The 57,671-nt window shown below is 59.8% G+C and carries 49 protein-coding genes and 1 tRNA gene (1 of these 50 running past the window's edge); 45 read left to right on the plus strand and 5 right to left on the minus strand.

Annotation, left to right across the window (positions count from 1 at the left end; all coding sequences use genetic code 11):
* Window positions 1-481 precede the first annotated feature (481 nt).
* Both KSY82_RS04230 and KSY82_RS04235 read right to left on the minus strand, forming a co-directional pair.
* Window positions 482-1,843, minus strand: a complete 1,362-nt coding sequence (locus tag KSY82_RS04230; RefSeq protein WP_217750322.1) for an ATP-binding protein — start codon at window positions 1,841-1,843, stop codon at window positions 482-484.
* 41 nt (window positions 1,844-1,884) lie between these two features.
* Window positions 1,885-2,100, minus strand: coding sequence for a hypothetical protein (locus KSY82_RS04235; protein WP_161160075.1), 216 nt, complete (start codon window positions 2,098-2,100; stop codon window positions 1,885-1,887).
* Between the two features lie 435 nt (window positions 2,101-2,535).
* Between KSY82_RS04235 and arcC the strand changes: the two genes are divergently transcribed.
* The 6 genes from arcC (at window position 2,536) to KSY82_RS04265 (ending at window position 9,350) form a co-directional block, all read left to right on the plus strand.
* Window positions 2,536-3,498, plus strand: coding sequence for a carbamate kinase (arcC, locus tag KSY82_RS04240; RefSeq protein WP_006235166.1), 963 nt, complete (start codon window positions 2,536-2,538; stop codon window positions 3,496-3,498).
* A 355-nt stretch (window positions 3,499-3,853) separates the two neighbouring features.
* On the plus strand, window positions 3,854-5,749 hold the full coding sequence (locus tag KSY82_RS04245) for a BglG family transcription antiterminator (RefSeq protein WP_217750323.1): 1,896 nt from the start codon (window positions 3,854-3,856) through the stop codon (window positions 5,747-5,749).
* Between the two features lie 119 nt (window positions 5,750-5,868).
* On the plus strand, window positions 5,869-6,195 hold the full coding sequence (locus KSY82_RS04250) for a PTS lactose/cellobiose transporter subunit IIA (protein WP_117757821.1): 327 nt from the start codon (window positions 5,869-5,871) through the stop codon (window positions 6,193-6,195).
* A 46-nt stretch (window positions 6,196-6,241) separates the two neighbouring features.
* Window positions 6,242-6,535, plus strand: a complete 294-nt coding sequence (locus tag KSY82_RS04255; protein WP_117648560.1) for a PTS sugar transporter subunit IIB — start codon at window positions 6,242-6,244, stop codon at window positions 6,533-6,535.
* 9 nt (window positions 6,536-6,544) lie between these two features.
* On the plus strand, window positions 6,545-7,894 hold the full coding sequence (locus tag KSY82_RS04260; RefSeq protein ID WP_195361524.1) for a PTS sugar transporter subunit IIC: 1,350 nt from the start codon (window positions 6,545-6,547) through the stop codon (window positions 7,892-7,894).
* Window position 7,895: 1 nt separating this feature from the next.
* Entirely contained in the window at window positions 7,896-9,350 is a 1,455-nt protein-coding gene (locus KSY82_RS04265; RefSeq protein WP_117776360.1) for a family 1 glycosylhydrolase, read from the plus strand.
* Window positions 9,351-9,803: 453 nt separating this feature from the next.
* Here the strand turns inward: KSY82_RS04265 and KSY82_RS04270 are convergent, their stop codons facing one another.
* Complete coding sequence (locus tag KSY82_RS04270; protein WP_217750324.1) at window positions 9,804-10,805, minus strand: C39 family peptidase; 1,002 nt, start codon at window positions 10,803-10,805, stop codon at window positions 9,804-9,806.
* 354 nt (window positions 10,806-11,159) lie between these two features.
* Between KSY82_RS04270 and KSY82_RS04275 the strand changes: the two genes are divergently transcribed.
* From KSY82_RS04275 to KSY82_RS04395, 25 genes are all read left to right on the plus strand, one after another.
* Window positions 11,160-12,611 (plus strand): APC family permease, encoded by a 1,452-nt coding sequence (locus KSY82_RS04275; RefSeq protein ID WP_217750325.1) that lies wholly within the window; start codon window positions 11,160-11,162, stop codon window positions 12,609-12,611.
* A gap of 131 nt (window positions 12,612-12,742) precedes the next feature.
* Window positions 12,743-14,020, plus strand: a complete 1,278-nt coding sequence (locus KSY82_RS04280; RefSeq protein WP_217750326.1) for a metal-dependent hydrolase family protein — start codon at window positions 12,743-12,745, stop codon at window positions 14,018-14,020.
* 112 nt (window positions 14,021-14,132) lie between these two features.
* Window positions 14,133-15,524 (plus strand): sensor histidine kinase, encoded by a 1,392-nt coding sequence (locus tag KSY82_RS04285; protein ID WP_117786915.1) that lies wholly within the window; start codon window positions 14,133-14,135, stop codon window positions 15,522-15,524.
* A gap of 38 nt (window positions 15,525-15,562) precedes the next feature.
* Entirely contained in the window at window positions 15,563-16,297 is a 735-nt protein-coding gene (locus KSY82_RS04290) for a LytR/AlgR family response regulator transcription factor (protein WP_117746459.1), read from the plus strand.
* A gap of 92 nt (window positions 16,298-16,389) precedes the next feature.
* On the plus strand, window positions 16,390-17,334 hold the full coding sequence (locus tag KSY82_RS04295; protein ID WP_217750327.1) for a zinc dependent phospholipase C family protein: 945 nt from the start codon (window positions 16,390-16,392) through the stop codon (window positions 17,332-17,334).
* A 101-nt stretch (window positions 17,335-17,435) separates the two neighbouring features.
* Window positions 17,436-18,695 carry an MFS transporter gene (locus tag KSY82_RS04300; protein ID WP_217750328.1) on the plus strand — a complete coding sequence of 420 codons (1,260 nt, stop codon included), beginning with the start codon at window positions 17,436-17,438 and terminating at the stop codon, window positions 18,693-18,695.
* 171 nt (window positions 18,696-18,866) lie between these two features.
* The gene (locus KSY82_RS04305) at window positions 18,867-20,054 is read left to right on the plus strand and encodes a glycosyltransferase (protein ID WP_055285281.1); all 1,188 of its coding nucleotides are present in this window, start codon (window positions 18,867-18,869) and stop codon (window positions 20,052-20,054) included.
* Window positions 20,051-21,394 (plus strand): histidine kinase, encoded by a 1,344-nt coding sequence (locus tag KSY82_RS04310; RefSeq protein ID WP_006235157.1) that lies wholly within the window; start codon window positions 20,051-20,053, stop codon window positions 21,392-21,394. Before KSY82_RS04305 ends, KSY82_RS04310 begins: the two co-directional genes overlap by 4 nt.
* Window positions 21,395-21,466: 72 nt before the next feature.
* A complete protein-coding gene (locus KSY82_RS04315; protein ID WP_022094115.1) occupies window positions 21,467-22,183 on the plus strand; it encodes a LytR/AlgR family response regulator transcription factor in 717 nt (238 codons plus the stop codon).
* A 95-nt stretch (window positions 22,184-22,278) separates the two neighbouring features.
* Window positions 22,279-22,746 carry a YfcE family phosphodiesterase gene (locus KSY82_RS04320; RefSeq protein WP_006235155.1) on the plus strand — a complete coding sequence of 156 codons (468 nt, stop codon included), beginning with the start codon at window positions 22,279-22,281 and terminating at the stop codon, window positions 22,744-22,746.
* Window positions 22,747-23,155: 409 nt separating this feature from the next.
* Window positions 23,156-23,233, plus strand: a tRNA-Asp gene (locus tag KSY82_RS04325).
* 353 nt (window positions 23,234-23,586) lie between these two features.
* Window positions 23,587-24,072 (plus strand): RrF2 family transcriptional regulator, encoded by a 486-nt coding sequence (locus tag KSY82_RS04330; protein ID WP_217750329.1) that lies wholly within the window; start codon window positions 23,587-23,589, stop codon window positions 24,070-24,072.
* 21 nt (window positions 24,073-24,093) lie between these two features.
* Window positions 24,094-24,999 carry an HhH-GPD family protein gene (locus KSY82_RS04335; protein ID WP_217750330.1) on the plus strand — a complete coding sequence of 302 codons (906 nt, stop codon included), beginning with the start codon at window positions 24,094-24,096 and terminating at the stop codon, window positions 24,997-24,999.
* 114 nt (window positions 25,000-25,113) lie between these two features.
* Window positions 25,114-25,653: a rubrerythrin gene (gene rbr, locus KSY82_RS04340; RefSeq protein ID WP_117634424.1), complete on the plus strand. Its 540-nt coding sequence runs from the start codon at window positions 25,114-25,116 to the stop codon at window positions 25,651-25,653.
* Window positions 25,654-25,925: 272 nt separating this feature from the next.
* Window positions 25,926-26,558 (plus strand): hypothetical protein, encoded by a 633-nt coding sequence (locus tag KSY82_RS04345; protein WP_217750331.1) that lies wholly within the window; start codon window positions 25,926-25,928, stop codon window positions 26,556-26,558.
* A 433-nt stretch (window positions 26,559-26,991) separates the two neighbouring features.
* Window positions 26,992-27,426, plus strand: a complete 435-nt coding sequence (locus KSY82_RS04350; RefSeq protein WP_217750332.1) for a hypothetical protein — start codon at window positions 26,992-26,994, stop codon at window positions 27,424-27,426.
* A 123-nt stretch (window positions 27,427-27,549) separates the two neighbouring features.
* The gene (locus KSY82_RS04355; RefSeq protein WP_195235013.1) at window positions 27,550-28,080 is read left to right on the plus strand and encodes a DUF6036 family nucleotidyltransferase; all 531 of its coding nucleotides are present in this window, start codon (window positions 27,550-27,552) and stop codon (window positions 28,078-28,080) included.
* Window positions 28,077-28,640: a hypothetical protein gene (locus KSY82_RS04360; RefSeq protein WP_217750333.1), complete on the plus strand. Its 564-nt coding sequence runs from the start codon at window positions 28,077-28,079 to the stop codon at window positions 28,638-28,640. The genes KSY82_RS04355 and KSY82_RS04360 overlap by 4 nt, the downstream gene beginning before the upstream one ends.
* Before the next feature lie 51 nt (window positions 28,641-28,691).
* Window positions 28,692-30,047, plus strand: coding sequence for a DNA recombination protein RmuC (locus KSY82_RS04365; protein ID WP_217750334.1), 1,356 nt, complete (start codon window positions 28,692-28,694; stop codon window positions 30,045-30,047).
* 126 nt (window positions 30,048-30,173) lie between these two features.
* Complete coding sequence (locus KSY82_RS04370) at window positions 30,174-31,976, plus strand: ABC transporter ATP-binding protein (protein WP_217750335.1); 1,803 nt, start codon at window positions 30,174-30,176, stop codon at window positions 31,974-31,976.
* Window positions 31,977-32,039: 63 nt separating this feature from the next.
* Window positions 32,040-32,705 carry an endonuclease III gene (gene nth, locus KSY82_RS04375; RefSeq protein WP_217750336.1) on the plus strand — a complete coding sequence of 222 codons (666 nt, stop codon included), beginning with the start codon at window positions 32,040-32,042 and terminating at the stop codon, window positions 32,703-32,705.
* A 157-nt stretch (window positions 32,706-32,862) separates the two neighbouring features.
* The gene (gene mfd / locus KSY82_RS04380; RefSeq protein WP_217750337.1) at window positions 32,863-36,495 is read left to right on the plus strand and encodes a transcription-repair coupling factor; all 3,633 of its coding nucleotides are present in this window, start codon (window positions 32,863-32,865) and stop codon (window positions 36,493-36,495) included.
* Window positions 36,496-36,651: 156 nt separating this feature from the next.
* A complete protein-coding gene (locus KSY82_RS04385) occupies window positions 36,652-37,515 on the plus strand; it encodes a phosphatase PAP2 family protein (protein ID WP_217750338.1) in 864 nt (287 codons plus the stop codon).
* Window positions 37,516-37,560: 45 nt separating this feature from the next.
* Window positions 37,561-38,586 carry a threonine aldolase family protein gene (locus KSY82_RS04390; protein WP_118226087.1) on the plus strand — a complete coding sequence of 342 codons (1,026 nt, stop codon included), beginning with the start codon at window positions 37,561-37,563 and terminating at the stop codon, window positions 38,584-38,586.
* A 77-nt stretch (window positions 38,587-38,663) separates the two neighbouring features.
* Window positions 38,664-39,245, plus strand: coding sequence for a GNAT family N-acetyltransferase (locus KSY82_RS04395; protein ID WP_118226089.1), 582 nt, complete (start codon window positions 38,664-38,666; stop codon window positions 39,243-39,245).
* 45 nt (window positions 39,246-39,290) lie between these two features.
* Here KSY82_RS04395 and KSY82_RS04400 read toward each other — a convergent pair whose 3' ends face one another.
* On the minus strand, window positions 39,291-40,013 hold the full coding sequence (locus KSY82_RS04400) for a GntR family transcriptional regulator (protein ID WP_217750339.1): 723 nt from the start codon (window positions 40,011-40,013) through the stop codon (window positions 39,291-39,293).
* A gap of 205 nt (window positions 40,014-40,218) precedes the next feature.
* On the opposite strand from KSY82_RS04400, the gene KSY82_RS04405 reads away from it, so the two are divergent.
* From KSY82_RS04405 to KSY82_RS04460, 12 genes are all read left to right on the plus strand, one after another.
* Window positions 40,219-41,211 carry an SIS domain-containing protein gene (locus KSY82_RS04405; protein ID WP_006235139.1) on the plus strand — a complete coding sequence of 331 codons (993 nt, stop codon included), beginning with the start codon at window positions 40,219-40,221 and terminating at the stop codon, window positions 41,209-41,211.
* A 269-nt stretch (window positions 41,212-41,480) separates the two neighbouring features.
* Window positions 41,481-42,563, plus strand: coding sequence for a DMT family transporter (locus KSY82_RS04410; RefSeq protein WP_217750340.1), 1,083 nt, complete (start codon window positions 41,481-41,483; stop codon window positions 42,561-42,563).
* Window positions 42,564-42,746: 183 nt separating this feature from the next.
* Complete coding sequence (locus tag KSY82_RS04415; protein ID WP_217750341.1) at window positions 42,747-43,670, plus strand: PTS sugar transporter subunit IIAB; 924 nt, start codon at window positions 42,747-42,749, stop codon at window positions 43,668-43,670.
* 36 nt (window positions 43,671-43,706) lie between these two features.
* Window positions 43,707-44,546 (plus strand): PTS mannose/fructose/sorbose/N-acetylgalactosamine transporter subunit IIC, encoded by an 840-nt coding sequence (locus KSY82_RS04420; RefSeq protein ID WP_217750342.1) that lies wholly within the window; start codon window positions 43,707-43,709, stop codon window positions 44,544-44,546.
* 13 nt (window positions 44,547-44,559) lie between these two features.
* Window positions 44,560-45,393, plus strand: a complete 834-nt coding sequence (locus KSY82_RS04425; RefSeq protein ID WP_161115155.1) for a PTS system mannose/fructose/sorbose family transporter subunit IID — start codon at window positions 44,560-44,562, stop codon at window positions 45,391-45,393.
* A 199-nt stretch (window positions 45,394-45,592) separates the two neighbouring features.
* Window positions 45,593-46,576 carry an SIS domain-containing protein gene (locus KSY82_RS04430; RefSeq protein ID WP_035136781.1) on the plus strand — a complete coding sequence of 328 codons (984 nt, stop codon included), beginning with the start codon at window positions 45,593-45,595 and terminating at the stop codon, window positions 46,574-46,576.
* A 160-nt stretch (window positions 46,577-46,736) separates the two neighbouring features.
* Complete coding sequence (locus tag KSY82_RS04435) at window positions 46,737-47,366, plus strand: HAD family hydrolase (RefSeq protein WP_035136782.1); 630 nt, start codon at window positions 46,737-46,739, stop codon at window positions 47,364-47,366.
* A 354-nt stretch (window positions 47,367-47,720) separates the two neighbouring features.
* Window positions 47,721-48,728 carry a YitT family protein gene (locus KSY82_RS04440; RefSeq protein ID WP_217750343.1) on the plus strand — a complete coding sequence of 336 codons (1,008 nt, stop codon included), beginning with the start codon at window positions 47,721-47,723 and terminating at the stop codon, window positions 48,726-48,728.
* Between the two features lie 218 nt (window positions 48,729-48,946).
* Window positions 48,947-49,666, plus strand: a complete 720-nt coding sequence (locus KSY82_RS04445) for a GntR family transcriptional regulator (protein ID WP_006235129.1) — start codon at window positions 48,947-48,949, stop codon at window positions 49,664-49,666.
* 449 nt (window positions 49,667-50,115) lie between these two features.
* The gene (locus KSY82_RS04450) at window positions 50,116-52,098 is read left to right on the plus strand and encodes a RecQ family ATP-dependent DNA helicase (RefSeq protein ID WP_217750344.1); all 1,983 of its coding nucleotides are present in this window, start codon (window positions 50,116-50,118) and stop codon (window positions 52,096-52,098) included.
* A gap of 2 nt (window positions 52,099-52,100) precedes the next feature.
* Complete coding sequence (locus tag KSY82_RS04455; protein ID WP_217750345.1) at window positions 52,101-52,856, plus strand: GntR family transcriptional regulator; 756 nt, start codon at window positions 52,101-52,103, stop codon at window positions 52,854-52,856.
* A gap of 144 nt (window positions 52,857-53,000) precedes the next feature.
* The gene (locus KSY82_RS04460) at window positions 53,001-53,969 is read left to right on the plus strand and encodes an SIS domain-containing protein (protein WP_217750346.1); all 969 of its coding nucleotides are present in this window, start codon (window positions 53,001-53,003) and stop codon (window positions 53,967-53,969) included.
* A 379-nt stretch (window positions 53,970-54,348) separates the two neighbouring features.
* On the opposite strand, the gene KSY82_RS04465 is transcribed toward KSY82_RS04460, so the two are convergent.
* Window positions 54,349-55,326, minus strand: a complete 978-nt coding sequence (locus tag KSY82_RS04465) for an L-lactate dehydrogenase (RefSeq protein WP_217750347.1) — start codon at window positions 55,324-55,326, stop codon at window positions 54,349-54,351.
* Window positions 55,327-55,537: 211 nt separating this feature from the next.
* Between KSY82_RS04465 and metA the strand changes: the two genes are divergently transcribed.
* Both metA and KSY82_RS04475 read left to right on the plus strand, forming a co-directional pair.
* On the plus strand, window positions 55,538-56,464 hold the full coding sequence (gene metA, locus KSY82_RS04470) for a homoserine O-acetyltransferase MetA (protein WP_117583845.1): 927 nt from the start codon (window positions 55,538-55,540) through the stop codon (window positions 56,462-56,464).
* Between the two features lie 443 nt (window positions 56,465-56,907).
* Window positions 56,908-57,671: the 5' portion of a hypothetical protein gene (locus KSY82_RS04475; protein ID WP_217750348.1), read on the plus strand. The gene runs 199 nt beyond the window's last position; the window shows 764 of its 963 coding nt (coding positions 1-764); it begins with the start codon at window positions 56,908-56,910; its stop codon lies beyond the right edge, outside the window.

Consider the following 57,671-nt stretch of genomic DNA (forward strand, 5'->3'; position numbering starts at 1 on the left):
CGGGTATCGATTCGTTTTGCATGTCTCGCTCCGTTCTTTCCGTGCTCGCCTGGACCGGGCAGACGGCACACTGACGGGGCGCGATAGAATGCGGTTGTTCGGGTCCGCGGTATCGCTCCATGCTCCTATTAGGTCATGCGGCGGTCTCGGCTCGCCGCGGCCCGCGCGGGACATGTCAGGAAACGAGGGCAGCCCTGTGGGCGCCAGCGGAATGTGGGGTCACCGCGCGGTCCGCATCTGATGGTGTCGACGTCAATGGTATACGGGTGCATCATCGACGTCTTCAATACAGAAAATATCAGTGCGGAATGTCCGCGAAGGTCAGCCCTCAGATCCTGCTACGACTACGTCCTCGGATTGTGGGGCTGCATGAGGGACGTGGTTGTGGGGGCCTTTTGTCCCCGTCGCTGTTTCGCGGCGCGGCCGCGAAACCACGCGTTACTTTGGTTATGGAGGGGGCTTGGTTGTTGGTTTAGATGATCTAGAGAGATATGGGTGCAAATGAGAAATCGTTGTTGGGGTCGTCCTTTTCCATAAACTCATCGAGGCAGAATGTCATATAGATTGGAACGTACAGGATCTTGCCCTCTTCGCTAAGGTTTTCGTGGCTCAGCACAACGGCCTCGGGAATCTTGTACTCGCCCACACTCATCAGGCGATCGAGGGCCGCATGTGCTCGAACTTTCTTGCCCGATTTGACTTCGATTGGGACAACATGTCCTCGGGCGCCTTCGATTACAAAGTCGACTTCACCGACCTCACGTGTTTGGTAGTACCACGTATCTGCTCCGAGGGCAACAAGCTCCTGCGCGACCACGTTTTCATAGAGACCGCCGAGGTTGGGGGTTTTCATATCTAGATATACAGCGCGTGCCGTGCTACCGGGATATCGCGATGCGAGCATTCCTGTATCGGACTCGTATAGTTTGAAGGCGGCTGCCTTCTCTGTCCTCTTAAGAGGACTCCGGGCCTCCGTCACCTGGGGGACCATCAATCCAACGCCTGCGTTCACCAGCCATAGGAAATCCTGCTCGTATTTTTGAAGACGAGCTCCCTCGCCTAGAGACGAGACGATAAAGCGATGGGACTCCGCCTCAAGCTGAACGGGAATTTGCTCGAAAATGGAGCGAACGTTAAACGCTCGAGTCGATGCATATTTAGAGATATCGCTTTTGTACTGATCGACTAGCTGAATTTGAAGCACACGCGTTCTCACGAGCGAATAGCCCGAATCGATATAGTTCTGAACGACCTCTGGCATGCCGCCGCAAACGATATAGGCTCTAAAGTTTTTGAGCATCGCCTCATGAATATAGTTTTCGACGGGACGTCTCTCGACAAGGCAGCTGCGAATGTCTGCAAGCACATTCTCGCTGATGCTGTTTGCCCAACAGAACTCTTCAAAATCCATCGGTCGCATAACAATGTGCTCGACATACCCCACCGGAAAAGAAGAGATCCCCTTAAACTCAGTCCCAAGCATAGACCCCGAGAAGACATAGCTAAAGCGTCCGTCCTCGACCAGCGCCTTCATAAGTGTAACGATCTGCGGATACTCCTGAATCTCATCGACGAAGATAAGCGTGTCTCCTTCAACAAGCGGTGCATCCGCAAGAAGGGCCACACGGTTGATGAAGTCAATGGAGTTCTTAGCGCCAACAAGTACGTCTCTTGCCTCGGCATCGAGTAGCAGATTGACCTCATAATACGAAGCGTAGTTGCTCTTTCCAAACGCGCGAATTGCATAGCTCTTGCCAATCTGACGCGCGCCAGTAACAAGCAACGCTTTATTGGATTTGTTCTTCCAGCTCAAAAGCCTGTCAGTGACCTTACGGCGTAGCATTAAAACCCCTCAATGACAAAAATTGGCAAATAGATTTGACCCTAATCATACAAAAATTGGCAGATAGATTTGACCCAAATCATACAAAAATTGGCAAATAGCAAAGCTCGCTTAGGCCTCAAAGCCAGCGAGCCAGCACGGTACTTTGCGAAAAGGCTGGCAGCGCCGTTGTTGAGGGTGGCCAGGTTGGCAGTGGCGCCGTTAGCGTTCTCGGCTGCTTGGGCGCGCAGGAGCGAAAGGGCGTCGGCAGCGTTCATGCAGAAGCCGACGGTAAAGTTCCATACTGCGAACTCGCAGTCGCTTGCCGCGGGGTGAAGCGCGATCGGCTATCCCTTATGTTGGATGAAAAGCCCCATGTTTTTGCAGGGATGCATACTCGTCAAATTAATGTATAGAATCGCGTATAGTGCGAGTAAGATATTGCGCTGTCCGTTTTGTGTTTAGCAAAGATATAGTTTGCATAATCTGGTCTAATCCCTGCTCTATTTAAATAAAGTTGCACGTAAATGGCGTAGATATACCTGAACTGGGCTTCTTTACGCTGAGCGGGTAAAATCGACCGTTCGCCGCTTAGGTATTTCCAAAATGAATAAAATGAGCGATAAAGAGAATATAAACCCTAATAAACTCGCGTATCGCACGGACGCGGGTTATTAATGGGTTGTAGGCCTTTTACAGAAAGGATTCCAGCAATGTCTAAGCCTCTTGGCAAGCCCGATCGTATTGTCGTCGCCCTCGGCGGCAACGCCCTCGGCAACAACCCCGTCGAGCAGATCGAGGCCGTGAGCAACACCGCCCACGCTCTCCTCGGCCTCATCGAGCAGGGCAACGAGATCATCATCACCCACGGCAACGGCCCGCAGGTCGGCATGATCCAGAACGCCTTCGCCGCCGCCCACGACGCCATCGGCACCCCCGAGATGCCGCTGCCCGAGTGCGGCGCCATGTCCCAGGGCTACATCGGCTATCACCTGCAGCAGGGCATCGGCCGCGAGATGCACAAGCGCTACAAGCGTTGGCACGCCGCCACCGTCGTCACCCAGATCGAGTGCGATCCCGACGATCCCGCGTTCAAGAACCCGACCAAGCCGATCGGCCCCTTCTACACCGAGGAGCAGGCCAAGGAGTTCATGGCCGAGGATCCCTCCAAGGTCTTCGTCGAGGATTCCGGCCGCGGCTGGCGTCGCGTCGTCGCCTCCCCCGATCCCAAGAAGATCGTCGAGGCCGACTCCATCCTCAACCTGCTCGACAACGAGTTCATCGTCATCGCCTGCGGTGGCGGCGGCATCCCCGTCGTCCGCGACTACGAGAACAAGGGCTGCTACAAGGGCGTTCCCGCCGTCATCGACAAGGACCTGGGCGGCGAGCTGCTGGCCGAGGACTGCGACGCCGACGTCCTGTTCCTGCTGACCGCCGTCGAGCACGTCGCCATCAACTTTGGCAAGCCCAACCAGGAGGAGCTCGAGGACCTCACCGCCGACGAGGCCGAGCGCCTGGCCGACGAGGGTCAGTTCGGCAAGGGTTCCATGGAGCCCAAGGTCCGCGCCGCCATCAAGTTCGCCCGCTCCCGCAAGGGCCGCACCTGCATCATCGGCGCCCTGGACAAGGCCGCCGAGACCATGGCCGGCCTCTCCGGTACCCGCATCCACGAGTAGCCCCTACTCCGTTGCCTCTCCCGTGGGCGCCAGGCAAAGCGCCCACAAACTAGCCTCTCTTCATGAGCCCCGCGGTCCGCTCCGACTGCGGGGCTTTTGCTATTCACCTAGTCATTGGGGACGTTCTTAAACGACTAGTCAAACAAGAACGTCCACAACGACTACTCATTTAAGTCTGTCCCCAATGACTGCGGAAAGCGCATCTCACACCGGCACATGGCTTTCGGGTCCTTTCTCCGTGCTCCCTATAAGTTCGGCTGGACTCCCCGCAACCTGTTCCGAGTTGGCGGAACGAGCGCGACGTGGAGTGTCATTCTTTACCGCGTTAGACTAGACGCAGGGAAAGGAGGAGGACATGGATGCTCGCGTCAAGCAGCTTGTAAATATGATCGAGGACGCTCAGCCTGTCGCTATCGCGGTACTTGCCAAGCGTCTCGAGGTAAGCGAGCGCGCCGTGAGAAACTATATCCATCGCGCAAACGACAACCTTGCAGGGGTTGCACGCATCGTTGGCAGCAAGGGGCAGTATCGTATCGATGTTGCACGTGCAGATGAGCTTGCTCGCTTGCTAGACGGTGCGGCTCAGGCCCATCCGGGCATTCCTGATACGCGCGACGGCCGTGTGTCCTTCCTTCTTAACGACCTCCTCATGCGGTCCCAGTGGGTGACGATTGAGGAGTATGCGGATTTACTCTACGTTTCGGCGCGAACTCTGTCCAATGACATGCGTCTGGTAGAGCAGAAACTCGCCCAATTTGACTTAACGCTCGAAAAGCGCCCACGCTACGGAATCCGCGTTGCGGGCGGGGAGTCGCAACGGCGCCTGTGCCTGGCCTCGCTGGTGAGGCCCGTGTTGCCCGACACCGACGATGCAAAGCTCGCCGAGCGCCTGCGGGCCATCGCCGCATGTGTGGACGATGCCCTGACGGCCTCGCCCGTCACGGTGAGCTCGCTGGCATCCCGCAATCTCATCATGCATCTTTACATTGCTCTTGGCCGCATCGAGCAGGGCTGCTATGTCCCAGCTGCAGAATCGGACGTTCAAAAACTGGAGGGAACGCGCGAATACGCCGCGGCTTTCCAGATTGCCGCAAACATCAAGGATGCCCTGGGCGTGAGCATACCCCGAGAAGAGGTTGCCTTTATCGCAATCCATTTGCTCGGCAGGGGCACGGGCGTGCCCGAGAAGGGCTCTGCCGTTATCTCGGACGAGATGTGGGAGATTGCTTCCGAGATGGTACGTGCGGTCAACGATGAGTTTAGGTTTGACTTTAGCGGCGATCTTGAACTTCGCATGAACCTTGCTCGGCATATCGGCCCTCTGGGCTATCGCCTTGAATATCACATGCATATGGATAACCCCATGCTGCCCGATATCAAGACGAGGTTTCCGTTGGCCTATTCGATGGCAGCTGGCACCTCGCAGGTACTCGAGCGTCATTTTGGCAGCCAGCCCTCTGATGAAGAGCTCGGCTACATCGCCATGGCATTTGCCCTGGCCCTCGAGCAGCAAGCCGACCAGCCGCGTCGCAAACGCATCCTGATCGTGTGCGCCTCGGGAGCGGGAAGCGCCCGTATGCTCGAGCACCAGTACCGCAAGCAGTTTGGCATGTATATCGATTCGATTGAGACATGCGATGTCGCCCGCGTGGGAACGTTCGATTTTTCGCATATCGACTACGTGTTCACAACGGTGCCGCTCAACGTCAAGTTGCCCGTGCCCGTCCGCGAGGCCGATTTCTTCTTGGAGACGAGCGATGTCAACGCTATCCGCAAGGTGCTGAGCGACGACACTGCGCAATCGGACTCCGTGAGCTCTTTCTTTAGCCGTGCCCTGTTCTTCAACCGCGTTGAGGCGTCGTCGAAGCAGGCCGTTCTCCGATATCTCTCCGAGCGCGCCGTCGAGAGCGGCCGTGTCGATGCCCAGTTTGCCCAAGAGGTCGCCGAGCGCGAGAGCGCGAGCGCCACCTCGTTTGGCAATGGGGTAGCCATGCCCCATGGGATGCATCCCTTGAGCGCCGAGGCCTTTGTTACCGTGGGCCTGCTCGAACATCCCATTCTTTGGGACGAATACGGCCATGAGGTCGATATCGTCTTTATGGTGTCGTTTGCCCGGTCGGGCGGCGATGAGGCGCGGATCTTGAGCTCACTGCTCGCCGAGATCTTTATGGACCGCCAGGGGGTCGAGCGCCTACGCGAGCGCCGGTCCTGGCATGAGCTGATGGCGCTTGTGCAAGCGCATACGGCTTAAGACTTCTTTTGTCGATGACCCTGTCAGTCTACCTGCAATAAACCTCGAGGATTGCGGGCGGGAGATAGGCGTTTCGAATATTCAAGTACAAACCAAACATCACGGGAGAGGAGACCGTTATGGACGATCAGGGAACCGAGATGGTTTCGTTTCAGCTGGTCGCTGCAGCGGGAGAGGCACGCAGCCTTGCCTTCGAAGCCCTTGAAAAGGCAAAGGCGGGGGATTTTGACGCCGCCGCCAAACTCATGAAGCAGTCAAAGGATGCGGGAATCAAGGCTCACCACATCCAAACGCAGCTGCTTTCGACTGAGGCAGCGGGCGAGCATCTGTCGGTGGATGTGTTGCTGGTCCATGCTCAGGACCACCTCATGTGCTCCATGCTTGCTCAGGAGCTCGTGCAGGAGCTGATCTGCCTGTATGAGCGCACTGCAACCAAGAACGCCTAGCGGCGTGCGGTGACTATCCAACCAATCAATGCGAAGGGAATCCCTTATGAAGATCCTTCTTGTTTGCGCAGCTGGTCTGTCTACAAGCATTCTGATGAAGAAACTCGAGAAATATGCGGAGCAAAACGGCATCGAGCTCGATATCGATGCGGTGGGTATCGGCGAGTATCAGGAGACGTGCGCCAATTATGACGTGCTGCTCTTGGGGCCGCAGGTGTCCTACCAGCTCAACACCGTCAAGCAGGGGAGCGGTAAGCCGACCGCGGTCATCCCCGCACAGGACTACGGCATGGGCAACGCCGCCAACGTGCTGGCACTCGCCCAGTCGCTGTTGGGTTAGGAGGCAACCATGGAGAAGTTCATGACCCTGCTTCAGGAAAAACTGACCCCTATCGCCAATTTCTGCGGCACCGAGCGCCACTTTGCCTCCATGCAAAAGGGCTTTATGAGCGCGATCAGCTTCATCTTGGTATCTGCCGTCTTTATGATCCTCGCCAACCCGCCGGTCACGGCCGACCTGGTGGCGCAGGGCGGGTTCTGGTCCGTCTTTGGCCCTTGGCTCGATTTTGCCACGGCCAATAAGCTCACGCTGCTCATTCCCTTCAACATGACGATGGGCATACTGTCGGTGATCGTGACGTTCGCAATCGCCTATAACCTGGCGGGCACCTACAAGATGCCCAAGCTTAACGCCGGTATGACCTCGCTGGTGATGTTCCTGATCGCCGCGGCGCCGTCGTCCTACTACCAGCTTGCTGACGAGTCCGTGCTCCAGGCGGTCCCCTGCACCTATCTGGGTGCGCAGGGCCTGTTTACCGCCATCATCGTTGCCTTGGTCTCCGTCGAGGTCACGCGCTTCTGCCAGACCAAGGGCATCACCATCAAGATGCCCGATGGCGTGCCGCCGTTTTTGTCCGAAACCTTTGGCGCCATCGTACCTATGCTCGCCAACATCCTCATCTTCTTTGGCGGCAACCTGCTGATCCAGATGATCGATCCCGCGCTGTCCATCCCCTCGGTTATCGAGAAGCTGCTCGCTGCCCCGCTTTCCGTCGCAGTTGACTCTGTGCCCGGCGCACTGCTTATCTGCTTCATGACGCTGCTGTTTTGGTGCTTTGGCGTCCACGGCAACATGATCGTAATGCCCATCACCGCCCCGGTCACGCTTGCCGCCTTTGCCGCCAACGCCTCGCTCTATGCTGCCGGGCAGCCGCTTGAGTTCCACCCGGCGCTCATGTCGTTGGCCATCAACCTCATCGGCGGCACGGGTAATACGTTCTCTTTTGTGGCGCTCTGCGCGTTTAGGGCAAAGTCGCAGCAGCTCAAGGCATTTGGCAGGGCATCGATCGTGCCGAGCTTCTTCCGTATCTCCGAGCCCGCGATCTTCGGCGCGCCCATCATCTTCAACCCGATCCTCATGATTCCGTTTGTGCTAGGCGGCATGATCTCGGCCCTGCTGTATTGGGGTGCGGTCTCACTGGGTCTTGTCTCTAACTTCTACATCTTGGTGAGCGGCACGTTCCCCATCTTCGTTCAGGGCTTTGTCCAGTGCCTCGACCCGCGCATCTGGGTGTTTACGATCGTTTTGATCGTGGTCATGGCTGTGGTCTGGTACCCGTTCTTTAAGGTGTACGATAACCAGCTCCTGGCTCAGGAGCAGGAGAACGCCGCGGCAGCTTCTGCCGAGGATGCTGAGTAGCATGAGTTACTTTGACAGAACGTCTGCCGCCGGTATGCCCGAGGGCTTTTTGTGGGGTGGTGCCCTCGCCGCCAACCAGGCCGAAGGGGGCTGGAACGAGGGCGGCCGCGGCATGTCGCACTCCGACCTGATCCCACAGGGTTCCGACCGCTGGGATGTAATGTTTGGCAGGCAAAAGCCCGTGGACGATCCGGACAGGCTGTATCCATGCCGCTGGGGCAACGACTTCTTCCATCATTGGCACGAGGATGTCGAGCTCTTTGCCGAGATGGGCTTTAAGTGCCTGCGTCTTTCAATTTGCTGGAGCCGTATTTTTCCCACAGGGATGGAGACCGAGCCCAACGGCGAGGGCTTGGAGTTTTACCGTCAGGTATTCGAGGCGCTGCGCGAGCATGGAATCGAGCCGCTTGTGACGCTGTCGCACTACGACTATCCGTTGGCTCTGGTCGAGCGCTATGGTGGCTGGCAAAGCCGAGAGATGATCGAGCGGTATGCGCACTACGTCGAGACCGTCGGACGCGCGTACCAGGGCCTCGTGCGTTATTGGCTTACGTTCAACGAGATCAACAGCGTGGCGCTGTCCTATCTCAACGCGGGTGTCACGCTCGAGGATGAGCGTGACCGTGCAGCCGTGACCGCGGCGTTCTCGCACCATATGTTTATGGCGAGCGCTCGCGCTGTCGAGATTCTGCACAAGATCGATCCCGCAAACAAGGTGGGTTGCATGGTCGCTGCCGGTGCGACCTATCCGTACCGTTGTGCGCCCGAGGACGTATGGCTTGCGTATGAGGAGGACCGCGGCCGCTACTTCTACACAGACGTGATGGCTGCGGGCGCCTATCCTGCTTGGAAGCTGCGTGCACTCGAGAAAGAGGGTGTTCACGTGCCCTTTGAGCCGGGCGATACGGAGTATCTGGCAGAGCATACGGTCGACTTCATCTCGTTCTCGTACTATTGCTCGCGCTTGGTGTGCGCCGATGATCAGGTGATCGCCGAGAAGGCGGAGGGCAACGTGTTCCCGACGTTGCGCAATCCGTACCTCAAGGATAAAGAGACTGCCTGGAAGTGGCAGATCGATGCGCTGGGTTTGCGCGTGACGCTTGCCGGCTACCACGATCGTTACCATCTTCCGCTCTTTATCGCCGAGAACGGTGTGGGCGGACTCGATGCGCTGGAAGACGGCAAAGTCCACGATGCGTATCATATTGATTACCTGCGAAGGCATATTCTTGCGCTGCGCGATGCAATTGTCGAGGACGGTGTTGACCTGATGGGATACACGCCGTGGGGCTGTATCGATTTGGTGTCGGCCTCGACGGGGCAGATGAAGAAGCGCTATGGCTTTGTTTATGTTGATGCCGATGATACGGGCAAAGGCACGTTCGATCGCTACCGAAAGGACAGCTTCTGCTGGTACCAAAAGGTCATTGCATCAAATGGCGAGGACTTGAGTTAACTCTTGCAGGTCTGTTGCCCCCGCGGTCCGCTTCGGCCGCAGGGGCTTTTGTTATTGAGGCGGCTGTTCATGAGGAGCATTGCAGGCTGCGGAAACCCGGCACTTGGGGACGTTCCTTTCCTGCCGGCAGCTTGGGACAGTCCTTAAAGGCCGCATCGATCAACTGCGGAAAGCACATCCCAGAATGAGCGTCCAACATGGGGTGCGGTTTCCCTTGAGGCCCTCAATCGGAAAATGCATCCCGGATTTTTGTCGAAAAGCGGTCCCTAGTTTCCCAAACGGGCCGCTAACGGAAAGCGCATCCCGCTATTGGGCCCCAAAGCAGGATGCGCTTTCCGTGCTGGCAGTTCCAAGCAGTTCGGGATGGCCCTTTTCGTTTGCTCTCGGCCGGCGTCCGTAAGACTGTCCCCGACGACCACTCATTTAAGTCTGTCCCCAATGAGTGCCCAATGACTAGTAGTAGGCCCACATGGCTTCGACTTCGTTGAGGACCTCTACGACGCCCCAGCGTCGGGCGCTGCGGCTGGCCGAGTTGGGATCGTAGACGCCAATCTGGTCGGCATCGTCGATGCCGTAGAGCACGATGTAGTGGCCTACGTTGGTAAACGTACCGGGGCGCACTGCGGCGATGACGGGCGCACCCGAGCGAAGTGCTTGAGTAATCGATTCGCGATCGTTATAGAGCTGTGTTCCGTTGAGCCCCAGCTGCCACGCACCGCCTGTCATAAACGACCACTCGGTGGCACCAGTGGGGGCGTAGTTGCCGGCTTCGGCCAGCGCGCATATATCGACCGGCGTCTTATCGGTATGGCCGGTCTTAAAGATATAGACCATGGTGAGGCAGGTAGGACCGCAAGCGTTTTCGCGAATAGTGCCACCGGCATAGGGCAGCTCCGACCATGCGGGGTCAATTTGGTAGATGTGGGGCATGGCGCCGGCCTGCCATTGCGAGCGTGGGGTCGAGAACGCAAAGGAGTAACCGGGCGCGACGGGAGCTTTAAGCAGCTTGTCTTCGGCAGTGGGCTCAAGACCGGCTGATCCGTGGGAGATACAGGATCCCAAAAACACAAAGACGAGGCAGGCGGCGATGGAGCAAAGCGTAAGGCGTAGGCGGCGGGCCGGAAGCGCGTGGCTTGTGGCGTGCGACGCAGGGTGAGGGGCGGAATTGCCGCGATCGCGTTGAGGTCGCGAAAAGGAACGCTTGACGTAGTAGTCGGTCTTACGGCGATCGTAGCGGCGTGGCTGCGATGTGTCGGTCTGACGTTGGCGTGTGCTCGTACTCACGCGGTCTGACTGCTGCACGGTACGGCTTTGTTGCCGCGAAGAAGCCCCGGGCTGCTCTTGGGGGCGCTGCGGGTTGTCGTTGTCGGAGGTGCTTCTGGGCGTTGGTGTGGTGCGGCCGGCAAGGCGCACGCTTTGTGGCCGTTGGTCGCCGTCATTGTATCCGTATGCCATTCGAATCACCTTGCCTCATGTGTAACTTGTCTATCCTACATAAAAAGATGCACGACACATGGGCATGTGCGCCAAAAGCCTGACAAATGGTATGAACGTTGCCGCGCCGCGCGCCAAGCGCCACGGCAACAGGTATTCAAAAGCAGACAAGATGAAAGCGTCCAAGACGAATGACGTCTCCCGCCGTTCGTCCCAAAAACGGTGCCGCTCGTTTTGCAGTTCTGCCTTCGGTCGAGCTGCGAGCGGCGCTGCTGCGCCAAGGCCGTATCTTAAAGCCATGGAATAAAAGCGCGCGGCAAAACGGACCGCGCAAGGGGTGACGCCAAGGGCGTCAAACAGGAAAGGAGGGGAACAATGGCGGACAAGAACGCAGAAGTTGCAGTCGAGGATAACGGCGGCATGAAGAAAACGCTTTCGCTCTGGAACTTCTTCACCATCGGTTTCGGTGCCATCATCGGTACCGGTTGGGTTCTGCAGGTCGGCGACTGGATGGTCGTGGGCGGCGGTCCCGTTCCCGCTATGATCGCATTCCTCTTGGGTGCAATCTTCCTCGTGCCCGTCGGAGCTGTTTTCGGTGAGCTCACGGCTGCTATCCCCATCTCGGGCGGCATCGTCGAGTATGTCGATCGTAGCTTTGGCCGTACGCTGAGCTACATCACCGGATGGCTTTTGGCCCTGGGCAACGGCATCCTGTGCCCGTGGGAGGCCATCGCCATTTCGACCCTCGTGTCCGAGATGTTCGGCAGCCTGCCCGGCCTTGAGTGGCTGCGCGCCGTCAAGCTCTACACCATACTGGGGGCCGACGTCTACCTGTTCCCGACGCTGATCGCGCTCGGCTTTGCAGTCTACGTCATCTTCCTCAACTTCCGCGGCGCCAGCTCGGCTGCCAAACTCCAGGCCTTCCTGACCAAGGCCCTGCTCTGCGGCATGCTGCTCGCCATGGGCGTCTCGCTGTTCACCGGCTCGCCGGACAACGCCATGCCCGTGTTCTCCCAGGTCGCCGGCGCTGGCGGCGGCAAGGCCGCTACCGAGAGCACCAGCCTGTTCGCCGGCATCGTGTCGGTCTTGGTTCTGACTCCGTTCTTCTACGCCGGCTTCGACACCATTCCTCAGCAGGCTGAGGAAGCAGCCGAGGGCCTCAACTGGAACAAGTTCGGCAAGATCATCTCCCTGGCACTGCTGGCCGCCGGCGGCTTCTACATGGTCTGTATCTACTCGTTCGGCACCATCCTCGACTGGCATGAGTTCGTTAAGAGCCCGGTTCCCGCGCTCGCCTGCCTCAAGGGCATCAACATGCTCCTGTACCTGGCCATGCTCGTCATCGCCACGCTTGGACCCATGGGCCCGATGAACTCCTTCTACGGCGCAACGAGCCGCATCATGCTCGCCATGGGCCGCAAGGGCCAGCTGCCCGAGAAGTTCGCCGAGGTCGACCCCAAGTCCGGCGCTCCCAAGCTCGCCTGCGTTGTTCTGGGCGTCATCACCGTCGTCGGTCCGTTCCTGGGCAAGAACATGCTTATCCCTCTGACCAACGTGTCGGCTCTCGCCTTCATCTTCTCCTGCGGCATGGTCGCCCTCGCCTGCCTGCGCATGCGCTTCACCGAGCCCGACCTGCCTCGTCCCTACGAGGTGCCCGGTGGCAAGTTTGGCATCTCCCTCGCTATCGCTGCCTGCGCCATCATCATCGGCCTGCTTGTGATTCCGTTCTCTCCCGCCTCCCTCAACATGGTGGAGTGGAGCATCGTGATCGGCTGGTTGGCTATTGGCCTGGCCCTCATGGCTTTCACCAATTCCCGCAAAAAGTAACGCCGAGCCGGGGCGGATCAGGTGCGCGGGACCCTCTCTTCCGCGCGCCGAACCCGGCGCCACTTGGGTAGCTTTGTGAGGCCTTAACCCAACACGGCCTCGCCCACTATATGGATCCATAAGGAGGAACCATGTCCACTAAGTATGCAATCGTTGGCGGCAAGCTCATCGACGGTACCGGTGCCGAGCCGGTCGAGAACTCCCTCGTTCTCGTCGACGACAACGGCAAGATCGAGTACGCCGGCGCCATGCAGGACCTTCCCGAGGGCGTTAAGGTCATCGACGCCGCCGGCAAGACCGTCCTTCCCGGCCTGATCGACACCCACCTGCACTTCTCGGGCAACTTGACCGACGATGACACCGACTGGGTCATGCAGCCGCTTCTCGAGAAGCAGGCCGTCGCCGTCAAGCAGGCCTACGACTGCCTCACCCACGGCCTCACCACCGTCTGCGAGATCGGCCGCTTTGGTATCCAGATCCGTGACTGCATCGACAAGGGCGTCTTCAAGGGCCCGCGCGTTCTGGCCACCGGCCTTGGCTTCTGCCGCGTTGCCGGCCACGGCGACTCCCACCACTGCAGCCAGGAGCTCAACAAGGAATCGCACCCCTGGGGCGATCAGGTCGACGGTCCTTGGGATCTGCGCAAGGCCGTCCGTCGTCGCCTGCGCGAGAACCCCGATGCCATCAAGATCTGGGCTACCGGTGGCGGCATCTGGCGCTGGGACTCCGGCCGCGACCAGCACTACTGCTCCGAGGAGATTCAGGCTGTGGTCGAAGAGGCCAAGATGGTCGGCATCCCCGTGTGGAGCCACTGCTACAACAACCACGCCGCTGCCTACGATTCCGTCCGCTTTGGCTGCGAGCAGCTGATCCACGGCTTCGATATCGATGAGCGCACCATGGACCTCATGGCCGAGCAGGGCACCTTCTTCACCCCGACGATCGCCTTCCTGCCCACCTGGTACGCCACCTATCCGCCCGTCTACGTCCCCGAGCTGCACGACAAGTACGAGGGCACCCTGGTCGAGAAGGAGCTGCAGCGCAACTACGACTGCCTGCGCGAGGCCAAGAAGCGCGGCGTCGTCATGACGATCGGCTCCGATTCCTTCTCCTTCGTCACCCCGTACGGCACCTGCTCCATCGAGGAGATGTACGAGTTCGTCGACAAGATCGGCTTCACCCCGGTCGAGACCATCACCTGTGCCACCCTCAACGGTGCCAAGATGTGCCACATCGAGGACGAGACCGGGTCCATCGAGGCCGGCAAGTGCGCCGACCTGCTGGTCGTCAACGGTGACGTCGCCGCCGACATCCACGTGCTCAACACCGACAACATGGACGTCATCATGAAGGACGGCTGGATTGTCGAGGGCGGCACCTTCGGCGAGGCAAACAAGTACAGCGCCTAAGCTACCGTTCATCGATGGCTTGATGTAAAACACAGTATTTGATTGCATAATGCAATGGAGAGGGTCGCTTGCGGCCCTCTTTATTGCTATGGGGTGCGTCGGTAAGAAGGAGATGACGGTGGATCTCAATAGGCTGATTCTGGGCAAGAGCTACAACTCTACCAAGGTCTTTCGTACCGCTCAGCATGTGGTTCAAGCCATCTTGCTCGGTATTGTCGTTCCGCTGCTTATCCTGCTGCTCATCTGGGATCTAACCGATAATCCCAATCCCGTTCCGGCCGTTGTCGTCATTGCCGGCTTGGTCATGCTGTGCTTCTTCTTCTCGTACGTCTTTGTCGTTCCCGACGACCTCACATCGAGCGCAACCGACCGCACGCTCGCCATCGCTTCAAAAATATTCGCCTACACGTCGCGCGGCCTTACGCCCGAAGCTGCCCTAGGCGCCTCTAAGATCATCCTGTCCGAAACTATCGCCTCTGCCATCTGCTTTACCGACGGCAAGCAGGTGTTGGCAAGCTGGGGCGAGGACTCGGCAAAATGCCCCGCGGGTACCCCGGTGGTGCTGCGGACTACGCTCAACGTGATCAACAGCGGTGAGCAAAGCGTGTTCTCGCGCGATGCCTCGACCGAGACAGGTGGCTACTTTCCGCGCCTGCGCGCCGGTATTGTCGCACCGCTTACCGTGCGCGGGCATTGCGTGGGCACGCTCGAGCTGTATTATCCCCGTCTGAGCAGCATCGATATGCGCCAGACGGCGCTTGCCTCGGGCTTTGCCGACCTCATTTCCACGCAGCTTGCGAGCTTTGAGCTCGAGCGCCAGGACGAGCTTACGGCCCGCGTGGAGCTGCGCGCCTTGCAATCGCAGGTCGATCCTCATTTTCTGTTTAACACCATCAGCACCATCGTGTCGCTCGTGCGTACCGAGCCGGACAAGGCCAGGTCGCTGCTGATCGACTTCTCCAACTACTACCGTCAGACGCTTTCTGATTCCGATACCCTCACAACGCTCGAGCACGAGGTGGAACAGGGCACTCGCTATATCAATCTTATGCAGGCTCGTTATGGCGACGGCCGTCTGCGCGTCTCGGTCGATATCGACTTTGAGGTGCGCGATTGCATGGTGCCGCCGTTTATCTTGCAGCCGTTGCTCGAAAACTGCATCAAGCACGCGCAGCGCGAGACCGAGCCGCTTTCTATTCATGTTAGGGCTTTCGAGACCGATGACGGTTTGGAGATCATCGTCGAGGACGATGGCATCGGTATGAGCGAAGAGGTCTGCGCGCATCTGTTTGAGCAACATCGCCTGGAGGAGCCCGAGAGCATTACCGCCGACGGCTCCGTCAAGCGAGGTTGCGGCCTGGCGCTCTTCAACGTGCTTCAGCGCATCCATTTCTTTTACGGAGAAGATTCCGGCATGCGCGTGAAGTCCCAGGAGGGCGTGGGAACGCAGGTCATCGTCGAGCTGAACGGCGAGCCGCATGAGCCTGCGCCGTTGACGGCGTAGCACGCGGTTGGATTGAGAGAAAAAGAGGGGAAGCACATATGTCCGAAGGCTGGAACATCTTGGTGGTTGATGACGAGCCTCCCATTAGGGCTGAGCTACGCTATCTGTTGGAAAAGGATACGCGTGTGGGTCAGATTGCCGAGGCGGGCAATGTCACCGAAGCCGTGGAGTCGATTCTGTCGAACAAGCCCGACGTGTTGTTTTTAGACATTACCATGCCCGGTCGCTCGGGAATTGAGCTTGCCGAGACGCTGCAGAACCTAAAGACGCCGCCGGTGGTTGTGTTTGTGACGGCGTTTGCCGAATTTGCCGCCGATGCGTATAACCTCGATGCGGTCGACTATGTCGTCAAGCCGGTCGAGGACGCACGCCTGTCAAAGGCACTCGACAAGATCGAGGCAGCCTTGGGTGCCCGTCGTGTTGCCCACGCTCCGCGCCAGCCTTTGCGTCTGACGGTGGACCGCGGGGGCAAAAAGGTGTTCATTCCCGCCGCAGACGTCTGCTACTTTGAGGCGCGCGCCGATTTTTGCAACGCCATCTGCGCCGAGGGAACGTACCTGATCAATGAGTCGATCTCTTCGCTCGAGCGTCGCTTGGTCTCCGAGGGCTTTATTCGCGTTCATCGCAGCTATCTGGTCAATTTGGAAGACGTGCACAATGTCGAGATTGGCTCCACGGGGTTGATGGAGCTCAGGCTCGACCGCGTGAACTCGACGGTACCGGTGTCCCGTCGTCGCGCCGCCGAGGTCAAGTCGCACCTGGGGCTTGCGTAAGAGGCTTGCGTGCCGTCGTTTACCATCGCAGGTTTGGCATGGGCGCGCGGTGGGCATAATGGGTGGCATCGAATGAAATCGAAAGGATCATTATGCCCGCGCTTATCACCCATCATCTGTTTGGCGAGGAAAGCATCGACCGTCTTCCGCAGGGCGTCATCACGTCCGATGAAGAGCGCATTGCCTTTATCTTGGGCAACCAAGGCCCCGACCCGTTTTTCTTTCACATTCTGACACCGCGTGTTTCCGACTGCACGCTGCTGGCGCAGGTCATGCATCGGTCGCGCATGTCTCGCCAGTTCGCGTGCCTGCGCGACGGCGTGTCGCACCTGCAGCCGCGCGATGCCAGCTTGGGTCGCGCCTTTGCGCTGGGCCTGCTGTCTCATTACGTGCTCGACCGCAACGCCCATCCCTTTGTCTATGAGCAGCAGTTTGGCATCGTGGAATCCGACTCAGAGCTTGAGGATTCGAGCAGTCAGGTCCATGCCGTGATCGAGAGCGACCTGGATGTACTGATGCTGCAGCTTAAACGCGCCGGCGCCACGGTCGACGATTACCCGCCGGCGGGCGAGATCGTCACCACCGATCGCATCAATCGCGTGGCCGGCGTGCTGATGAGCTATGTTGCCGGACGCGTGTACGGCATTGACATTCCGGCGGGGGAGTACGGTGCTGCCGTTGCCAATATGCAGCGACTTTACCGCGCGATTGAGCCGGCCGGCTCCGCAAAGACGCGCGCGATCTCGCTGGTTGAGGGCTTGGTGCACGACTACTCGCTGCTCGACGGCCTTGCCCATCGCGTGACGACGGAGCTGCCCGAGCGCACCGGTAACCTGGGCCATCTGGCATGGAAGAATCCCTTTACCGACGAGGTCTCGAACGAGAGTTTCCCCGAGGTCTTTGATCGCGCGCTGGTCGATTACGAGTGCACGGTCGCACGTTTTATCGAGACCGGTGACATGGATGCCGTGACCAGTCACGTCAACTACAGCGGTCGCGCGCTCAATGCCGATGAGGAGTTCGACCGCGAGGAATAGGGCCCGTGCGTGCCCCTTTGCCGAATCCTTACCGGCGGTTCTGGACAATTGGGGTACGATGAACTAACTGCATATCGGGCGAATACGAAGGGTCCCTGTCCATGAAATACACCAAGCTCGAGCGTAACTGGGTTATGTATGATGTGGGCAATTCGGCCCTTGTGCTGCTCAATACCTCGGTGGTGCCCATTTACTTTAACGCCATCAATACCGGCGCTTCCTCGGCCGACCTGGTGGTCGCTTGGGGCAATGCGCAGACGATCGCCTCGCTGGTCATCGCCATGCTCATGCCCATTCTGGGCGCGCTTGCCGACTACGCCGGCAACAAGATCAAGTTCTTCTTGGGCTTCTTCCTCACGGGCCTGGTGCTTTGCCTGGCGCAGGCTATCCCAATGTCCGCCATGGCATTTTTGACCGTGTACGTGCTGTGCACCATCGGCCTTAACTCTTCTATGACGTTCTACGACGCCATGCTGCCCGACATTACCACCGACGAGCGCATGGACGCCGTGTCCAGCTCGGGCTATGCCTGGGGCTACATCGGTTCCACCGTGCCGTTCGTCATCTGCCTGGCGCTCATCATGGGTGGCCCCGCTCTTGGCGTCCCTACCATGCTGGCAACGCGTCTGTCGTTTATCATCACTGGCGCCTGGTGGCTCATCTTTACTCTGCCGCTCATTCGCACCTATAAGCAAAAGTACGGTCGCGAGCGCGGTCCCGAGGACACCATCGGCCACATCGTGGGCGGTGTGTTCTCCGAGGTCGGACACACCATGCGCGAGATCGCCCACAACAAGACCGTGCTGGTCTACATGATTGCGTTCTTCTTCTATATCGACGGTGTGCACACGGTCATTTCCATGGCTACCAGCTACGGCTCGGCTTTGGGCATCGATTCGACCCAGTTGGTCCTGGCGCTGCTCGTCACGCAGTTCGTGGCCTTTCCATCCGCCATCATCTACGGCAAGCTCGCCGGACGCGTGGGCACGCTCAACATGATCCTGGTGGCAGTCGCCGCCTACATGGGCATTGTGCTGTTCGCCGCGTTCTTCCTAAAGACCGCCTTTGAATTCTGGGTGCTTGCCATTATGGTCGGCCTGTTCCAGGGTGGCGTGCAGGCGCTTAGCCGTAGCTACTTTGGCCGCATTATCCCCAAGGAAAAGTCCAACGAGTACTACGGCTTCTTTGACATCTTCGGTCGCTATGCAAGCGTCATGGGCACTTTCCTAGTGTCGGTCGTCACCTCGATGACCGGCAACCCGTCGCTGGGCGTCCTTTCCATTGGCGTGCTGCTGATCGTTGGCTTTATGCTGCTGGTCCGCCTGTCCCGCATGACTCGGGCGGCAGAGCATGCCGCATAGGAGCGAGCGGCTATTGTGCCTGTCCACGGTACTCTTTTGGGGTTATCCGCAATAAACATTGCGACTTGCGAGCAATGATTTGCCCAAGTGGGTATGATGGAATCAGCTAGGTCGCGGGGCGTCGCCTGTGTTTGGCGGCGTCCCGTTTTTGTGTTGCAGGGAGGGTAAGGCATGAACGCCACAGTCGTGATTCCAACGTATTGGGCGGGCGATGACGCTTGCGCAAACGCCCCTGGCACCTATGACCATTCGACGCGACTCAACGCCGACAATCCCGAACTCGACCGCTGTCTGGCCTCGCTTGAGCAGGTACGTGACATCCCGCGCATCATCCTTTTGGTGGTCTGTCCCGTTTCTGCCACAGCCGATGTGTCGCTGCGCGTGCACGAGATTGTCGACGCGCATCCCACGCTCAAGGTCACCGTTGTCACCAACACCCAGGCCTCGCGCATTGCAGACCGGGTTGCTCAGATCGCGCCCAAGGGTTCGGGCGAGTGCGTGAGCCTGCGAGGCTACGGTGCCATCCGCAACATGGGGCTAGCCTGTGCCGCTGTGCTGGGGCATGACGCGGTTATCTTTTTGGATGACGATGAGACTGTCATCGACGCCGACTTTATGAAGCGCGCGACCTATGCGTTGGGGCAGCAGACACGTCAGGGCTTGCCGATCTTGGTCAAGAGCGGCTATTTCTACGATCGCGACGGCTCGCCGCTGGCTCCCACGGACAAGGCGGGCATCTGCCATCGTTGGTGGACCAAGCGCATCGAGTTCAACCGTTGGATGAAAAAGGCGCTCTCGGGCACCCGCATCTCGCGCTCCAACTACGTGTGCGGCGGCCTGATGGCCCTGCACGCCCGCGCCTTTACGCGTGTGGCCTTTGACCCGTTTATCACCCGCGGCGAGGACTTGGATTACCTCTTTAACATGCGCATGTTTGGCTACGACGTGTGGTTCGATAACGAGTGGACCGTGCGCCATCTGCCTCCGGAGTCCGAAAAGCGCTCACCGCGCTTTATGCAGGATGTATACCGTTGGTACTACGAACGGGCCAAGTTGACATTCGCCGCGCATCAAAAGGAGCTCATTCCCGTTACGGCGGCATCGCTCATGCCCTACCCGGGCCCGTGGATTTCGCGCGAGCTCGACGACCGCGTGCGCAAGACCGCTATGGTCCGCAGCGTGTTTACCCGCGAGCATGAGGGCTACCTGCGCATCTGGCGCCATGGTATCGACGAGGCAAAGGCCTATGCGCGCCAAAACGCTGCAAGCTACCTGCGTTTCCAGAGCTTTTGGCCCAAGATCATGGACGGGCTTTGGCGTGACGCACAACTGATCAGTATCCTGGAGGGGGCCGAATGATCGACCGCCGCGCCCAGCGCGATAGTTCAATATCAATCTTTCGCATCATTGCCGTTGCCTGCGCCATTTGCGTGCTGGTGTACTTTATTTTTGCCTTGGTGACCGGTATCGAGCCGATCGCCACGGTGATTGCCTGCGCGCTGCTGTGCATCTTTCTGTGCATCTTTATCTTTTTGACGCTCAATCCCGATTCGGTGCGCTCCCAGTACACCGAGGAGACGCTCTCGGTGGCCTCGGCCATGCTCGAGGACATTAAGGGCGGTCTGACGCAGGAGTCGGCGCGTTTGGTGTGCCGGCGCATTTTGCCCGAGACGCGCGCCATGACGGTGGCCATCACCGACGAGGACAACGTGCTTGCCTGCGCGGGCGAGTTTGAGGAAAAACTGCTGCCCGATACTCCCATCCACACGCTTGCCACACGCTACGTTATCGAACATGGCATCGTGCAGTCGTTCAACCGTATGGTGGATGTCGTGGGCTCGGACGGCTCGCACAACCAAGTCCCCGCCGGCATTATCGCCCCCATCAAGGTGGGCGATCGTACCGTCGGCACGCTCAAGTTCTACTACAAGACCCCGCGCGCCGTCGACCGTACCCAGTATGCGCTTGCCTCGGGCTTTGCCGAGATCTTGTCCACGCAGCTCGCCATCCACGAGCTCGAGGTGCAAAAGGAACTCACGGCGCGCGCCGAGGTGCGTGCGCTGCAGGCGCAGATTAACCCGCACTTCCTGTTCAACACGCTGAACACCATTGCATCGTTTACGCGCACCGACCCGCTGCGGGCCCGCGAACTGCTTCGTGAGTTCTCATCGTTCTATCGTGCCACGCTCGACAACTCGGGATCGCTTATTCCGGTCTCGCGCGAGGTCGCACAGACCAAGCGCTACCTTACCTTTGAGAAGGCCCGCTTTGGCGAGGACCGCGTGCTTGCGACGTTCGATGTGTCCGAGGACGTGGAAGATACGCTGGTGCCGGCGTTCGTGATCCAGCCGATTGTCGAGAACGCCGTACGTCATGGTATGGGCGATGACGACGCCCTGAGGATCGACGTGACCGTTCACCAAGACGGCGAGGATGCAATCTTGATTGCCGTGGCCGATAATGGCGTGGGCATGGATGAGGGTACCGCCGCCAGACTGTTTGACGAGCGTTCTGCCCGTCCCGACGCCAGCTCTCCCCAGGGTGGCGGCGCCGGTGTGGCCATGCACAATATTTCGGAGCGCATCCATCGCTTTTATGGGCCGCACTCCTATACGCGTGTCGAATCGGCGCCGGGCAAGGGCACCAAAGTGCTCCTTCATCTTGATTTGTCAGAGAGCATCTTCGACATTCAAGAGTAAAATAAAAGGCTACGGGCTCAACGTCATGCGACGGATGCCCGGCGTAGTTAGTTGACGAAAGGTTTTATCCCTATGCTGCGTGCGATGATTGTGGATGATGAGGCGCCGGCTCGCTCGGAGCTTCGCTTCCTGCTCGAGCAAACGGGCAAGATCGGCACGATCACGGAGGCGTCGAGCGTCCGCTCCGCCATCGAGATGCTTATGGAAAGTCGCGTGGATGTCGTGTTTCTCGATATCTCGATGCCCGGTGCCTCGGGCCTGCAACTTGCCGAGGCGCTGCATAAGCTCAAAAATCCGCCGGCGATCGTGTTTGTGACTGCGTATAGTGACCATGCGGTCGAGGCATTCGACGTGGATGCCGTCGATTATCTGATGAAGCCGGTCGAGGAAGCTCGCTTGGATCGCGCGATCGAGAAGGTCATGCAACGCACCAAGCCGGTTACGGACAGCAAGGTGACCATCGAGCGTATCCCGGTGGAAAAGGGCGGCCGCAAGGTGCTCATTCCCGTGGACGACATTCGCTTTATCATGGCCAAGGACGATTACTCCTGCATCTATACCGTCGATGATCGCTTTTTGTCGACGACCTCGCTGGCGCAGTTTGAGGCCAAACTCTGCGACTTTGGCTTCTTCCGTGTTCACCGCCGCTATATCGTCAACTTGGCGTGCGTCACGGATGTGGAGACGGTGCCCTCGGGCGCCATCCAGCTGGGCATTACGGGCGTCGACGAACGCGTGCCGGTTTCGCGCCGCCGCGTCGTGCCGCTCAAGAAGGCTCTGAGTCTCTAGCACACTGGCCCCGCAGCCCTGTAGACCCATCGTCTGCGGAGCCGTGGGGCCTTTTTGTATGTATCTGCCGAATCGTTTTTTGCGGAAGGGATCCCATGAACAGTGCAAGCGCCAAGCGTATCGACATCATCTCGGACACCCACGGCTATCTTTCGCCTGCGCTCCTGGATGAGCTTGAGGGCGCAGACCTGATTATCCACGCCGGCGACCTCACGTCAGAGATGGACTACGAGCACCTATGCACCATCGCCCCCGTGCGGGCCGTACTGGGCAACAACGATTACTACCGCGACTACGGCCCCGATGTAGACCGTCTTGCGCTCTTTACCTACGAAGGACTCAAGTTCGCCGTAGCCCACTACCGCGAAGACCTTCCGGTGGGATCCGTAGACGTAGCCATCAACGGCCATACCCACGTAACCAAAGAAGCCCAAGTGGGCCGTTGCTTAGTCCTCAACCCGGGCAGCGCCAGCTACCCCAGAGGCACCCGAGGCCCCACCATGGCCAGAATGCTAGTAAAAGACGGCAAGATCCTAAGCACTAAATTTATTGACCTAGAGTAACCACAACAAAAGCGGGGGATGCAGATGCGTCTCCCGTTTCCATTTGAGCCAAAGGCAGAGCTTCAACAAAAACAATCAGACCAACCCCGCCGAGGAGCACGCGGGCTAGCCGCGCAGCGGCGCACGCCCGCAAAACTGGTTGAATAATGTGACGGCAGGGAGGGCTTCCGGGGCTGAGGGCGGGGGTTAAGTTTGTCGCGAGTTCCGCACGCAAAGGAAAGCACTTAATGTGCTTTCCGTCTTGCGCAGGACTGTAGAGCAGCAAACTTAACCCCCGCCCTCAGCCCCGGAGACCCTCCCGGAGGGACCCAAAAAATTTTTTCAAAAAAGTTGTTGCGCGCCGGACAGACTTCTGTGTATACTAATCCCCGCAGCGCACGCGAGCGGAAACAAACGCGAACGACTGTCTGGGGAGTTAGCTCAGTTTGGTTAGAGCGCCGGCCTGTCACGTCGGAGGTCGCGGGTTCGAGCCCCGTACTTCCCGCCAACGCAATTAAAGCCACGTCTTCGGACGTGGCTTTTTGCGTTTAATGGGATATTGATCCACGCCCTAATATCTAAAACCACATCTCTCCAAATCTCATCTCCCATTCGCGAATAAAGCCCAACTGATATATATGTTCAAACAAGGCGTTTGTTGCACAACACCTGTTTAATGGGGTAGGGGGGTAGGTTATACTAAGTTTCAATGTAGGCCGGTATTGATGTAATCAGCTTCAGGCTCGGCATCCAGTGGACACCCGATTTGCTATTTGGCTGTCCTGACGTTCGTTTGGCGTCTCGATGTAAGCTCGGCCCCGGAGCCCGTTCGAGCTGTTCCTATTCCTTGAAAGGGGAAAAATGGACATATCGAGAAAGACTGACTATGCCCTTCGCATGCTTGCGATGCTTGCCGAGGAGCCGGAGCGGTTGCTTTCTGTTCGCACTGCCGCCGAAGAGGTCAACGTGCCCTATTCGTTCGCGCGTTCGATCCAGCATGGCTTGGTTCAGGCTGGCATCGTGGAGAGCCTGCGTGGCGTCCATGGCGGCATGCGTCTTAAAGTCAGTCCGGACGACGTCACCATTCGTCAGGTCGTCGAGGCCGTTCAGGGCCCTATGGTTATGAATGATTGCACCGCACCCGATGGTGACTGTGCACGCATGGGCACGTGCTGCTATCATCCCCTGTGGGCCGGAGCTCAGGCGTTGATGCGCGACTACCTCGATTCCGTTTCGCTCGGCGACATCGTCGCTCACCGCCAGTTCCCGGCCGTCGATCCCAAGTTCGCCGACCGCGAAGCGTTTCCCGAGTACGCCACCTGCGCGTGCGCTTACCGGGAGGAATAGCGCCGCATAAGGAGCATAGCCATGATTCAGGACCCCTTTCGTTCGATGATTCGTTCGGAAGGGGTCCTGCGTTATCGCGACCTTCCGTGGCGCCGCACACGCGATCCGTACATCATTTGGCTTTCTGAGGTCATGCTGCAGCAAACGCAGGTGCCGCGTGTGGAGGCGCGCATGCCGGTGTGGCTCGATCGTTTTCCGACCGTGCAGGCGCTTGCCCAGGCCGCGCCTTCCGATGTTTTGGACGCTTGGCAGGGGATGGGCTACAACCGACGCGCTCTGGCGCTCCACAAGGCCGCTCAGCGCGTTGTGGAAGACTGGGACGGGGAGTTTCCACACGAGACGCGTGACTTGGTCGCTCTGCCTGGTATTGGCCCGGCAACGGCGCAGGGTATCCGGTCGTTTGCGTTTGATCTTCCGGGCGTGTATCTGGAGACCAATGTGCGCACGGTCTTTCTGCATCACTTCTTTCCCGATGTACCGGCTGTTCCCGATCGCGAGCTGGTGCCGCTGATTCAGGCGGCCTGTCCGGCGGCCCCCGGTGCGTCGGCGGACGAAATCGCTCCCTTTGCCGTGCCGCTCGATGATGCCGACACGCCGCGCGCGTGGTATTACGCGTTGCTAGATTACGGCGCATATCTAAAAAAGACGTTGCCCAATCCGTCCAGGCGGTCGGCGGGCTATAGCCGTCAGTCCAAGTTTGAGGGCTCGCGTCGCCAAAAGCGCGCGCATATCGTGCGTATGTTGCTGGCAGCGCGCGATGGGCAGCCGCCGGGGATTACGCTTGCTGATGCCGTGGTGGACGTTAACGAGATGGAAGCGGCAGCCGGTCGCGGGCCGGTCGAGTGCGACTTGATCGCGGGCATTCTAGCTGACCTGGAGCGCGAGGGCTTTTGCCGAGCCGAGGACGATCGTTGGTTGAGTGTGTAGCCCGCTCAAATCTGAAGAACGGGATTGTAAGGTTTAAATTCGCGGCTTGAGGGCATCCTAAAGACAAGGTCGCTCGAAGCCTACGGGCGGCATGCGTTGAAGGGAAGTACACCTATGGATTTTGAGAATTCCCAAACCAAGAAGAACCTCGAGACCGCTTTTGCCGGTGAGTCCCAGGCACACACCAAGTATCGCTACTATGCATCCAAGGCCAAAAAGGACGGCTACGTTCAGATCTCGAATATTTTTGCCGAGACGGCGGGCAACGAGTCCGAGCACGCCAAGCTGTGGTTTAAGTATCTGCACGACGGCGCCGTCCCCGATACCCTGGACAATCTGCGTGATGCCGCTGCGGGCGAGAACTACGAGTGGACCACGATGTACGACGAGTTCGCCAAGACCGCCGAGGAGGAGGGTTTTGCCGAGATCGCTGAGAAGTTCCGTGGCGTCGCCGCCGTCGAGAAGGCCCACGAGGAGCGCTACAACAAACTCGTCGAGCGCATCGAGTCGGGCGAGGTGTTTGAGCGCGAGGGCGTAAAGGTGTGGAAGTGCCTGAACTGCGGGCACCTGCACGTTGGTGCTGAGGCGCCTGAGGTGTGCCCGGTGTGTAACCACCCGAAGGCGTACTTTGAGGAGCAGGTGGTGAACTACTAGCGCTTGGCGCTAGCGTGAGCTGGGCCGGGAGGGCCGGACTACCTTCCCTCCTCGCTCACGGCTTCGCAGGGTCGCGTTGAGGGAAGGTAGTCCGGCCCTCCCGGCCCGCTTTGGGTCGTCGCGTGCTCGCTACAGAAAAGCTGATAAAAAAGTTTGTGTGCCGCCCCTTATGGGGCGGCACGTTTTTGTGGGGCCCGGTTGGGGCGGTGACGTTGCTTAGAGGGTACACTGGGTAGCGTTGGCTATTCGTTTCCTCTTGTGAGGTGTTGGTTATGGGTAAGAAGTCTCGGGCTCGGGTTGCTGCGGCGGGAACTCGCAAGGATCCTGGTCGTCGGGTTGCCGAGGGTGAAAAGGCCAATCGTGCTGAGAAGGGCAAGAAGGTCGGTGCGCATGCTCATCCTGAGTGGGCGCCCCATTTGAATTCGGCTAGTGAGGACTTGACCGCCAAGCTGTTTACGATGGTCGAGGTCATCTTGGGCGTGGTACCTGTGGTGGTCATTGGCCTGTTCCTGGCCTCTAAGGATGCCACGAGCGTGGATAAGCTCACCGAGGTCTTTTCGCAGGAGCCCTCGATGGTGGTCACGTTTATTTCTGCGTGCCTGCAGCCGTTTGTGGCGTACATGCTGTACATGATTTATCGCAAATACTGCGAGGGCGATGCGGGCTTTGCCGCCGGCAACCTGATCGGTCTTTTGTGCTCCGAGATCCTACTGCTCAATATCCCGGGCGTCATCGGTATGGGCATCTTGCTGTGGCGTGTTTGGCGCAACGTTGCCCCGCACTTTGAGAGTTGGCTGTTTGAGCGCCGCGTAATGGGCGTGCTGGCAGACATCGCCGGGTCGCTCGTGATTCTCGTCTTGGCATTTATGTGCGCCACCGCCGCCCGCGGTCTCGCGGGCATGTAGTCTGTTCTCACCGACCACGGGGCGCAGGGCGGGGAAACCTTCCCCTCTCGCTCACGGCTTCGCAGGGTCGCGCGAGGCAAAGGTTTCCCCGCCCTGCGCCCCGGCGTTGAGTCGTCGCATGCTCGTTACAGAAAAGCTGATAATAAGTTTGTGTGCCGCCCCTTTGGGGCGGCACTTTTTGTGTGGGGTCCCGGTCTCCACAATTTTCGTCAAGCTATTGGTTAGATTTTGGTCAGTTGGCGTAAGGGTGGAAGGCCAAAAGATTGTTGGCGAAAAAAGCTCAGAGAAAGTGCTGGTAGGGGAGTTGTTGAGCTTTTCGACAGCTTTTGAGCAGAAGAAACTTTGTGGCTATTGCCGGCGATTGCGTTGTCGCGGTCATGGCGGTGCGGGATGCTGGTCGTAAGCGTCGAATGCTCCGATTTTGGAGGCCAGCATGGATCTGTTTCTTGAGACTCCGCAGCAACAAGCCGAGCGCATGTTGCGCCAACAGCAACGGCTTATAGAGATGCAAATGCAAGGGGCGGCAGCCCAGCCCTTTGCGCAAAATGTCGTGCCCGCTGCTGTACCTGCAGCTGTGCCCGGGTGTAAATCGGCGCCAGAGGCCTATTCCGTACAGCAAGATTCATATGCGCAGGAGCTCGCGTTCGACAAGCGTCGTGCGCGTCGTCGCCGCGTGGGCCAGCGCCTGCGCACATTGGCGATGATCGTGCTCATTCCGCTAGGACTTGCGGCGATTTTCTTGGTCTCGTATGCGCTCACCTGCATCCTCAACGGTGCTTCGCCCAGCGAAGTGCTCCAACATCTGTCAGCCCTCGGCCAGCGCCTAGGCGATGTCATAACAACAATCCGCGCCGGCTGGGAGAGTTAGCGTTTGTCACATTAGGACTTCTAGGGTGTAGGGATTATCGCCACGAGCGGAATTCTTGCATCCTGTGGGTCCTGTCGTGCGACTGAATAGTATTATTGAAGATGAATAATAATAGGATTTGTTATGTATAAGCAGGATTTAGAACAGACTCTTTTGGGCATTGACGAAGAGGCGGAGCTGGAAATAGGTCCAAGAGACGACAGGCCGAACGTTGTATTGGTGGGAGGAAGCGCCTTCATGCTAAACGATGTGACGAATCGTTCGGTTACACATGACATTGATGTGTTTGAGGCAGATAGGTGCCTCCGCGAGATCATAGCTCGATACCCCGAGGTGAATGGTATGGCGGTGGCATATTGTAATCAGATGCCGTTCAATTACGAAGATCGTTTGATTCCCTTGGATATTGGGGCGCGTTTTATCAGGTACTTTACGCCATCCTTGGAGGACCTGGCGGTAATGAAGCTCTATGCCTGTCGTCCGAACGACATCATCGATCTTCATAGTCAGGCATTCGTCGACCGACTTGATTGGGGGTTGCTCGAACGGCTTATATTCGACGAGGGAGAGGCGCTGGCGTCGTCGCCTTCGGAGCGGAGTTATCAAGAGATGGTCTGTGCATACAGGCAATACAAAAAGGAGGTGCTCGGTTGAATCTGACCTTTGAGGGATTCTTAAAAGGCTATTGCCGAGAGCTATCCGGACAGCGGTCGCTGAGTTTTAGAAAATTGGTTGAGCAGGCGACGACGGATGCGCCGCGCGTGGCGGAGCCTCTGTTTTTGCTCGCTTTGGCGCAAGGAAAAGCCGAATACGTTCTGGGTTTATCCGAGGGCTCGTGGATGGAACGGGATTACCGAGACGTTTTATCCTTGTACGGTCAAGCGGGTAGCATGGCGTCTCTATGCGCCAAAAGTGAGCTCCCAAATCGTTATGCCAACGTTTGGCGTGCGTATAGAGCGGTGAAGGAAAAGCCGGCGGCCGATAGAAGGGTGAACGCCCTGATGAGAAAGAAAACGCTGGAAGCATTGGAGGAATCGGGTGTAACGCGCTATGGCCTCTGCCGTGCTCTGCGCCTGAATAAAGGAAACGTATACGCATACTTGGCCGGCGATGACTCAAAGGTGAGCAGGAAAACGGCGCGCCGCATTATGGAATATGCGGAGGAGAGGGGCACCCAAGAAGGGGCCGGGCGCCCGGTGTGTGTGGCGGGGTAAGATTGATCGCGGTTTTGATTGGTGCTCGATTGGGTTTGTTGGGCGGAGATTATGTCTGCTATTGATATTGTGCTTGTTGCGATCGCCTTGGTGGCGGTGGGGGTTGCTGCGGCTTGCGCCCTTCAGCTCAAGAGCCTGCGTGCCGAGTTGCGGGAGCGTGGCGACGGTGGCGCGGAAACGCTGGCAGCACTCGAGCAGGCCAACAACGCGCTCGATGCCCTGAACGTCGCGCTGGCCGAAACCCGCCGCACGGCCAATGCCATCGCGCAGCAGCAGACGACCGATGCGGCCGTGGAGCAGCAACGTTACCTGACCATCGCACGCGAGTTCTCGCAAGCTGGTGACCGGATGGATGACCTGCGCCGCGAGACGGCCCAACAGCTCGGCGCCAATCGCGAGGGCATCGAGCATCGCCTGGACAAGGTGCGCGAGACGGTCGATGCTCAGCTGGGCGCCATCCGCAAAGACAACAACGTGCAGCTCGATCAGATGCGCGCGACGGTGGACGAGAAGCTCTCCCGCACGCTCAACGACCGACTGTCGGCATCGTTTAAGCAGGTGAGCGACCAGCTCGAGGCCGTGTATAAGGGCCTGGGCGATATGCAATCTATCGCCACCGGCGTAGGCGACCTCAAGCGTGTGCTGGGCAATGTAAAAGCGCGCGGCATTTTGGGCGAGGTGCAGCTGGGTGCAATTCTGGCGGACATCCTTACACCCGACCAGTATCTGGAAAACGTCGCCACCAAGCCCGGTGCCTCGGAGCGCGTTGAGTTTGCCGTCAAGCTGCCGGTAGACGAGGGCGATCCCGTGCTGCTGCCGATCGATTCCAAATTCCCGGGCGACGCGTACGAGCATCTGATCGACGCCCAGGAGTCGGGCGATGCGGAGGCCGTTGCCGCAGCGCGCAAGACGCTCGATATGATGGTGAAACGCGAGGCAAAGGACATCTGCGAAAAGTACCTGAGTGTGCCGGCAACGACCAACTTTGGCATCATGTTCGTGCCGTTTGAAGGACTGTACGCCGAGGTCGTCAGCCGCCCCGGGCTTATCGAGACCCTGGGCCGCGACTATCACGTCAACGTAGCCGGTCCCAGCACCATGGCGGCCATCCTCAACAGTCTGCAGATGAGCTATCAGACGTTTAAGTTGCAAAAACGTACCGACGACGTGCTGCGCGTGCTCTCCGCCGTCAAGGCCGAGCTGCCGCGCTATCAAAAGGCGCTGCGCCGCGCCCAGCAGCAGATCGAGACCGCGGGCAAAACGGTCGAGGGCATCATCACCACGCGCACCAACGTCATGGAGCGCAAGCTCAAGGACATTGACGTGCTGGAAGATGCCGAGGAGGCCGACGCGATTTTGGGCTTGGAGTCCGCAGGCCTGCTCGCAGACCAAAAAGACGAGGACTAGTCGCAACGGACGGTGGGGCACCGGCACAAACGCGGGCGCCCCACCGCTTTTCGTATCGCACTTGTCTGAAGCGTGCTCCAATGTGCAACAATGGCGTTTCGCCCTATCAGACGCGAAAGGAAGCCCATGTCCCAGAGAAGCACCAGCCCGCTCAGCCGCTCCACCGTGCGCCGCACGCTGCAGCGGTTTTGGGGTGTCACGCGCACGCAGCCGCTGATTGTCTTTCTCTCGATATTCTCGTCGGCGGGCTACATCTTTTTGCTGACGTTTGCCAATGCCTATGTGATGGCCCTCATTGTCGACCGCGTTCAAGCCGGTCCCGTGGCGGGTGACCAGGTGTTTGAGGTCTTCGGCCCCTATATCCTGGCGCTCGTACTCGTTAACCTGGTGGGTCAGATCCTCTCCAAGTTACAGGACTACACCGTCTACAAGCTCGAGATTGCAGGCAACTATCACCTAGCGCGTCTATGCTTCGACACGCTCTCCAACCAATCCATGACATTCCATACCAGCCGCTTTGGCGGATCGCTCGTGAGCCAGACGAGTCGTTTTATGAGCGGCTACACGGGGCTGGTGGACGTGACGGTGTATTCGCTCGTCCCCACCATCACCTCGGTCATCTGTACCGTGGCCGCACTCGCCCCGGTGGTGCCGACGTTTACCGTGATCCTGGTGTGCATCATGGTCGTCTACATCGCGTTTGTCTGGCTTATGTACAAGCGCATCATGCCGCTTTCGGCCGCGACGTCCGCCGCGCAGAACAAGCTCTCGGGTGTGCTCTCCGACGCGGTCACGAACATTTTGGCCGTCAAGACCTGCGGGCGCGAGGACTTTGAACGCGATCTGTTCGACGCCGCCGATCGTGCCGCGCGCGATGCCGAGACAGTCTCGATGCACGCCATGATGCAGCGCAACTTTACGACCTCGGGTCTTATCGTCATCACCATGGCCGTGGTGAGTGTGTTCGTGGCGGGCGGCAACGCGTGGTTTGGCATCTCGGCCGGCTCGCTCGTCATGATCTTTACCTACACCTATAACCTCACCATGCGCCTGAACTACGTAAGCTCCATGATGCAGCGCATTAACCGCGCTTTGGGCGATGCAGCCGAGATGACGCGCGTGCTGGACGAGCCACGTTTGGTGGCAGACGACCCGGACGCCCCTGAGCTCAAAGTGACCGAGGGCGCGATTGATTTTGAGCACCTGAGCTTTGCGTACCGTGACGCTGCGGCGGGCGAGAGCGTGTTCGATGACCTGACACTTCATGTGGCGGCGGGCCAGCGCGTGGGCCTGGTGGGCAAATCGGGCTCGGGCAAGACGACGCTCACCAAGCTGCTGCTGCGCCTAGACGATGTTCAGGGCGGCCGCGTGCTCGTGGATGGTCAGGACGTCTCGCGCTGCACGCAGCAGAGCCTGCGCCGCCAGGTTGCCTACGTGCCGCAGGAGGCGCTGCTGTTCCACCGCTCCATTCGCGAGAATATCGCCTACGGCCGCCCCGACGCCACCGACGAACAGATTCGCGAGGCGGCTCGCTTGGCTAATGCGACTGAGTTTATCGACCGCCTGCCCCGTGGCTTTGACACCATGGTGGGTGAGCGCGGCGTCAAGCTCTCGGGCGGCCAGCGTCAGCGCGTGGCTATCGCCCGCGCCATCCTAACCGACGCGCCGATTCTGGTGCTCGACGAGGCGACCTCTGCTCTCGACAGCGAGTCCGAGGCACTGGTGCAGGAGGCGCTCGAAAACCTGATGCGCGGACGTACCTCCATTGTGGTGGCGCACCGCCTGTCCACCGTGGCGGCACTCGACCGCATTGTGGTGCTGGCCGATGGCGAGATCGTCGAGGACGGCACGCATGCACAGCTCGTCGAGGCGGGTGGCGAGTACGCGAGCCTGTGGAGCCGTCAGACTGGCGCATTCTTGGAGGCGTAAGCGTCTCGGACGTGGGACAATTGTGCCCATAAGTTTATTGTGCCGTTGAGCCGAGGAGTCGTTATGCCACGCGAGACCAATGCCGCCAAGCGCGAGCGCGCCATCGAGGTGTGTGAGCGCCTCGACCGTCGCTATGGCCCGGTCGAGTGCTTTTTGGACCACGAGAATCCCTTCCGCCTGCTGATCGCGGTGCTGCTCTCGGCACAAACGACCGATGCACAGGTCAACAAGGTGACGCCGCGGCTGTTTGCCCAGTGGCCCACGCCCGAGGCCATGGCGGGGGCGAGCGTGGCAGACGTGGCAGACACCATCAAGTCGCTTGGCTTCTACAAGAGCAAAGCCAAGCATGCCGTCGAGGCCGCGCAGATGATCGTCGCCGACTATGGCGGCGAGGTGCCGGCCGACATGAAGGAACTCGTGAAGCTGCCGGGCGTGGGGCGCAAGACGGCGAACATCGTGCTCAACGTGGGGTATGGCATCGTGGAGGGCATTGCGGTGGACACGCACGTCAACCGCATTGCGCACCGCCTGATGCTGAGTCCCAAGACGCATACAAAGGAGCCGCTCAAGACCGAGCAGGATTTGCTCAAGATTTTGCCGCACGAGTATTGGGAGTCGGTCAACCATCAGTGGATCACCTTCGGTCGCGAGATCTGCGACGCCCGCAAACCCAAGTGTGACGAGTGTCCGCTGGCAGATTTGTGCCCCAGCGTGCGCGTAGCGGGGTAGGGCGGAACGCATCTTCGTCTGGCGTTTTTTGCGGGGCTGGGTTTGCCCTTGAGCCGGAGTCCTCTCCATGCGCTACCATGACAGACAATGTATTTGACGTACGACCCGCCGAGCTTGCCCCGGCGGGCTTTTGGCGTTGCGATGCCGGAGGAACAGCATGCTCATTCACCGTATAGCCGCGCAGCTCTACACTGCCGAGGCGCTGCAGACCGTCGAGGCCGGACTCGATGCCGGCGAGGACGTGACGCTGGCTGTGTCGCAGTCGGGCCGCACGCTTATGGCGGCCGCCCAGTTTGCGCGCCGTCCGCGCCCGACGGTCTACATTGTGAGCGGCGAGGATGCGGCCGATCGCGCCGCGCGCAGCCTTGCCGCCTATGTGGGCCTGGCGCACGTGTGCCGCTTTCCCGAGCGCAAGGACTATCCGTGGCGCGAGCAGGCGCCCGACGACGCCGTGGTGGCGCAGCGCTGCGAGGCTCTGGGGCGTATCGTGCGCGGGGACAACTGCATCATGGTTGCCTCGGCCCGTGCGCTGCTGCGCTGCGTGCCGCCGGTCGAGAGCCACTACTGGGAGTCCACTACTTTTGCGGTGGGCGAGGAGATTCCCTTTGACGAGGTGCCGCAGCGCCTGGTGGGCATGGGCTACACCAATGCCAGTGCCGCTGATGCGCCCGGTCTGTTCCGCGTTCACGGCGACACCGTCGAGGTGTTCCCTGCACAGGAAAAGGCACCCGTGCGCATTGAGTTCTTTGGCGACGAGATTGACCGCATCCGCCGCATGGTGAGCTCAACGGGGCAGACCATCGGCAATGAGGACAGTATCGAGATCTTCCCCTGTCGCGAGCTGGCGCTCACCGACGAGGCTGTCCACAACATGCATGTGGCGCTCTACCGCGCCAGCCAGGACGACAGCAAGTTGGCGGCGCTGCTCGAGATGGTGGACGCGCGCATCGTCACGCCCGAGCTCGACCGCTTTTTGTCGGTGATGTACGGCCAGACTGTGAGCCCGCTGTCGCATGTGAGCGGCAAGGCGCTCGTGGTCCTGTCCGAGCCACGCTCGCTGTTCGACGACTGCCTGCGCGCCTACGAGGATATCGAGGCCCGTGCCGGCGAGGCGGGAGTCGACCGTCTGGACGGCTTGTACGTGCGTGCCCAGCAGCTTGACTTTGGTGCTCAGCAACGCCTGAACTACGTGAGCCTGATTCGTGCCGGCGGTGCGGTTACGGCGGAGCTCAAGATTGAGCAGCCGGCTATCGCGGGTTCGGACAATCGCTTTATGACGCGCATTCAGGAAGTCGTGGGCAAGCGCTACGCCTGCGTGTTTGCCATCCCCGACCGCGGTGCGCGCGAGTCGATGGAGCTCACCTTTGGCGATGAGGGCATTACCTTTGAGGAGTCGTTGACGGCCGCTCCCGAAAACGCGGGCGCTATCGGCGACCGCGTGCGCGTGGCGGCGGCGGATTCTGCCGACCGTGCTGTCCGCCAGGATGCTCATGCTGCAATTCGCGAGCGTAAGGCCGACGCGCTCAACGCCCGCTCGCTCGAGGCGGGCGCCGCGCAGGCTGCCGCCGGCGCCGCCGTGCCCACCATCTCGCGTGGACGCGTGACCTTTGTCGATGCCGCCTTGCCGCAGGGCGTGGTGGTGCCCGATGCCAACCTGGCCGTGTTCTCGATTGCCGACCTCAACGCCCGCATGGACGCCAACCGCGCGCGCAGCCGCCGCAAGGTGGACATTACGCAGATCACGTTCCCGTTTAAGCCGGGCGACTACGTGGTGCACGCCACTCACGGCATCGCGCTCTTTAGCGAGATCGCGCGCCAGGAAGTGGGCGGCAAGGAGCGCGACTACTTTTTGCTGGAATATGCCGACGGCGACAAGCTCTACGTGCCGCTGGAGCAGGTTGACCGCATCACGCGCTATGTCGGTCCCGACGGCGATAAACCGCGCTTGACCAGGCTCAACACCGCCGACTGGACGCGTGCCACCAACAAGGCGCGCAAGAACGCCAAAAAGCTGGCGTTTGACCTGGTCGATCTGTATACGCGCCGCTCGTCGATTACCGGTATCGCCTGCCCGCCCGACACGCCCGAGCAGATCGAGATGGAGGAGAGCTTCCCTTACGACGAGACGCGCGACCAGTTGGAGGCCATCGCCGACATTAAGGCCGACATGGAGGCGCCCAAGCCCATGGACCGCCTGCTGTGCGGCGACGTGGGCTTTGGCAAGACCGAGGTCGCCCTGCGCGCGGCGTTTAAGTGCGTGGACTCCGGCCGTCAGGTCATGGTGCTTTGCCCCACGACCATTTTGGCCCAGCAGCACTACGAGACGTTCTTTGAGCGCTTTGCCCCGTTTGGCCTCGAGGTCGAGGTACTCAGTCGCTTCCGTACGCCGGCGCAGCAAAAGCGTGCACTCAAGGCGTTTGCCGAGGGCACAATCGACGTGCTGATCGGCACGCACCGCCTGCTTTCGGCCGATGTGAACCCCAAGAACCTGGGCCTGGTGATTATTGACGAAGAGCAACGCTTTGGCGTGCAGCACAAGGAGCAGCTCAAGAACCTGCGCGAGCAGATCGACGTGCTCACGCTTTCGGCAACGCCGATTCCGCGAACCATGCAGATGGCCACGAGCGGCGTGCGCGATATGAGCCTGATCACCACGCCGCCCACCGGACGTCGCCCCGTGATCGTGCATGTGGGGGAGTACGACCCCGACGTGGTGAGCGCGGCGATTCGCCTGGAGGTGGGCCGCGGCGGCCAGGTGTATTACGTGTCCAACCGCGTCAAGACCATCGACGACGCCGTGGCACGCGTGCACGAGGCCGCGCCCGAGGCGCGCGTGGGGGTGGCGCACGGCAAGATGAGCCCGCGCGAGGTCGAGGACGTGATGATCGAGTTCGCGACCAAAAAGATCGACGTGCTCATCGCCACGACCATCGTGGAGAGCGGCATCGACAACGCGACCGCCAACACGCTGATCATCGAGGATTCGCAGCGCCTGGGTCTGGCGCAGCTTTACCAGCTCAAGGGCCGTGTGGGTCGCTCTGCCACGCAGGCCTACGCGTACTTTATGTTCCCGGGCGAGCTGCCTCTCACCGAGGAGGCGACGGCGCGCCTGACCGCACTTTCCGAGTTCCAGGACCTGGGCAGCGGCATGCGCATCGCCATGCGCGACCTGGAGATCCGTGGTGCCGGCTCGCTTATGGGCGCCGAGCAGCACGGCAACCTGTCGAGCGTGGGCTTTGACCTGTTTACGCAGATGCTGGGACAGGCCGTGGCCGAGGCGCGCGGCGATGACGATGCCGGCGTGGAGGCGGCGAGCGTGGGTATTAACCTGCCGGCCGACTACTTCTTGTCCGAGGAGTACCTGCCGGCGGTGGATCAGCGCGTGCTCGTGTACCGTAAGCTTGCAGCGGCCGAGGACCTGGAGAGCATCGATGAGGTGCAGGAGGAGACCGAGGCTGCGCATGGCGAGCTGCCGCTGGCGGGACTCAACCTGTTCAATCGCGCACGAATCCGCATTCGCGGCGAGCGCCTGGGGCTCGAGAGCGTCACGCTCAGTGGCGGTCGCATCACGTTTTTGGGCGTCGACGTGCCCAAGAAGGTGGCTTTTGAGCTTAAGACCCGCTATGGCGCGGTGAACTTCCCCAAGAGCCGCAAGCTGTCGGTACCCTACAAGGCAGGCGCCGGTGCGGGCAGCGGCCTGGGTCGCGGTCTCGACGCCAACGACGGCACCGGCCCGGTGGCCGCGGCGCTCATGCTGCTGCAGCAGTTGGGTGCGAGCGATGATGATTAGCAAGTAAGTCGGTGGGACAAAGTTATCAGTAGTTCTTTGTCCCAGGTACGAAAGCCGCATCAAGCTCGTTGCCGCAGGCGACCCTGGGACAAAAACTACTGATATCTTTGTCCCACCACGTTGCTGGTTGGCCCTCCACCCGACCGAAAGGAAAGCATGTTCGGATACATCTATAAGAAAGATGTCGCCATTATCGCGGTTGTCCTGTGTCTTTGTCTGGGCGTGGGCAGTTTCTTCGATTATCAGATCTCGAGCGCGCTGTTCAACATCGGCAGCATGTACGGCCGCTTTATCGAGGCCGCTGGCGAGTTGCCGTTTGAGCTGACGGCGAGCATCGCGGGCGTTATGCTCGTGCGCGCGGTGCGTCCCGACTCCAGGGGCAGCAAATGGCTTGCCGCGCTCGGCATCCTCGTCAACGTTGGCCTGACCGGCTACGAGATCGTTTCGTCCCTGAGGGTTGGCGGTAAACTCATTGCGGCTCAGTTGGTGCTGACGTTTGTGCTGGTCATCGCTGCCAACCTTATCGTCTATCGCCTCACGCGCACGACCGAGCCCGACGAACTCACGCGCTGGGCGTTGATGGTGCTTGCCGTGTGGATCGCTCAGGCCATCATCCTCAACGTGATCGTCAAGCCACTGTGGTCGCGCCCGCGCATGCGCGTGATCGAGGTCACGCCGGGGCTCAATTTTCAGCCGTGGTGGGTGATCGGCAATCCCGACAAGTGGACCTATATCGCCGCCGGCGTGATCAAGGACGGGTTCAAGTCGTTTGCGAGCGGACACACGGCGCATGCGGCGATCGGCCTTATGCTCGCCGGGCTTCCCGCGGCAGCCTTTAAGGAAAAACCGTCGCGTCGCCGCGTGATTTTTTGGGCGGCGGCTGTGATCGCGGCGCTCGTCGCCTTTGGGCGCATCGTGATAGGTGCGCACTTTTTGAGTGACGTGAGCTGCGGTTTTGCCCTGGTACTGGCACTTGAGTGCCTTGCCGCGCGCATTGCCTATCCCAACGGCGTACAATAGCTCCGTTTGAATCATCTGGCCGATACCCGGTAAGAGAGGATTGCCATGCTCGCGTTTAACAACGATTATTCCCACGGCGCACATCCGGCAGTGCTGCAGGCGCTCGTCGACACCAATATGGAGCCGCAGCCCGGCTACGGTACCGATGCGCACACCGAGCGCGCCAAGCAACTTATTCGCGAGGCCTGCCAGGCCCCTGATGCCGACGTGTTTTTTCTGGTGGGCGGCACGCAGGCCAACGCGACGGTGATCGACATGCTGCTTGCGCCCTACGAGGGCGTCGTTGCTGCTGAGACTGGCCACGTCGCCTGTCACGAGGCGGGCGCTATCGAGTTTGGCGGCCACAAGGTGCTCACCATCCCCGGCTACGAGGGCAAGATGCACGCCGAGGACCTCGAGAACTATATCCAGGTGTTCTACGAAAACGAGAGCTACGAGCACACGGTGTTCCCGGGTGCCGTGTATGTGAGCCTATCGACCGAGTACGGCACGCTGTACTCCAAGGCCGAGCTCGCGGCGATTCACGCGGTGTGCCAGAAGCGCGAGATTCCGCTGTTTGTGGACGGTGCTCGCCTGGCCTATGCGCTGGCGGCCGATGAGTGCGACATTACCCTGCCCGAGCTGGCGCAGCTGTGTGACGTGTTCTACATCGGCGGCACCAAGTGTGGTGCGCTCTGCGGCGAGGCTGTGGTGTTCTGTGGCATGCACGCCCCGGCGCACCCCATTCCGCGTATTAAGCAGCATGGCGCACTGCTCGCCAAGGGCCGCCTGATGGGTGTGCAGTTCGAGGCTCTTTTTACCGATGGCCTGTATTTTGAGATTGGTCGCCAGGCGATTGAGACCGCTCAGGCGCTTCGTCGTGTGCTGCACGAGCGCGGCTACCAGTTCTTCTTGGAGACGCCCACGAACCAGCAGTTCGTGATTCTGCCCAACGAGGATATGGCCCGCATTCGCGAGCATGCGGCGATCGAGTACTGGGAAAAGTACGACGATACTCATACGGTAGTGCGCTTTTGCACCAGCTGGGCCACGACGCAGGAGGACATCGACGCGCTGGCGGCTGTCCTGTAGCCTGATGTAATGACGAGGGGCCGCCCTGCGCTGGGTTTGGCGCAGGGCGGCCTTTGCTTTTGGGGGAGAAGAGTTGTATGACCGAGATGTCCGAGCCGACGATTCGCCTGGCGACGCCCGAAGACGCGCCGGCGTTGCTTGCCATCTATGAGCCATATGTGCGCCAGACGGCGATTACCTGCGAATACGAGGTGCCGAGCGTTGAGGAGTTCGCCGGGCGCATCGAGCGTACGCTCAAGCGCTATCCGTACCTGGTGATGGAGCTGGACGGGCGTCCGATAGGCTATGCCTATGTGAGTCCGCTCAACAGCCGCGAGGCATACGACTGGTCGGTCGAGACGTCGATCTACCTGGCACGCGATGTGCGCCATGGCGGGCTGGGTCGCAAGTTGCACGATACGCTCAAGCAATGCCTGATTGCGATGGGCATCACCAACATGTGCGCGCTCATTGCCGTGCCGCACGATAAGGACGACGAGTATCTGACGCACAACAGCCAGGATTTCCATGCCCATATGGGATATCGCCTGGTGGGTGCCTTCGACCGCTGCGCCCAAAAGTTCGGCCGCTGGTACGACATGTGTTGGATGGAGCTGGTCCTAGCCGAGCGCACGCCCAACCAGCCCAAGCCAACCTGGTTCCCCGACCTCCTCGCCTAAAACCACCACGAAGGTGCCTGTCCCCTTTGTGGTGGTTTTGGCAGGTTAGCCGATGGGCTCGGTGTATTTGGCACGGTCGGTGCGCTGGATGCGCTTGGAGACATGGAGCGGGCGGCCGTCGGTGTCGTAGACGTAGTCGGTGATTAGGATCAGCGCCTGCCCGCGCTCGACGTTGAGCAAAAACGCCTCGTTTTGCGAGGCATAGCACACCTCAAAGGTCTTATGTCCCTGTGCTGGCGCGCGATGGAATTCTTGGCGCAGCGTCGCGTAGAGCGAACCGTTGATATCGCGATCGATGAGCGTCTCGAAGCTTGGCGGCAGGTAGGTGGTCTCCAGGCACAGCGGCACGTCGTCCAGGTAGCGCAGGCGGACAAGTTTGACAAGCTTGCTGCCCACGGCGGCGTCAAAGAACTTAGCTATGCTGCCGGCCGCCTTGGCAAAGCCCGAGTCCACGGTGCGCGTGGTGGGCTTCATGCCCTGACCTTCGACCTGCTTGGTATAGCTCGAAAACACCAGGTTGTTCTCGTGGAGCGCCGGCGTGTCGGCCACAAAGGCGCCGCGCCCGCGCTCGGTGCGAACCAGGCCCTCATCAGCTAGTACCTTAAGGGCATGGCGCACGGTGCTGCGCGACAGACCCGATTCGTCCATGAGTTCCATCTCGGACGGCAGCTTGTCTCCACATGCGTAGGTGCCGGAGGCGATGCGGTCGCGCAGTATGCCCGCCAAGCGCTCGTATTGGGTCAGTTTCTTTTTAGATGAAGCGTTCATGCGATCAACCTGTATCTAACTTGTATACGTATCTAATCAAGCATGTATTCAATACAACAACAAAACCGCTGGTATCCAGTTATCGAAAACCGCATCAGCAAAATTTCTAAGACAAATATAGCATACAACTAGTCGACATAACCAAAACATGTATGTAACTTGTATGCCATCGAGAGCATCAAACGAGAAGAAAGGCTGATGCACGATGACTACTCAGGAACAGGTTAAGGACGTCGTCTCCCAGGTTTTGGCTGACAAGGCAGACAAGGGCGGCATCAAGCGCGTCGTGTGGATTGGCGCCGGCGGATCCAACGGCGGCAACTATCCTGCCCAGTACTTTATGGAGCACGAGGCCACGCAGGTCGTGAGCTCCAGCTACACCAGCAACGAGTTCGTGCACGCCACGCCCGCCTATGTCAACGAGAACACTCTGGCCGTCGTCGTGTCCATGCGCGGCACCAAGGAGACCATCGTCGCCGCCCAGGTCGCCAAGGACCACGGCGCCAGCACCATCGCCATCTATGTTGACGAGTCCGGCCTCACCGAGGTCTGCGACTACAAGATTCAGTACGACAGCCTGGCCGTCGACGAGTCCTGCATGGGCCGTACCAACTCCGCCGTCGTGACCATGATCGCCATGGAGCTCACGCAGCAGACCGAGGGCTATGCCGAGTACGAGACCGCTATGGCCGCCTTCGATCTGGTCGATCCCATCTACCGCAAGGCCGTCGAGTACACCCGTCCGCTCGCTGCCAAGTGGGCCGAGCAGAACGCCGACAAGCCCTGCATCAACGTCATGGCTCAGGGCCCGCTCTTTGGTGCCGCCTATGTCTTTAGCATCTGCAACGTTCAGGAGATGCTGCAGATCGACTCCTGCACCATCAACACCTGCGACTTCTTCCACGGCCCCTTCGAGATCCTGGACAAGCGCACCTCGCTGTTCCAGCTCATCAGCGTCGGCCGCAGCCGCTGCAACGACGAGCGCGGCATCCGCTTCGTTAACCAGTACGGTGGCGAGCGCGTCTATCAGCTCGACGCCAAGGAGCTCGGCCTCAACGACATCAAGGACAGCGTGAGCGAGTACTTCAACCACCTGATCTTTGCCCCGATCCTCAACAATGTGTACATGCGCGCGCTCTCTGCCGTTACCCACAAGGACTACATGACGCGCCGCTACATGTGGAAGCTTGACTACTAGGGGATAGAGAGGGGATAGAGCGGTCTAACAACTCAATGTCCTCATAAGTTGCGGTGGAATAGTTCCTGTTTAGGGGCTTGAAGCCTCTATTCAGGAACTATTTCACCGCAACTGAATCCAGGGCGGCACTTGGGGACGTTCCTTTTGTGCCGGCACTTGGGGACACTCCTGGGAATCATTTCCCGTCCGCCGATTTGTGTCTTGAAAAATGTATATAACGACTATAACGTAGTGTGAAACATATTGGAAACAATACCGAGGAGGCTGCGTTGAAGAAAAGCAATCTGGGCTATGTGCTGGTGCTGATCGCCGCGCTTATGTGGGGCAGCATCGGAATCTTTGTAAAAGGCATCTCGGCCCTGGGTGTTTCGTCTCAGAGCATGGCGGCCTTTCGCCTGTTGTCGGGTGCCGTCTTAATGGCTCCGGTCTTGGCGTTCATGGGTTGCCAGGGAGGCGATCGTGAGGGAAAAGCATCGGGTCCCCTGGCACTGTTCAAGGCAAGTCCTAAAGAGCTTGTTCCCTGTGCGCTTCTTGGCATTATCGGCCTTGCCACCGCTAACACGCTTTATTACGAGTGCATGGGCGAGGTGGGCATGTCCACGGCCTCGGTGCTGCTCTACACCTCGCCGGTGTTTGGCGTCATGCTCGGCCGCGTGCTTTATCGCGAGGATGTGACTCCCAACAAGCTCGTTGCCATCGCTTTTAATATCGGTGGCTGTGTACTCGCAGTGACCAATGGCGACCTTTCCGGTTTCCATTTTTCGGTTTGGGGCGTCACGTCGGGCGTGATCGCGGGCTTTTGTGGCGCGTCGCTCGCGGTGTTTAGCCGGATAGCAACCAAGACGGTCCACCCGCTGGCTGTCACGTTTTGGGGCCTTGTTTTTGGCGGTGCGGTTATGGCGGCTATCGCGGCTCCGTGGCCAGATGTCGCCGCGGCAATGTCGCCTCAGCTGCTGCTGCTGTTCCTTGGTTTTGGACTCATCCCCACAGCCGTGGCCTATGTCTTATATATGCAGGGTCTGTCCATGGGGCTCGAGACATCGAAAGTTCCCGTCGTAATGTCTTTCGAGACAGTCGTCACCGTACTGGTGGGCATTGGCATCTACGCCGAGCCCGCCGGCGCGATCAAGGTCCTGGGCATCGTGCTGGTGCTCGCGTCCATCCTGATCATGAACACCGACTTCTCCAAGCTGCGCAACAGTGTGTTTGTCGGTCATGTCGTTGAGAGCATGACCTTTAAGCCCAACGCGTGGTGGACGGAGAAATCGCAGGACATGGATCTGTTTAAGGAGCGCACCGGCATCGCGCTGGAGCCCACCGTGCAGGAAAGCCCCTGGTACTTTGTGCGATAGAGGATTGCGCGCAGGGTCTGACCTCGGGTTATCCAGCCAGCGCCGGCCTACCCGGCCCCAACGTTTCAAGTACGTTAAACCCGTCAACGGTCGATTTTCACCCGCGAACGGTCTTTATACTAATTAGCAATATAAGCAACGTATAAGACGTTATAATGACCATAACGAAAAGGAGGAGGCAAGATGAATCAGATCATTCTCGCATCTCATGGCGGCCTGGCCGCAGGCGCCAAAGACACGCTCGAGATGGTTCTCGGCGACGTGTCGAACGTCCACGTCGTGTCGCTTGCTCGTGACGACAAGGAGCCCATCACCGATAAGGTGGACGCCATGATCGCCACGTTCAACGCGGACGACACCGTCTATGTGCTGACCGATATGCTCGGCAGCTCGGTCAACAACAACATGGTCGAGCTTTCCAAGAACGGCACGAAGTTCACGGTTGTCAGCGGTTTCAACATCCCGCTGGCACTGACGCTCGCTATGAGCCCCGTCCCCATCAAGGGCGCCGAGCTCGCGGCCCTCATCAACGAGGCCCGTACCGGTCTGACCAACCCCAACGCACCGGTCGAGGCTGTCGCGGCTCCCGCCAAGAAGGCCAAGGCGTCCCGTCACAGCTCTGGTCCCGCCAAGATCGTCCTCGCACGTCTTGACTACCGTCTGCTGCACGGCCAGGTCGTCTTTACCTGGACCACCAAGGTTCAGGCCGAGCGCATCATCGTCGTCGACAACGCTGCCGCCAACGATGACATCAAGAAGGGCGCTCTTAAGCTGGCCAAGCCCCAGGGCGTGCGCCTGAACGTCTTCACCGTCGAGCGTGCCCTCGCCAAGATGGACAAGCTCAACACCCTCGGCGAGCGCGTCATGTTTGTCTTTGGCAACACTGCCGAGATGCTGCAGTTCTGCCAGGGCTACAAGCTCGACGCCATCAACCTGGGCGCCACCGCCAACCACGACGGTGCCGATCAGATTGGCGGCAAGGACAGCTCCGTCTTCTTCGACGCCACCCAGAAGGCCGACGTCAACCAGCTGCTCGACATGGGCATCAAGCTCTACGTCCAGCAGACCCCTACGTATCAGAGCGTCGACATCGACGCCAAGCTGTAATCAACCAGGCTTTTGCCTGACTGAAAGGAGAAGGGTATGAATACGTTCATCAGTGCGGTGCTCGTCGGCCTCGTCGGCGTGTTCTGCATGTGGGACTCCCGCCTGCTCGGTCGTCTTAACTTCGAGCAGCCCCTCGTTGGCGCTACGCTCGTCGGTCTGCTGCTGGGCGATGTGCCCACCGGCCTTGCCGTCGGTGCCGCCGTCGAGCTCGTGTCCATGGGCCTGGTGCAGGTCGGCGCCGCCGTTCCGCCCGATATGGTCCTGGGCGGCATCGTGGCCGCTGCCTTTGCGTGCCTGACCGATGCTTCCGCCGAGACCGCCATGACGATCGCCATCCCGGTCGCCGTCCTGGGTCAGCTCCTCGGCATCGTGTTCCGTTCCATCATCGCCGCCCTCACCCACGTGGCCGATAGCGCGATCGATAACGGCAAGTTCAAGACCGCCTACCGTATGCACATCTGCGCCGGCTCCGGTCTGTACGCCATCATGTACTTCCTGCCGATCTTCCTGGCCGTCTTTGTCGGCACCGACCTGGTCCAGGCCATCGTCAACATGGTTCCCGAGTGGCTGTCCGTTGGTCTGAACGTCTCGACCAAGATCATGACCGCCTACGGCTTGGCCCTGCTGCTCACCATGATGATCAAGAAGGGCATGACCCCGTTCCTGTTCATCGGTTTCCTGCTCGCCGCTTACCTCAACCTGTCCGTCATCGCGGTCGCTCTGATCGGTGTGTGCCTGGCTGTCGTCTTCATGGGCTTCAAGTTCAACGGTTCCCATGCAGCCGCCGGTGTCGATTCCGACTACGATCCGCTCGAAGACGACGAAGACGACGAAGACGACGAAGACGACGAAGACGACGAAGACGACGAAGACTAAGGAGGAACACACTATGGCAACCGCAACCAAGGACGTGTCCCTGAACAAGAAGGTCAGCCAGTTCTTCTGGCGCTCTTGGGCCATCCAGGCCTCTTGGAACTACGAGCGTCAGATGAACATGGGCTTCCTCTACGGTATGGTTCCCACGCTCGATCGCCTCTATCCGGACGAGTCCGACCCCAAGCAGCTTGCTGCTAAGAAAGAGGCTTACCACCGTCACATGGCGTTCTACAACTGCACCCCGCAGACGAGCGCTTTCATCCTGGGCCTCGCCGCCTCCATGGAGGAGGAGTACGCCAAGGATCCCGAGAACTTCAACCCCGATTCGATTAACGCGGTCAAGACCTCCCTTATGGGCCCGCTTTCCGGCATCGGTGACTCCTTCTTCCAGGGCACCATCCGCGTTATCGCCTTTGGCTTGGGCGTTCAGCTGGCTCAGCAGGGCTCCATCATGGGCCCGATCCTGGCCCTTCTCATCTCCATCGTCCCCTCCGTGCTGATTACTTGGTTCGCAGCCAAGATGGGCTATCAGGGCGGCCACGAGTACCTGAGCAAGCTTCAGGGCGGCGACCTCATGGAGAAGCTCATGTATGTCTGCGGCATCGTGGGTCTTATGTCCGTGGGCGGCATGATCGCCACGCTGATCGGCGCCACCACCCCGCTGCAGTTCGCTGACGGCACCGTCGTTATCCAGGACATCCTGGACAGCATGATGCCCCAGATGATCTCACTTGGCCTCACCGGCCTTATGTACTGGCTCATCAAGAAGAACGTCAACACCGGTTGGCTTCTCGTGATCGCCATTGTGGGCGGCATCGCCCTCTCCGCGGTCGGCATCCTGGCCTAGTCGCGACTAAGCGCCTAACCGCTTTCCCCCGGGGGCCTGCCTGGCATCCCATACCCCAGGCAGGCTTCCATCCCCAAAATGCGACAATGGGACAGTCCCTTTGTCGCATCCTCAATGGGCCGGCGACTCGGTCCAAACCACGGTAACCCTGCGAGCGCCCGGCAATGTGGCGCCGCAAAAAATGAAAGGAATGTGTCAGATGTACGAGATCGACCTTAACCTCCCTAAGCAGATCGTCGCTGACGTCCTGTCCAACCACGAGATCCACAGCGTCGCCTTCGTCGGCTGCGGTGCCTCCATGTCCGACCTTTACCCCGCCAAGTACTTCCTGGCCAACAACACGGACAAGCTGAACGTTCAGATCTTCACCGCTAACGAGTTCAACTACGACACGCCTTCCTGGGTCAACGAGCACACCTTCGTGATCACCTGCTCCCTCGGTGGCTCCACGCCCGAGACCGTCGAGGCCAACAAGACCGCCAAGAAGCACAACTGCCCGGTCGTCTCCCTTACCAACAAGGCTGGCTCCGCTCTGACCGTCGACGCTGACTACGTCATCGTTCACGGCTTCCACGCCAACTTCGCTGCCAAGTGCGAGAAGCCCGGCTATGCCATCGCTCTTGCTGTCGAGATCCTTCAGCAGACCGAGGGTTATGACCACTACGAGGACATGATCACCGGCCTCACCAACGTCTTCGAGCTCTGCGAGAACGCCGCTCAGTCCTGCAAGAAACTCGCCAAGAAGTTCGCCGAGGACTTCAAGGACGACAAGATGATCTACTTCATGGCTTCCGGTGCCTCCGAGAAGATGGCTTATTCTCACGCTGCCTTCCTGTTCACCGAGATGCAGTGGATCGACGCCGCCGCCTACAACACCGGCGAGTACTTCCACGGCCCGTTCGAGGTTTCCACCGAGGGTAAGCCCTACGTCTTCTTCATGTCCGATGGCGCTACCCGTCCGATGGACGCCCGCGCCCTCACCTTCCTTAAGCGCATGGGCGCCAAGGTCGCTCTGATCGACTCCAAGGACTACGGCCTGGCTGACGCCGTGCCCGCGAGCGTCGTCACCTACTTCAACCCGCTGCTGCACCTCGCCGTTATGCGCGAGTACGGCAACCAGATCGCCGAGGCCCGTCAGCACCCGCTGACCATGCGTCGCTACATGTGGAAGCTTTCCTACTAATCACAAGTAAGTAGACCTTACGGGTTGATTGAGAGGGGATGGGGTTTGCGCCCCGTCCCCTTTTTTGCTTTGGGGAGGGCACGCCTGTCGCGTCGCAAAACCCAAGATAAAACCTACCATAATAAACCTGTCTCTTTTTGGCAGGTGGGAGGAGATGCGTATGATCAAAGCAGTGCTGTTTGACATGGACGGCGTGCTGGTCGATACCGAGTGGTTCTACAACCGTCGTCGCGTGGCGTTTATGGAAGAGAAGGGGTTCCACTTTGACGAGATCCCCGATCTTTCGGGGTCTAACGAGCCCGCCATTTGGAAGTCGCTGGTACCTGACGATGTTGAGCTGCGCGAGCGCCTGCGCGTGGAGTACAAGCAGGTCTACAGCCCAGACCATCCCGTTCCGTATGCCGAGCTGCTCAACGAGCAGACGGAGCCGGTGATGCGCAAGCTGCACGAGCGCGGCGTGAAGTGCGCCATCGCAAGCTCGTCCTATCGCGAGCTCATTGACGAGCTGGTGGGGATTGCCGGTATCGCCGACGTGCTGGACTACACCATCAGCGGTCACGAGTGCAGTGCGTTTAAGCCCGACCCCGAGATCTACCTGCGTGCCATGGAGGCGCTGGGTGTGGAGCCTACCGAGTGCCTGGTTATCGAGGACTCGCCTTTGGGCATCGAGGCTGGCAAACGTTCCGGCGCCCGCGTCCTGGCACTGCGCCCGCACGAGGGCGTCAACCTCGATCAATCGCGAGCCGATGCCGTTATTGATAATCTGACCGACATTTTGGCCGCTTTGTAGTGTCAATCCGCCGCGAGAAGCACGGGTTCAAACGTTTTTTGCGGTGGACTGGCTCAATTTGGTTTCGATTTTGATCCGTTTGGCTTCGATTCGGACTAAGTGAGTAGACTTTTTGGTGCAGGAGGAGCACAAAGCGCATCTGCTCTAGTAAAACCGCAGGTCACAGGGGTGGCGGTTTTGGGTGTGCTCTGCAGGTCGCGTAAAGTCTACTCACTTGTAATTTGGGCCTTTGGTCGTGGGGTTGCTGGTCCCGCTTTGGTTGTCGAGAGAGGGTGAATTGAAGCGCCCCCGCACGCTCCATGCTACAATCGCGGACATACCCCACAACTACATCTGCCTTCGAAAGGAGCCTGCGTGGCGAACGCCATCGATCAGCTCACGGACCGAGTGCTCGTACTCGGCCGCCTCGCCATCGTCCGCCGCGCTATTACTGCCGTGGCGGTCACGATTTCCGCCGTTCTCCAGACATTCCTGATCCAGGCGTTCATTCAGCCCGCCGACTTGCTTCCGAGCGGCCTCACCGGCGTTGCGGTCCTGCTCGATCGCGTTACCTCGCTGGGCGGCGTTCACATCGACATCTCGCTCGGCATGCTTGCGCTCAACATTCCCGTGGCGCTCCTATGCTGGAGCGGCATTAGCAAGCGCTTCGTCATCTTCTCGATGATGCAGGTCGTGCTCTCGTCGCTGTTCCTCAACGTCTTTCACTTCGCTCCATTTTTGGGCGACAAGATTATGCTCATCATTTTTGGCGGCGTGGTCTCGGGTCTGGGCGCTGCCATCGCGCTAAAGTCCGGCGCATCTACCGGTGGCACCGACTTTATCGCGCTGTGGGTCTCCAACCACACGGGCAAGACCATCTGGGGCGTTATCTTTGGTTTCAATTGCTTTATCCTGGCGATCTTTGGCTTTATGTTTGGCTGGGACAACGCGGCGTACTCCATCGTGTTCCAGTTTATTTCGACCAAGACCATCGACAGTTTCTATCGTCGCTACGACCGCGTGACGCTGCAGATTACGACGCGCAAGGCAGACGAGGTCATGACTGCCTACGTAAACCATTTTCAGCACGGCATTAGCTGCGCCGAGGTCGTCGGCGGATACAGCCGCGAAAAGATGTACCTGCTGAACACCGTTGTTTCGACCTACGAGAGCCAGGACATTATCAAGTTGGTGTGCGACGTTGATCCCGGCGCCGTGATCAACGTGTTCCACACGCTCAACTTTGTGGGCGGCTGGTGGGGCGGTCATGTCGACGAGCCCATGCCCACGGCCGTTCCCGATCCCGACAAGCCCGCACGCATGGCCAGCAGGCAGGCGCGCCTCAGCGAACAGGACAGCCTGCAGCAGGATGACGGCAAGTAGGGTATTGGCATTTTGCCGGTCCTGCGCAACCCATCCGAACGAGCCCCCCGAAAGCCCCGTTGCTTTCGAGGGCTCTCGTTTGCCCAGATAAAACCTACCAAAATGAAGCTGTCGCTTTTTGGTAGGGAGGGTGTATCGTTTTATCAATATGAGGTAACATGAAACTAGACGTTATATACGTATTAGAAATTTAGCTATTTTGATAAGAGTGATCAGATATGCCTGCGCCCAAAAATGCACCGCTTTACCAGCAGATTTATGACGAAATCAAGGATGCGATCGAGAAAGGTGTTTATGCACCCAAGGAGCGTATTCCGTCCGAGCTTGAACTAGCCGAGCAGTACGAGGTGAGCCGTATTACGGTGCGCCGCGCTGTCGAGGAGCTGTGCTCCGATGGTTACCTGGTTAAGCAGCAGGGCCGCGGCACCTTTGTCTCCACGCCGCACATCAACCGCCAGTTTCACGCCTCGACGCTGCAGACGTTTACCGCGCTGTGTGCCGGCAACGGCATGAAGGCCGGTGCGCACGTGATCGATCGCCAGATCGTTCCGGCGCGCCAAAACGAGATGGAGTTCTTTGGCCTGCAGAAGGATGCACTGCTGCTGCATATCAAGCGCGTGCGTACGGCCGACGGCGAGCCCATCTTTGAGGAGAACATCTTTGTGCCGTTTGACGCCTACCGTGAGCTGTTGACGGCCGATCTTGAGGACAAGTCGATTTTTGCCGAGGTCGAGCGTGTTGGCGGAACGCCGATTGTCTCGGTTGGCTACCGTACGGTCGAGGCCGTTCGAGCTAACGCCGAGCAGGCGGCCGAGCTGGGCATTGCTCCGCACGATCCGCTGCTCAACCTGCGTGCCGGCTTTACCGGTCCCGATGACGAGCCGGTTTTGATGGGTAAGCAGTACTACGTGGGATCGCGCTACGTTATGGTGATGTAGGGTTGGTTCCGCCGTTCTAACGAACGGCGGACCGGTCGACGCTGTAAACGCCCCTAAGCGGCAATCTGACGTTCAATCGTCGGTCGCGTACCGAAGTACGCTTCCCTTCTCTTTCACGTCACCTTGCTCGCTTAGGGGCGTTTTCGCTGACTTATGCTCAACCTGCGGGGTTTCCGTGCTTGTCAAGAGATTGCTTATTGGGGACGCTCTTAAACGACTGGTCATTCGGGTGCGTCCCCAATGACTACCCGCAGAATGAGCGTGGATAATCTCCCGTTTTTGGCTTGGTGGCGGGTTCAAAGTGGGAGATTATCCACGCTCATCCGGAAAGTGTCCAAAAATCCACGCTCATTCGCCTTGGATTGCGTTGCCCGTGGCCGACGGCCGTGCGGCACCGGTCCGCGTGGCGGCGTATAATCGGCGGCAGATGACTTGGACGTTAGGAAACCATGACCGATAGCATGCAGCAGATGGCGCTTGACACGCTCGGCGCCTATTTTGGCTACACCTCGTTTCGCCCGGGGCAGGACCGCATGGTCGATGCGATCCTTGCCGGTCGCGATGCGCTGGGTGTTATGCCCACGGGCGCCGGCAAGTCCATTTGCTACCAGGTGCCCGCGCTCATGCTGCCCGGCATCACCTTTGTGGTGAGTCCGCTGCTGTCGCTTATGGAGGACCAGACCCGTGCGTTGCTCGCGGCGGGTGCGCGACCCAGCTATCTCAACTCCAGCCTTACCCCGGCCCAGCAAAACACCGTGCTCAAGCGGGCGCGCGAGGGCCGCTATCAGCTTATGTACGTGGCGCCCGAGCGCCTGCTCGAGCCGCGCTTTTTAGCCTTTGCGCAGGAGGCCGCGGCGGACGGCGGCATTGGCGTGCCGCTCGTGGCCATTGACGAGGCCCACTGCGTGAGCCAATGGGGCCAGGATTTCCGCCCCGCCTACCTGCAGATTCGCGAGTTTATCGATTCGTTGCCGCGGCGCCCGATCGTGGCGGCGTTTACCGCCACGGCGACCGAGCGCGTGCGTGCGGACATTCAGCAGATGCTCGGCCTGCAAAATCCTGCGACGGTGGTGACGGGCTTCGATCGCAAGAACCTCTACTTTGGTTGCGAGGAGATGGGCGACAAGGCCAAGACTGCCTGGGTGCGCGACTACGTGATTGCGCATTCGAGCGAGAGCGGCATCGTGTATTGCTCGACTCGCAAGACGGTCGATGCGCTGGCGGGCGAGCTTGCCGAGGCGTTGGGACCCAGCGGCATTCGCGTGGGCCGTTACCATGCCGGCATGGGCAACGACGCCCGCCGCCAGAGCCAGCGTGCCTTTATCGACGACGACATCCAGGTGATGGTTGCCACCAACGCCTTTGGCATGGGCATCGACAAGCCCAACGTGCGTTACGTGATTCACAACAACGTGCCCGAGAGCATCGAGGCTTACTACCAAGAGGCGGGCCGCGCCGGCCGAGATGGCGACCCGGCCAGCTGCCATCTGCTGTGGAACGGCAACGATTTCCGTATGCGCCGCTTTTTGATCGACCGTGGCGATGCGGCCGACGAGGCGCTTGACGACGAGCAGCGCGCGTGGGCGCTCCAGAACCGTTATCGCCTGCTCAGCCAGATGGAGGGCTACTGCAATACCACCGGCTGTCTGCGCGAATACATGCTGCGCTACTTTGGCGACGAGGCCGCGGCCGAGCATGCGGCTGCGGCCGGTGCGGGCAGCGCCGCCACGGACGATGCCGAGGGCTGCGGCAGCTGCAGCAACTGTCTCACGCAGTTCGAGGTTGAGGACGTCACCGATATGGCCCGCGCCGCCGTGCGCTATGTGGCCACGCGACCCATGCGCTTTGGCAAGTCGCTGATCGCCGACGTGCTCCACGGCGGCAACACCGAGCGCATTCGCCAGATGCATCTGGACGAGGACCGCGGCTACGGTGAGCTGTCGAGCGAATCGGTCGGGCGCATCAAGGACATCATCGGGCAGCTGTGCGGTCGCGGTTATTTGGCCACCTCGCAGGGGCAGTACCCGGTCGTGGGACTGGGTCCGCGTGCCGGCGAGGTCGAGGACGAGGCGTTCGTCTTTACCGTTAAGCGTCGCGCGTCCAAGCGCAAGGCCTCGGCCCGCGCCCGCCGCGCCGTCGATCTGCTGCGCGAGGAGGCCGAGCTGGACCAGCACCCGCGCGTTGGCGACGATGCCGAGCTGTTCGAGCGCCTGCGTGCTCTCCGCAAGGAGATCTCGACCGAGCTGGAGATGGCGCCGTATATGGTCTTTTCCGACAAGGCCCTGCGCGGCCTGTGCCGCCTGCGTCGGCAGACGCGCGAGGAGCTGATCCAGGTCAACGGCATTGGCGAGAAAAAAGCCGACGCCTTTGGCGAGCAGTTTATGGCGGCGATTGAAGAATTTGAGTCCGAGCATGCGCGGGATGGAGCGTAACGATGGCATTCGACGATAAAACCGACCGCACTGACGTGCCCGCCGTGCCGCTGTACCAACAGGTCATGGATGACCTAAAGGGCGAGATCGCGCGCGGTGTGTACCCCGCCGGCTCGCGCATTCCTTCCGAGATGGAGCTCGTGAAGTACTACGGCGTGGGACGCATCACCGTGCGCCGCGCCATCGAGGAGCTGTCGCGCGCGGGGTATCTCAACCGCCAGCAGGGGAGGGGCACGTTTGTGTGCGCGCCCAAGCTCAAGCGCAAGATTGTCCAGAAGGGTGACGTTCAGAGCTTTTCCGAGGGTTGCGCTGCCAACGACATGGTGGCCGGAGCACGTCTGGTGTCACGCACGGTGGTTGCGGCGACGCGCGAGGACGCGGCGTTTTTTGGGGTGGAACCCGGCTGCGAGCTCATCGTTGTCGAGCGCGTGCGCACGGCAGACGGCGTGCCCGTCATGCTCGAGAACAACGCCTTTGTGCTGGCCGACCATCCCTACCTGCAGACGCTGGCCGACGAGGACCTCACCGATAACTCAATCTTTGCGCTCGTTGCCGAGCATTCGGGTCGCGCGCCGCTCAAATCCGACCCCTGCACCGTGGAGATTGCGCTTGCCGATGCTCAGGCAGCCCCGCTGCTGGAGGTGCCGGTCGGCGAGCCGCTCTTCTATATGGAGGCCTACTTTACCGACGCCGGTGGGCGCCCTTTACTGCTCGGCCGCCAAAAGATCGTGGGCTCGCGCTACGTCTTCGACATCTAACGTCCACAGATAGAACAACATAGAACAACTTTGCTAAGATGACTTCACGGGCGTTGTTGCACGTGTTATAAATAGGACAACATAGAACGACAGCAGGTACGAGCTGCCGTCGCTCAAGGCCGCCCCACAAGGAGGAACATCAGGATGAACGCACATGATCTGGTTCAGGAAATCATCGAGCGCAAAGGCAGGATCAAGAACGTCTTTTGGATCGCTTGTGGCGGTTCGATGATCGACCTGATGCCGGCCAACGAGCTGCTCAAGCGCGAAGCCACCACGTTTACCTCGGCGGTCTACACGGCACGCGAGTTTTGCCTGATGGCCCCCAAGAGCCTAGGGCCGAAGTCGCTCGTCATCGCCTGCAGCCACAGCGGCAACACGCAGGAGGTCGTCGACGGCTGCGAGATGGCGCTGGCCGCCGGTGCCGAGGTCGTCGCCATGACCGACTGCGAGGGCTCCAAGATCGACAACGGCAAGTGGACCACCTGGGTCTACCCCTGGGGCGAGGGCGTGCCGCAGGCCGAGGTGCCTCAGGGTATCGGCGCTCTGATCGCCGCCGAGCTGCTCGACCAGCAGGAAGGCTACGAGGCACTCGCCGACATGTACGCCGGCCTTAAACAGATGGATGCGCTGCTGCCCGCCGCTCGCGAGAAGGTCAACGCCGAGCTGGGCGCCCGCTTTGCCGAGCTCTGCCAGCAGCACAAGTTCTTCTATATCCTGGGCTCCGGCCCCAACTTTAGCCAGACCTACGCCATGGCCATCTGCTCGCTCATGGAGATGCAGTGGCAGCACTGCTGCTATATCCACTCCGGCGAGTATTTCCACGGCCCCTTCGAGGCCACCGAGCCCGGCGTGTTCTACTTTGTGCAGCTTGGCGCGGGCGAGTGCCGCCCCATGGAGGAGCGCGCCCTTGCGTTCCTCAACACGCACACCGATACGATTATGGTGCTCGACGCGCTTGAGTACGGCGTGGGCGACGTGCCCGCCAGCGTGCGTTCGTACCTAGAGCCGATCTTCTTCTACAACATGAGCTGCGAGCTGCGCGCCGCCCGCGGCAAGGTCTTCGACCACAGCCCCGAGGTTCGTCGCTACATGGGCATCGAGCAGTACTAATATACCGGGAATAACCTCTCACGACGGGGTCTGCGCTGTGCGCGGGCCCCGTTTTGCGTTGTGGCGGCCGGATTCGTGTCTGCGCGAAAACGAAGGTGAATACTTTTCCGCGAAGTGAACGACCTATTTTGGACCCCCGAAGCATCCACACTTTTTGACGCCAAATCTGCAGGGAAAACTCGACGAAACCGCAGGAAACAGCGTCCGAAAAGTGTCGATGCTTCGGGGGCTCGTTTTTACTCGTTCACTTCGCGGAAAAGTATTCACCTTCGATTCGCAAGGGCACTGCGTGAGTCAAAAAAGCGGGCCGCGCCGGGGATTTTCGGCGCGGCCCGCTTGTCATCGCGTTTAGATTCGCAAGGTTGCGGCAGCCAGCGGCCTACTTTGCGTCGTAGGCCTCGGCGTCCCACCAGTCGAGCTGGGCGATGTTGTCGCGGATGTGCTGGCAGCTCTTGTGGAAGCCCTCGAGCTCGTACTCGGACAGGTCGAGCGTGTAGACCTCCTCGACGCCCCCGGCGCCGATCACGCACGGCAGGGAGGTAAAGATGCCCTCCTCGCCATACTGGCCGGTCATGAGCGTGGAGGCGGAAAGCACGGCGTGCTCGTTGTGCAGCACGGCGGCGCAGACGCGCGCGGCGGAGTTGGCGACGGCGTACTCGGTGCACTGCTTGCCCTGGTAGGTCACATAGCCGCCCTTGCGCGCGAGCTCCTCGACCTCCATGTGGTCAAAGGCGTACTTGTCGGGGTTCTCGGCCTGAAGCTCGTTGAGGCTCTTGCCGGCGATGGTCGCGGCCTTAAAGGCAGCCAGCTGGCTAAAGCCGTGCTCGCCAATCATGTAGGCGTCGATGGACTTGGGGCTCACGCCGACCTTCTTGGAGATCTCGGTGCGCAGGCGGGCGGAATCCAGACCGCAGCCCGAGCCGATGATCTTCTTGGGATCGTAGCCGGTCAGGTGCCACAGCTCGGTGCACACGACGTCGCAGGGGTTGGAGATGCTCACGAAGATGCCGTCGAAGCCGGCGTCGACGATGCGCTTGGCAAAGGAGCGGGCGGCGTCGGTGGTAAAGAACAGCTCGCCGTCGCGGTTGCCAGCGGCCAGCGCGACCTTACCGGCGGCGTTGACGATGACGTCGCAGCAGGCCAGCTCCTCGTAGTGGTCGTAGCAGTTGACGATCTTGGTGTTGTACGGGACAAACGAAAGGGAGTCGCGCAGGTCCTGGACCTCGGACGTCACCTTGGCCTCGTTGATATCGCACAGGTACAGCTCGTCGGCAATGCCCTGCATGAGCAGGCTGTTGGCGACATGTGCTCCTACGTGGCCCTGGCCGACCACACCGATCTTACGCGTCTGGTACATACGAGTATCCTTCCGGCCGAGTTTTTTGCGTCGAACCATTGTAGCGTCCTGCCGTCACTTTGCTAGACTAAAGCGCCGTAGATTTTTGGGACATGCCTTAATCTCTACTTTTGGAGTGATTTGGGCCGCTGACGGCATCGCTGGGCGATGTGCTCGCGCGGATAGGGCTGCTCGTTGTACCATAGCTGCAACTGACTCGTAAGGAGCATCCATGCCCATTCGCATTCCCGACGCCCTCCCTGCCGCCGCGCAGCTCGAGAGCGAGAACATCTTTGTCATGACCGAGTACCGCGCGCTGCACCAGGACATCCGCCCGCTGCGCGTGCTCATCCTCAACCTCATGCCCACCAAGATCGCCACCGAGACGCAAATCATGCGCAAGCTCTCCAACACGCCGCTGCAGGTGGAGGTGGACCTGCTGCGCACCAAAACGCACGAGGCCACGCACGTGAGTGCCGGCCACCTGGAGACGTTCTATCGCACGTTCGACGACATCCGCGACATCCACTACGACGGCTTGATCATCACGGGCGCGCCGGTGGAGCAGATGCCGTTCGAGGAGGTCGACTACTGGCCCGAGCTCTGCCAGATCATGGACTGGTCCACCACGCACGTGCACTCTACGCTGCACATTTGTTGGGGCGCGCAGGCGGGGCTCTACCATCATTACGGTATCCAGAAGTACGATCTGCCGGCAAAGGCGAGCGGCGTGTTCGAGCATTATCTGGTGAAGCCGCAAAGCCCGCTGGTTCGCGGCTTTGACGACCGTTTCTATGCCGTGCATTCGCGCAACACCGATGTGCGCCGCGAGGACGTGGAGGCCGAGCCGCAGCTTGAAGTCGTGGCCGTGTCCGACGAGGTGGGCCTGTACATCGTCAAGTCGACCGACAGCCGTCGCTTCTTTGTCTTTGGCCATCCCGAGTACGATACCGACACGCTGCGCCTGGAGTACGAGCGCGACGTGAAGCGCGGGCTCAACCCCCAGGTGCCGGCGCATTACTTCCCGAACGACGACCCCACCGCCGAGCCGCGCAACGTCTGGCGCAGTCAGGCTCAGCTGTTCTACACCAACTGGCTCAACTACTACGTCTACCAGACCACGCCCTACGACCTGGCCCGCGCCGGCGAGGAGCACTAGGCTACGGCTGCTGCTGTGCCGGCGGCGTGACGAGCGTGGATATCCGGACGGACGAGCGTGGATTTTCGGACATTTACAAATCGAGCGTGGATAATCTCCCACTTTTGGCTTGAAACTAGGCTCAAAACGGGAGATTATCCACGCTCATTTTTTAGGCATGTAGATGCCGATGGCTCGGCTAAGCGACGGTGCGTGCAGAGGCAAAGTCGCATTTGGCGTAGTCTTGAATCTCGACGGGTTTTTCTTTCTGATAATCCGATGGACCAAGGCCTCAAAATGTGGAGACAGGGACCTCTCGACAACCGCCCTACCTGCAGATATAAGCCATCAGCCTAAAACGTCCAAAACCGTCAAGCATTTGGTCAGCGCCTGGACGGTATTTGGTCAGACTTCGCATGAAACCGTCTGGTACGTTTGCGCCGTTCCAAGATTTGGGAGGCGACATGGGAAACATGACGGCGAATCAAAGGCTTGCAAGTCACATTAAAGCATGCGAACAGCAGATGAGCTGCGTGTACGCGCGCACGGCGGCGGAGGCAAAGCAGATTCAGCGGCGGGCGGAGGCGGGAAGTCTCGAAGCGGTCATGCCGGGGCTGTATGCGCGTCCGGAATACTGGTCCGAGCTCAAGTTTCGGCAGCGTTATCTGCATCGGGTGCGGGCGCTTGCGCAAAAGCACCCCGACTGGACATTTTGCTCCTATACGGCGGCTGTTATCTATGGCCTTTCGGTTTCGCATGCCAATTTGACGCACATCCATATCGCCGCGATGCTGGCCCAATCGACGACGCCGGGCTCTCAGGTCATTCGTCATCGCTATGCTCGTCAAACACGTGCCACCCAGATGGATATCGCCGTAACCGATATCGATCAAACGATTACGGATTGCTTGGTCGATGCATCGTTTGTCGAGGGACTGATCATCGCGGATTCGGCGCTCCATGAGCAACTTTTGTCGAAGGAGCATCTCGTTGAGACTGTCGACAAGCTTGGCCTGAATCGTCGCGGTGTTGTGACGGCGCGCAGGGTTGCACGATGTGCCGATGGGCTGTCGGAAAGCGGCGGCGAGTCCAAGGCGCGTGCCCTGATGATCGAGCGCGGCTGGCAGACGCCGGAGTTGCAAGTTGAGCTGTTCGACCCGGTTGAGCCGGGACGACCGTATCGCGTCGACTACTTGTGGCGCGTGGGCGACCGGCTGATTATCGGGGA

The organism is Collinsella aerofaciens, from assembly GCF_019131995.1.
Taxonomy (GTDB): Bacteria; Actinomycetota; Coriobacteriia; order Coriobacteriales; family Coriobacteriaceae; genus Collinsella; species Collinsella aerofaciens_S.

What these genes read in the sequence shown, in the direction of transcription:
- KSY82_RS04420 (WP_217750342.1), top strand. Translation starts at nt 43,707, where the DNA reads ATGAATACGTTCATCAGTGCGGTGCTCGTCGGCCTCGTCGGCGTGTTC.
- KSY82_RS04430 (WP_035136781.1), top strand. Translation starts at nt 45,593, where the DNA reads ATGTACGAGATCGACCTTAACCTCCCTAAGCAGATCGTCGCTGACGTC.
- KSY82_RS04335 (WP_217750330.1), top strand. Translation starts at nt 24,094, where the DNA reads ATGATTCAGGACCCCTTTCGTTCGATGATTCGTTCGGAAGGGGTCCTG.
- KSY82_RS04390 (WP_118226087.1), top strand. Translation starts at nt 37,561, where the DNA reads ATGCTCGCGTTTAACAACGATTATTCCCACGGCGCACATCCGGCAGTG.
- KSY82_RS04285 (WP_117786915.1), top strand. Translation starts at nt 14,133, where the DNA reads ATGACGGTGGATCTCAATAGGCTGATTCTGGGCAAGAGCTACAACTCT.
- mfd (WP_217750337.1), top strand. Translation starts at nt 32,863, where the DNA reads ATGCTCATTCACCGTATAGCCGCGCAGCTCTACACTGCCGAGGCGCTG.
- KSY82_RS04465 (WP_217750347.1), bottom strand. Translation starts at nt 55,326, where the DNA reads ATGTACCAGACGCGTAAGATCGGTGTGGTCGGCCAGGGCCACGTAGGA.
- KSY82_RS04265 (WP_117776360.1), top strand. Translation starts at nt 7,896, where the DNA reads ATGAGTTACTTTGACAGAACGTCTGCCGCCGGTATGCCCGAGGGCTTT.
- KSY82_RS04230 (WP_217750322.1), bottom strand. Translation starts at nt 1,843, where the DNA reads ATGCTACGCCGTAAGGTCACTGACAGGCTTTTGAGCTGGAAGAACAAA.
- KSY82_RS04345 (WP_217750331.1), top strand. Translation starts at nt 25,926, where the DNA reads ATGGGTAAGAAGTCTCGGGCTCGGGTTGCTGCGGCGGGAACTCGCAAG.
- KSY82_RS04300 (WP_217750328.1), top strand. Translation starts at nt 17,436, where the DNA reads ATGAAATACACCAAGCTCGAGCGTAACTGGGTTATGTATGATGTGGGC.
- KSY82_RS04320 (WP_006235155.1), top strand. Translation starts at nt 22,279, where the DNA reads ATGAACAGTGCAAGCGCCAAGCGTATCGACATCATCTCGGACACCCAC.
- nth (WP_217750336.1), top strand. Translation starts at nt 32,040, where the DNA reads ATGCCACGCGAGACCAATGCCGCCAAGCGCGAGCGCGCCATCGAGGTG.
- KSY82_RS04275 (WP_217750325.1), top strand. Translation starts at nt 11,160, where the DNA reads ATGGCGGACAAGAACGCAGAAGTTGCAGTCGAGGATAACGGCGGCATG.
- KSY82_RS04290 (WP_117746459.1), top strand. Translation starts at nt 15,563, where the DNA reads ATGTCCGAAGGCTGGAACATCTTGGTGGTTGATGACGAGCCTCCCATT.
- KSY82_RS04455 (WP_217750345.1), top strand. Translation starts at nt 52,101, where the DNA reads ATGGCATTCGACGATAAAACCGACCGCACTGACGTGCCCGCCGTGCCG.
- KSY82_RS04445 (WP_006235129.1), top strand. Translation starts at nt 48,947, where the DNA reads ATGCCTGCGCCCAAAAATGCACCGCTTTACCAGCAGATTTATGACGAA.
- rbr (WP_117634424.1), top strand. Translation starts at nt 25,114, where the DNA reads ATGGATTTTGAGAATTCCCAAACCAAGAAGAACCTCGAGACCGCTTTT.
- KSY82_RS04350 (WP_217750332.1), top strand. Translation starts at nt 26,992, where the DNA reads ATGGATCTGTTTCTTGAGACTCCGCAGCAACAAGCCGAGCGCATGTTG.
- KSY82_RS04305 (WP_055285281.1), top strand. Translation starts at nt 18,867, where the DNA reads ATGAACGCCACAGTCGTGATTCCAACGTATTGGGCGGGCGATGACGCT.
- KSY82_RS04385 (WP_217750338.1), top strand. Translation starts at nt 36,652, where the DNA reads ATGTTCGGATACATCTATAAGAAAGATGTCGCCATTATCGCGGTTGTC.
- KSY82_RS04330 (WP_217750329.1), top strand. Translation starts at nt 23,587, where the DNA reads ATGGACATATCGAGAAAGACTGACTATGCCCTTCGCATGCTTGCGATG.
- metA (WP_117583845.1), top strand. Translation starts at nt 55,538, where the DNA reads ATGCCCATTCGCATTCCCGACGCCCTCCCTGCCGCCGCGCAGCTCGAG.
- KSY82_RS04365 (WP_217750334.1), top strand. Translation starts at nt 28,692, where the DNA reads ATGTCTGCTATTGATATTGTGCTTGTTGCGATCGCCTTGGTGGCGGTG.
- KSY82_RS04400 (WP_217750339.1), bottom strand. Translation starts at nt 40,013, where the DNA reads ATGAACGCTTCATCTAAAAAGAAACTGACCCAATACGAGCGCTTGGCG.
- KSY82_RS04370 (WP_217750335.1), top strand. Translation starts at nt 30,174, where the DNA reads ATGTCCCAGAGAAGCACCAGCCCGCTCAGCCGCTCCACCGTGCGCCGC.
- arcC (WP_006235166.1), top strand. Translation starts at nt 2,536, where the DNA reads ATGTCTAAGCCTCTTGGCAAGCCCGATCGTATTGTCGTCGCCCTCGGC.
- KSY82_RS04355 (WP_195235013.1), top strand. Translation starts at nt 27,550, where the DNA reads ATGTATAAGCAGGATTTAGAACAGACTCTTTTGGGCATTGACGAAGAG.
- KSY82_RS04310 (WP_006235157.1), top strand. Translation starts at nt 20,051, where the DNA reads ATGATCGACCGCCGCGCCCAGCGCGATAGTTCAATATCAATCTTTCGC.
- KSY82_RS04425 (WP_161115155.1), top strand. Translation starts at nt 44,560, where the DNA reads ATGGCAACCGCAACCAAGGACGTGTCCCTGAACAAGAAGGTCAGCCAG.
- KSY82_RS04255 (WP_117648560.1), top strand. Translation starts at nt 6,242, where the DNA reads ATGAAGATCCTTCTTGTTTGCGCAGCTGGTCTGTCTACAAGCATTCTG.
- KSY82_RS04435 (WP_035136782.1), top strand. Translation starts at nt 46,737, where the DNA reads ATGATCAAAGCAGTGCTGTTTGACATGGACGGCGTGCTGGTCGATACC.
- KSY82_RS04450 (WP_217750344.1), top strand. Translation starts at nt 50,116, where the DNA reads ATGACCGATAGCATGCAGCAGATGGCGCTTGACACGCTCGGCGCCTAT.
- KSY82_RS04270 (WP_217750324.1), bottom strand. Translation starts at nt 10,805, where the DNA reads ATGGCATACGGATACAATGACGGCGACCAACGGCCACAAAGCGTGCGC.
- KSY82_RS04235 (WP_161160075.1), bottom strand. Translation starts at nt 2,100, where the DNA reads ATGAACGCTGCCGACGCCCTTTCGCTCCTGCGCGCCCAAGCAGCCGAG.
- KSY82_RS04260 (WP_195361524.1), top strand. Translation starts at nt 6,545, where the DNA reads ATGGAGAAGTTCATGACCCTGCTTCAGGAAAAACTGACCCCTATCGCC.
- KSY82_RS04280 (WP_217750326.1), top strand. Translation starts at nt 12,743, where the DNA reads ATGTCCACTAAGTATGCAATCGTTGGCGGCAAGCTCATCGACGGTACC.
- KSY82_RS04245 (WP_217750323.1), top strand. Translation starts at nt 3,854, where the DNA reads ATGGATGCTCGCGTCAAGCAGCTTGTAAATATGATCGAGGACGCTCAG.
- KSY82_RS04405 (WP_006235139.1), top strand. Translation starts at nt 40,219, where the DNA reads ATGACTACTCAGGAACAGGTTAAGGACGTCGTCTCCCAGGTTTTGGCT.
- KSY82_RS04295 (WP_217750327.1), top strand. Translation starts at nt 16,390, where the DNA reads ATGCCCGCGCTTATCACCCATCATCTGTTTGGCGAGGAAAGCATCGAC.
- KSY82_RS04250 (WP_117757821.1), top strand. Translation starts at nt 5,869, where the DNA reads ATGGACGATCAGGGAACCGAGATGGTTTCGTTTCAGCTGGTCGCTGCA.
- KSY82_RS04415 (WP_217750341.1), top strand. Translation starts at nt 42,747, where the DNA reads ATGAATCAGATCATTCTCGCATCTCATGGCGGCCTGGCCGCAGGCGCC.
- KSY82_RS04460 (WP_217750346.1), top strand. Translation starts at nt 53,001, where the DNA reads ATGAACGCACATGATCTGGTTCAGGAAATCATCGAGCGCAAAGGCAGG.
- KSY82_RS04315 (WP_022094115.1), top strand. Translation starts at nt 21,467, where the DNA reads ATGCTGCGTGCGATGATTGTGGATGATGAGGCGCCGGCTCGCTCGGAG.
- KSY82_RS04395 (WP_118226089.1), top strand. Translation starts at nt 38,664, where the DNA reads ATGACCGAGATGTCCGAGCCGACGATTCGCCTGGCGACGCCCGAAGAC.